This is a genomic window from Streptomyces sp. NPDC048481 (genome assembly GCF_043200075.1).
GTDB lineage: Bacteria > Actinomycetota > Actinomycetes > Streptomycetales > Streptomycetaceae > Streptomyces.
Genome location: NZ_JBICXC010000005.1, coordinates 228,342 through 286,012 on the forward strand (window position 1 = coordinate 228,342; position 57,671 = coordinate 286,012).

At 71.4% G+C, this 57,671-nt stretch carries 46 protein-coding genes and 1 tRNA gene (1 of these 47 only partly in view); 16 read left to right on the top strand and 31 right to left on the bottom strand.

Features of this window, described 5'->3' with window-relative positions:
* Positions 1-205: 205 nt before the first annotated feature.
* From ACGFSH_RS17985 to ACGFSH_RS17995, 3 genes are all read left to right on the top strand, one after another.
* Positions 206-1,519, top strand: a complete 1,314-nt coding sequence (locus tag ACGFSH_RS17985; protein ID WP_393349514.1) for a M6 family metalloprotease domain-containing protein — start codon at positions 206-208, stop codon at positions 1,517-1,519.
* Positions 1,520-1,669: 150 nt separating this feature from the next.
* On the top strand, positions 1,670-3,283 hold the full coding sequence (locus ACGFSH_RS17990; RefSeq protein ID WP_393349516.1) for a helix-turn-helix domain-containing protein: 1,614 nt from the start codon (positions 1,670-1,672) through the stop codon (positions 3,281-3,283).
* Between the two features lie 63 nt (positions 3,284-3,346).
* Positions 3,347-3,422, top strand: a tRNA-Arg gene (locus ACGFSH_RS17995).
* 127 nt (positions 3,423-3,549) lie between these two features.
* Here ACGFSH_RS17995 and ACGFSH_RS18000 read toward each other — a convergent pair.
* From ACGFSH_RS18000 to ACGFSH_RS18065, 14 genes are all read right to left on the bottom strand, one after another.
* Positions 3,550-4,464 carry a hypothetical protein gene (locus tag ACGFSH_RS18000; RefSeq protein ID WP_393349518.1) on the bottom strand — a complete coding sequence of 305 codons (915 nt, stop codon included), beginning with the start codon at positions 4,462-4,464 and terminating at the stop codon, positions 3,550-3,552.
* Positions 4,465-4,584: 120 nt separating this feature from the next.
* On the bottom strand, positions 4,585-5,733 hold the full coding sequence (locus ACGFSH_RS18005; RefSeq protein WP_393349520.1) for a tyrosine-type recombinase/integrase: 1,149 nt from the start codon (positions 5,731-5,733) through the stop codon (positions 4,585-4,587).
* Positions 5,733-5,933: a helix-turn-helix domain-containing protein gene (locus ACGFSH_RS18010; protein ID WP_393349522.1), complete on the bottom strand. Its 201-nt coding sequence runs from the start codon at positions 5,931-5,933 to the stop codon at positions 5,733-5,735. The genes ACGFSH_RS18005 and ACGFSH_RS18010 overlap by 1 nt, the downstream gene beginning before the upstream one ends.
* Before the next feature lie 432 nt (positions 5,934-6,365).
* Entirely contained in the window at positions 6,366-7,841 is a 1,476-nt protein-coding gene (locus tag ACGFSH_RS18015) for an ATP-binding protein (protein WP_393350045.1), read from the bottom strand.
* Between the two features lie 2 nt (positions 7,842-7,843).
* A complete protein-coding gene (locus ACGFSH_RS18020; RefSeq protein WP_393350046.1) occupies positions 7,844-8,677 on the bottom strand; it encodes a bifunctional DNA primase/polymerase in 834 nt (277 codons plus the stop codon).
* A 5-nt stretch (positions 8,678-8,682) separates the two neighbouring features.
* On the bottom strand, positions 8,683-9,429 hold the full coding sequence (locus tag ACGFSH_RS18025; RefSeq protein ID WP_393349523.1) for a DNA methylase: 747 nt from the start codon (positions 9,427-9,429) through the stop codon (positions 8,683-8,685).
* 87 nt (positions 9,430-9,516) lie between these two features.
* Positions 9,517-9,828, bottom strand: coding sequence for a hypothetical protein (locus ACGFSH_RS18030; protein ID WP_393349525.1), 312 nt, complete (start codon positions 9,826-9,828; stop codon positions 9,517-9,519).
* A gap of 233 nt (positions 9,829-10,061) precedes the next feature.
* On the bottom strand, positions 10,062-12,188 hold the full coding sequence (locus ACGFSH_RS18035; RefSeq protein WP_393349527.1) for a hypothetical protein: 2,127 nt from the start codon (positions 12,186-12,188) through the stop codon (positions 10,062-10,064).
* Between the two features lie 2 nt (positions 12,189-12,190).
* Entirely contained in the window at positions 12,191-13,756 is a 1,566-nt protein-coding gene (locus ACGFSH_RS18040) for a hypothetical protein (RefSeq protein ID WP_393349529.1), read from the bottom strand.
* Positions 13,757-13,837: 81 nt separating this feature from the next.
* Complete coding sequence (locus ACGFSH_RS18045) at positions 13,838-14,179, bottom strand: RRQRL motif-containing zinc-binding protein (RefSeq protein ID WP_393349531.1); 342 nt, start codon at positions 14,177-14,179, stop codon at positions 13,838-13,840.
* Complete coding sequence (locus ACGFSH_RS18050) at positions 14,176-14,793, bottom strand: GGDEF domain-containing protein (RefSeq protein WP_393349533.1); 618 nt, start codon at positions 14,791-14,793, stop codon at positions 14,176-14,178. Before ACGFSH_RS18050 ends, ACGFSH_RS18045 begins: the two co-directional genes overlap by 4 nt.
* Positions 14,790-15,929, bottom strand: coding sequence for a conjugal transfer protein (locus ACGFSH_RS18055; protein WP_393349535.1), 1,140 nt, complete (start codon positions 15,927-15,929; stop codon positions 14,790-14,792). The genes ACGFSH_RS18050 and ACGFSH_RS18055 overlap by 4 nt, the downstream gene beginning before the upstream one ends.
* A complete protein-coding gene (locus ACGFSH_RS18060; protein ID WP_393349537.1) occupies positions 15,926-16,372 on the bottom strand; it encodes a Pycsar system effector family protein in 447 nt (148 codons plus the stop codon). Before ACGFSH_RS18060 ends, ACGFSH_RS18055 begins: the two co-directional genes overlap by 4 nt.
* On the bottom strand, positions 16,369-16,638 hold the full coding sequence (locus ACGFSH_RS18065) for a DUF6284 family protein (protein ID WP_393349539.1): 270 nt from the start codon (positions 16,636-16,638) through the stop codon (positions 16,369-16,371). Before ACGFSH_RS18065 ends, ACGFSH_RS18060 begins: the two co-directional genes overlap by 4 nt.
* Before the next feature lie 450 nt (positions 16,639-17,088).
* Here ACGFSH_RS18065 and ACGFSH_RS18070 point away from each other — a divergent pair, with 450 nt between their 5' ends.
* Positions 17,089-17,889: a GntR family transcriptional regulator gene (locus tag ACGFSH_RS18070; RefSeq protein WP_393349541.1), complete on the top strand. Its 801-nt coding sequence runs from the start codon at positions 17,089-17,091 to the stop codon at positions 17,887-17,889.
* Positions 17,886-18,551: a YdcF family protein gene (locus ACGFSH_RS18075; RefSeq protein WP_393349543.1), complete on the top strand. Its 666-nt coding sequence runs from the start codon at positions 17,886-17,888 to the stop codon at positions 18,549-18,551. Before ACGFSH_RS18070 ends, ACGFSH_RS18075 begins: the two co-directional genes overlap by 4 nt.
* 64 nt (positions 18,552-18,615) lie before the next feature.
* Here ACGFSH_RS18075 and ACGFSH_RS18080 read toward each other — a convergent pair whose 3' ends face one another.
* Positions 18,616-19,686, bottom strand: coding sequence for an LPO_1073/Vpar_1526 family protein (locus ACGFSH_RS18080; protein ID WP_393349545.1), 1,071 nt, complete (start codon positions 19,684-19,686; stop codon positions 18,616-18,618).
* A gap of 770 nt (positions 19,687-20,456) precedes the next feature.
* Positions 20,457-21,194, bottom strand: coding sequence for a hypothetical protein (locus tag ACGFSH_RS18085; protein WP_393349547.1), 738 nt, complete (start codon positions 21,192-21,194; stop codon positions 20,457-20,459).
* Positions 21,195-22,037: 843 nt separating this feature from the next.
* Here ACGFSH_RS18085 and ACGFSH_RS18090 point away from each other — a divergent pair.
* On the top strand, positions 22,038-22,214 hold the full coding sequence (locus ACGFSH_RS18090; RefSeq protein ID WP_393349549.1) for a hypothetical protein: 177 nt from the start codon (positions 22,038-22,040) through the stop codon (positions 22,212-22,214).
* A 618-nt stretch (positions 22,215-22,832) separates the two neighbouring features.
* On the opposite strand, the gene ACGFSH_RS18095 is transcribed toward ACGFSH_RS18090, so the two are convergent.
* On the bottom strand, positions 22,833-23,690 hold the full coding sequence (locus tag ACGFSH_RS18095) for a hypothetical protein (RefSeq protein WP_393349551.1): 858 nt from the start codon (positions 23,688-23,690) through the stop codon (positions 22,833-22,835).
* 446 nt (positions 23,691-24,136) lie between these two features.
* On the opposite strand from ACGFSH_RS18095, the gene ACGFSH_RS18100 reads away from it, so the two are divergent.
* Entirely contained in the window at positions 24,137-25,396 is a 1,260-nt protein-coding gene (locus tag ACGFSH_RS18100) for an MFS transporter (RefSeq protein WP_393350048.1), read from the top strand.
* A 275-nt stretch (positions 25,397-25,671) separates the two neighbouring features.
* On the opposite strand, the gene ACGFSH_RS18105 is transcribed toward ACGFSH_RS18100, so the two are convergent.
* Together ACGFSH_RS18105 and chvE are read right to left on the bottom strand one after the other, a co-directional pair.
* Positions 25,672-26,223, bottom strand: coding sequence for a hypothetical protein (locus tag ACGFSH_RS18105; RefSeq protein ID WP_393349553.1), 552 nt, complete (start codon positions 26,221-26,223; stop codon positions 25,672-25,674).
* Positions 26,224-26,399: 176 nt separating this feature from the next.
* Positions 26,400-27,497, bottom strand: a complete 1,098-nt coding sequence (chvE, locus tag ACGFSH_RS18110; protein WP_393349555.1) for a multiple monosaccharide ABC transporter substrate-binding protein — start codon at positions 27,495-27,497, stop codon at positions 26,400-26,402.
* Between the two features lie 1,139 nt (positions 27,498-28,636).
* Between chvE and ACGFSH_RS18115 the strand changes: the two genes are divergently transcribed.
* Both ACGFSH_RS18115 and ACGFSH_RS18120 read left to right on the top strand, forming a co-directional pair.
* Complete coding sequence (locus ACGFSH_RS18115) at positions 28,637-29,614, top strand: glycoside hydrolase family 11 protein (RefSeq protein ID WP_393349557.1); 978 nt, start codon at positions 28,637-28,639, stop codon at positions 29,612-29,614.
* A gap of 37 nt (positions 29,615-29,651) precedes the next feature.
* The gene (locus tag ACGFSH_RS18120) at positions 29,652-30,662 is read left to right on the top strand and encodes a polysaccharide deacetylase family protein (protein WP_393349559.1); all 1,011 of its coding nucleotides are present in this window, start codon (positions 29,652-29,654) and stop codon (positions 30,660-30,662) included.
* Positions 30,663-30,764: 102 nt separating this feature from the next.
* Here ACGFSH_RS18120 and ACGFSH_RS18125 read toward each other — a convergent pair whose 3' ends face one another.
* The 5 genes from ACGFSH_RS18125 to ACGFSH_RS18145 form a co-directional block, all read right to left on the bottom strand.
* The gene (locus ACGFSH_RS18125; RefSeq protein ID WP_393349560.1) at positions 30,765-31,157 is read right to left on the bottom strand and encodes a BlaI/MecI/CopY family transcriptional regulator; all 393 of its coding nucleotides are present in this window, start codon (positions 31,155-31,157) and stop codon (positions 30,765-30,767) included.
* A gap of 217 nt (positions 31,158-31,374) precedes the next feature.
* A complete protein-coding gene (locus ACGFSH_RS18130) occupies positions 31,375-36,474 on the bottom strand; it encodes a hypothetical protein (RefSeq protein WP_393349562.1) in 5,100 nt (1,699 codons plus the stop codon).
* A 5-nt stretch (positions 36,475-36,479) separates the two neighbouring features.
* The gene (locus tag ACGFSH_RS18135; protein WP_393349564.1) at positions 36,480-39,794 is read right to left on the bottom strand and encodes a hypothetical protein; all 3,315 of its coding nucleotides are present in this window, start codon (positions 39,792-39,794) and stop codon (positions 36,480-36,482) included.
* Positions 39,787-40,614: a hypothetical protein gene (locus ACGFSH_RS18140; RefSeq protein WP_393349566.1), complete on the bottom strand. Its 828-nt coding sequence runs from the start codon at positions 40,612-40,614 to the stop codon at positions 39,787-39,789. The genes ACGFSH_RS18135 and ACGFSH_RS18140 overlap by 8 nt, the downstream gene beginning before the upstream one ends.
* Before the next feature lie 191 nt (positions 40,615-40,805).
* Positions 40,806-42,014, bottom strand: a complete 1,209-nt coding sequence (locus ACGFSH_RS18145) for an MFS transporter (RefSeq protein ID WP_393349568.1) — start codon at positions 42,012-42,014, stop codon at positions 40,806-40,808.
* A gap of 136 nt (positions 42,015-42,150) precedes the next feature.
* Between ACGFSH_RS18145 and ACGFSH_RS18150 the strand changes: the two genes are divergently transcribed.
* Together ACGFSH_RS18150 and ACGFSH_RS18155 are read left to right on the top strand one after the other, a co-directional pair.
* Positions 42,151-43,191 carry an ArsR/SmtB family transcription factor gene (locus tag ACGFSH_RS18150; RefSeq protein ID WP_393349570.1) on the top strand — a complete coding sequence of 347 codons (1,041 nt, stop codon included), beginning with the start codon at positions 42,151-42,153 and terminating at the stop codon, positions 43,189-43,191.
* A gap of 10 nt (positions 43,192-43,201) precedes the next feature.
* Complete coding sequence (locus tag ACGFSH_RS18155; protein ID WP_393349572.1) at positions 43,202-43,705, top strand: glutathione peroxidase; 504 nt, start codon at positions 43,202-43,204, stop codon at positions 43,703-43,705.
* A gap of 179 nt (positions 43,706-43,884) precedes the next feature.
* Here the strand turns inward: ACGFSH_RS18155 and ACGFSH_RS18160 are convergent, their stop codons facing one another.
* From ACGFSH_RS18160 to ACGFSH_RS18170, 3 genes are all read right to left on the bottom strand, one after another.
* Positions 43,885-44,076 carry a DUF397 domain-containing protein gene (locus tag ACGFSH_RS18160; RefSeq protein WP_256919156.1) on the bottom strand — a complete coding sequence of 64 codons (192 nt, stop codon included), beginning with the start codon at positions 44,074-44,076 and terminating at the stop codon, positions 43,885-43,887.
* Positions 44,077-44,337: 261 nt separating this feature from the next.
* Positions 44,338-45,195 (bottom strand): helix-turn-helix transcriptional regulator, encoded by an 858-nt coding sequence (locus ACGFSH_RS18165; RefSeq protein WP_329411026.1) that lies wholly within the window; start codon positions 45,193-45,195, stop codon positions 44,338-44,340.
* Positions 45,196-45,516: 321 nt separating this feature from the next.
* On the bottom strand, positions 45,517-46,272 hold the full coding sequence (locus ACGFSH_RS18170) for a GPP34 family phosphoprotein (RefSeq protein WP_393349574.1): 756 nt from the start codon (positions 46,270-46,272) through the stop codon (positions 45,517-45,519).
* 237 nt (positions 46,273-46,509) lie between these two features.
* Between ACGFSH_RS18170 and ACGFSH_RS18175 the strand changes: the two genes are divergently transcribed.
* Positions 46,510-49,092 carry a D-alanyl-D-alanine carboxypeptidase gene (locus ACGFSH_RS18175; protein WP_393349576.1) on the top strand — a complete coding sequence of 861 codons (2,583 nt, stop codon included), beginning with the start codon at positions 46,510-46,512 and terminating at the stop codon, positions 49,090-49,092.
* A 170-nt stretch (positions 49,093-49,262) separates the two neighbouring features.
* Positions 49,263-51,251: an MFS transporter gene (locus ACGFSH_RS18180; RefSeq protein ID WP_393349578.1), complete on the top strand. Its 1,989-nt coding sequence runs from the start codon at positions 49,263-49,265 to the stop codon at positions 51,249-51,251.
* Between the two features lie 16 nt (positions 51,252-51,267).
* Here ACGFSH_RS18180 and ACGFSH_RS18185 read toward each other — a convergent pair whose 3' ends face one another.
* Entirely contained in the window at positions 51,268-52,107 is an 840-nt protein-coding gene (locus ACGFSH_RS18185) for a hypothetical protein (protein WP_393349580.1), read from the bottom strand.
* Between the two features lie 77 nt (positions 52,108-52,184).
* On the opposite strand from ACGFSH_RS18185, the gene ACGFSH_RS18190 reads away from it, so the two are divergent.
* Together ACGFSH_RS18190 and ACGFSH_RS18195 are read left to right on the top strand one after the other, a co-directional pair.
* Positions 52,185-52,970 carry an SDR family oxidoreductase gene (locus tag ACGFSH_RS18190; protein WP_393349582.1) on the top strand — a complete coding sequence of 262 codons (786 nt, stop codon included), beginning with the start codon at positions 52,185-52,187 and terminating at the stop codon, positions 52,968-52,970.
* 137 nt (positions 52,971-53,107) lie between these two features.
* Complete coding sequence (locus ACGFSH_RS18195; protein WP_393349583.1) at positions 53,108-54,673, top strand: sodium:solute symporter family protein; 1,566 nt, start codon at positions 53,108-53,110, stop codon at positions 54,671-54,673.
* Positions 54,674-54,712: 39 nt separating this feature from the next.
* Here the strand turns inward: ACGFSH_RS18195 and ACGFSH_RS18200 are convergent, their stop codons facing one another.
* Positions 54,713-55,831 (bottom strand): ADP-ribosylglycohydrolase family protein, encoded by a 1,119-nt coding sequence (locus tag ACGFSH_RS18200; RefSeq protein WP_393349585.1) that lies wholly within the window; start codon positions 55,829-55,831, stop codon positions 54,713-54,715.
* A 128-nt stretch (positions 55,832-55,959) separates the two neighbouring features.
* On the opposite strand from ACGFSH_RS18200, the gene ACGFSH_RS18205 reads away from it, so the two are divergent.
* Positions 55,960-56,526: a DUF2165 domain-containing protein gene (locus ACGFSH_RS18205; RefSeq protein ID WP_393349587.1), complete on the top strand. Its 567-nt coding sequence runs from the start codon at positions 55,960-55,962 to the stop codon at positions 56,524-56,526.
* 52 nt (positions 56,527-56,578) lie between these two features.
* Here the strand turns inward: ACGFSH_RS18205 and ACGFSH_RS18210 are convergent, their stop codons facing one another.
* On the bottom strand, positions 56,579-57,166 hold the full coding sequence (locus ACGFSH_RS18210) for a hypothetical protein (RefSeq protein ID WP_393349589.1): 588 nt from the start codon (positions 57,164-57,166) through the stop codon (positions 56,579-56,581).
* Positions 57,167-57,243: 77 nt separating this feature from the next.
* Positions 57,244-57,671, bottom strand: the end of a protein-coding gene (locus ACGFSH_RS18215) for a bifunctional FO biosynthesis protein CofGH (RefSeq protein ID WP_393349591.1). It continues 2,188 nt past the right edge of the window; 428 of the gene's 2,616 nt are visible here — the last part of the coding sequence; the start codon falls outside the window, past its right edge; the stop codon is at positions 57,244-57,246.

The window sequence follows — 57,671 nt, forward strand, 5'->3', positions numbered from 1 at the left end:
CCGCACGCACGCGTGCGGCGCGCCATGGCAGCCATCCGACGGGACGGGCCCGACGGCGCGGCCCCGGCCGAGGAGGCCGAAGCCGCATACCGGCCGGTAATCCACGATCGGTCTCATCCAACGCGCGTGCGCGGGCGGTCCGGCAGAGGGTGATCGAAAGGGTGCAGCCGGTGACCGGTGGCTGCCTGGAGCGAAAGGCCCCTGCATGCAGCCGCAGCCCGTGCGCACCGCCCGGGACACCCTGAGCCGCCGGATACGCCCGCGCCGCGTCGCCGCGTTCGCCTCGGTCACCGTCCTGACGCTGGCGGTCAGCACCTCTGCGGGCACGGGCCACCGGCTGCCGGTCCTCGGCTCGACGACGGCCGGCGCGGGCCCCGTCGCGCCGGCCCGCTCCCCCGCCCTCGCGCCCTGCATGATCAACCCCGGCTCGGCCGTCCAGATGTCGGAGGGCCTGCCCACCCCCGGCGGCTACTCCCGCTCCACCGGCACCGTCCGCGCCCTCACCCTGATGATCGACTTCTCGGACGCACCCGGCCGGGGCAGCGCGCTCAGCCGCTACCGCGAGTTCTTCCCCCAGACCGAGGCGTGGTTCCGCACGGCCTCCTACGGCCGTCTCGACTACCGCGCCGAGACTCCCGTCCGGCACTGGCTGCGCATGCCCAAGCCGTTCCACGCGTACGGGATAGAACGCGGCGCGCCCTTCGACCCCGGCTACCGCGAACTCGTCCAGGACATGGTCGCCGCCGCCGACCCGAGCGTCGACTTCCGCGCTTACGACCTCCTGAACGTGCTGGTCACCCCCAACGCCGGGCCCTCCGCTCTGGACACGGTCCTGTCGGTGACGTTCGCCGGCAACCTGGAGGCGCCGGTCGCCGACGGGGTCGCCGTGGCCAACGCGTCCTTCGTCTACTCACGCCAGGACGACGGCTCGGGCTCCTACGACCACACCGGCTACCGGGTCCTCCCGCACGAGAACGGCCATGTCTTCGGCCTGCCCGACCTCTACACCCAGGAGGGCGGAGGCGCCGTCGGCCACTGGGACATCATGAGCGAGGACTGGGGAGCCAACAACGACATGCTCGGCTGGCACAAGTGGAAGCTCGGCTGGCTGGACGCCTCCCAGATCTCCTGCGCGGCGGCCCCCGGCACCAGGGAGTACACCCTGACCCCGCTCTCGCGCGCGGGCGGCCCGAAACTCGTCTTCGTCCCCATCGGCGACCGCACCGGCTACGCCGTCGAACTGCGCACCCGCGGCGGCAACGACGAGAACGTGTGCCGGCCCGGCGTCCTCGTCTACAAGGTCGACGCCGACGTCGACACCGGCATGGGCCCGGTGACCGTCTACGACTCCCGCACCGACAGCGGCGGCTGCACCCGCAGCCCCAACGTCCACGCGGAACTCTCCGACGCCCCCTTCACCCCGGGCGAGACGTTCAAGGACCCCAAGCGCGGCATCGGCATCACGGTCGCCGAAGCGGACCCGCAGGGAAACTACCGGGTACGGGTGACACGCAAGTAGCGCACCGGCCCCCGCCCGCGCCGGCACCACAGCGCTCCGCCCCCAGCGCCCTCCCCACCCCCATTACCGTGTCCGTGAAATCCACAGTGCCCGTAGGTCCTGTCAGGGCCCACGAGGTCACTCACGCGCGACGGGGAGCACAAGCCGCCCATGCCACTGCCCGACTCCATCCCGGCGCCCCCCGCCGAGGCCGTAGCGCCGCTGATGCGCGGCGTCGCCGTACTGCAACGGCTCACCGAGGCGAACGGCGTGCTGAGTCCGAGCGCCCTCGAACGCGCCACCGGCCTGGCGCGCTCCACCGTGGACCGGATCGTCGCCACCCTCGCCCGCATGGGATACGTCCGCCTCGACGGCCGAGACGCCACCCTGACGCCCCGTGTGATGGAGCTGGGCAACGCCTATCTGGCCGCCCTGCGCCTGCCCGACCTGCTGTCCGGGCACGCGGACGCGCTGGCCGACGAACTCGACGAGTCCGTCTCCCTGGCCGTCGCCGACCGCGACGGCATCCGCTTCGTCCACCAGGCGACCCGCCGCCGCGCGCTGTCCCTGAGCTTCCGCATCGGCGACCTCCTCCCGGCCGAACGCACCGCGCCGGGACCGCTGTTCGCGACGGAATGGACAGCCGGCGCCTGGCGGGCCTGGCGCACCCGCCGGCAGCAGGACCCGCACCACCGCGGCTTCCCCACCGTCCCGCCCGTCCGACGGCCGCCGACCGACACGGAGGCCTACCAGGACTTCGAACGCCGGACCGCGGACGCCGCCTCCACGCACTACGCCCTGGACGACCAGCTGATCGAACCCGGCCTGGTGGCCGTCTCCGTCCCCGTACGGGATCCCCGTACGGCACGGATCGCGTGCGTCGCGAGCGTCGTCAGCCACACCAGCCGCCACACGGCGGCCGACCTGCGCGACGCACTGCTGCCGCGACTGCGGGCGACCGTCGCGGCGATGGAGGAGACGCTGCGCCAGGCGCCGCCCCCCGCGCCGGGCCCGCCGCGCTCCGGCCTGGCGATCTGGACGGGGGCGTCGAAGCAGGAACTGGGCCGCGAGTTCGTCGAGTCCCTGGCCCGCGGCCTGACCGTCCTGACGGCGTTCGGCGAGGGCAGGGCGGAACTGACCCTGACGGACGTCGCGAAGGCCACGGGCCTGGCGAGAGCGACGGCTCGCCGCGCCCTGATCACCTACGAACACCTGGGCCTGCTGACCCCGACCACCACCAGCGCCCTGACCACCTCCGCGGACGGCCCGCCCGCACACCGCGCCTTCGCCCTCACCCCGCGCGTCCTGTCCCTGGGCTTCCCGCCCCTCTCCCGCACGTCCCTCCCCCAGATCGCCACCCCGCACCTGCGGACCCTGACGGACGCCGTCCAGGAGACGACGGCCCTGGCCGTCCTGACCGAGCCGGGCGACGAGATCCAGTACACGGCCCGGGTGCCCGCGAGCCACGTCATGAGCGTGGACGTACGGCCGGGCACCCGCCTCCCCGCCGGCAGGACCACGGCAGGCCGCCTGCTCCTGGAGAAGTCCCCTGCCCCCTACACGGTGAGCGACGAGGAACTGGAACAGGGCGTGCGCTCCGTCGCGGTCCCGGTCCACGACCGGACGGGCCGCGTGATCGCCGCCCTGAACGTGGCCACCCACGTGGCCCGCCGCACGCCCGAGGAGTGCGTCGCCGACATCCTCCCCGCCCTGACCTCGGCCGCCGCCCACATCGAGACAGACCTCCACACAGCGGCCCGCTTCACCCGCGTCCCCCTGACCTGACCCCCCACCCCCACACCCCAGATCCGGTACGCTGACGCCAGTGACCCACAGGGCCACAACCCCGCCTTCGTAGCTCAGGGGATAGAGCACCGCTCTCCTAAAGCGGGTGTCGCAGGTTCGAATCCTGCCGGGGGCACCAGGCAAAAGGCCCCGGACCGATCATGGTCCGGGGCCTTTGACGGCATCGTTTGACGGCAGTGGCGTCTGACAGGGGCCTCGGGTTGAGATCACCTACGCGCCCTTGCCCCATGCCTCGGTCTGGCACCTCACCCTTCCCGCGTTGATGCGGCTCCAGGCTGTACCTGCGTATCCACAGGTGATTGCGGAGTCGAGACCATCGCAGTGACTAGAGTGGTCAAGATTTCGGCACGCTGTTCAGCCGACAGGCCCGCATCAGCGACCAATCGTTCCGCTGCCAGGTAGCGGGATAGCTCTAGAGGCTGGTCGAAGTAGGAACGCAGGTGCTCTGCGGCAGTCTCCTGTGAACGGACGAAGGTCCGTCCGATGAAACCTGCAAGCCCGGCTGCCACTGCTCCTAGGCCTCCCGCCACGATGCTTCCAGTCGTGGTGCTGGCTTCGAGAGCCACTGCGACAAAGCCGGCCAAGGCGATGAAGCCAATCCACATGGCCCGCTGGGCACTCCGGAAGGAGCGGTTCGCTTGGCCAAGAGCAACGTCGTGGTACAGCTTCAACCGCGCGTGCGTGGTCTCCCACAGCGCCGAAAGGGTGAGTAGGGACGCATCCGCAGAACGGGGTTTCGGTACCTCGATGATGTCTTCGTCGACGGGGTCAAGCAAGCCGCCGTCATCGTCCCGACCCTGTGGGGGCAGTTGCAGATTATCGAGGAAGGCTTCCTGAAACAGTGAGGAACCCGCCTGTACGTTCAGGGCGTTCACGAAGTGCCCCTCGGCCCGAACAAGCCGCTCCTGGCTGGCGGCTACTTCACGTTGTTCCTCGCGCCGCGCTCTCGTGAGCGACTCTGTCACCGCAAGGACGACAAGGAACGAAGCCAGGATTCCAAAGCCGACGGACAGCCAGAAAGACCACTGTTGCGTCAGCGGAGCCCCGTCCACTGAGCCGGCCACCGTGCCGAATGCGACCGCCGCTGCCGCGCTTGAGGCGACGAAGGGACCGGACAGCTTTGCGAAGCGCGGCGGCTCAGGCCGTTCACCTTGGGACATGGTTCGATAGCCTGCCACCCCGGCTGTGGAACCGTCCGCCCGTCAGTCAAATATCCGTACCGTGGGGCTCCGCTGGGCAGGCCAGTACCCAATGCCTACCCAACGGTCGCATCTCCGATATCAGGTGACTGGTGAACGCCGTTTCAGCAGCCGGTCCATGTGGCTGATCGCCTCCCGCTGCGTGTCGTGCACGACGTGCGTGTACACGTCCATCGTGATGCTGATCTGGCTGTGCCCGAGGATCTCCATGATGACTCGCGGCGCAACGCCAGCCGCCGTCAGCAGCGTGGCGCAGCCGTGCCGCGCGTCGTGCAGCCGGACCACCCGCAGCCCCGCGTCAGCCGCGACCCGCGTGAAGGACCGGTAGACGTTCCGCGGCTCCACCGGCCGGCCGTTCCGCGTGGCGAAGACGTAGCCGGAATCGGACCAAGCGACGCCCGTACGCGCGAACGTCTCTCGCTGCCGCAGCCGGTGCCACCGCAGGGGGGCGAGGCACAGGGCGGGCATCGGCACGACGCGAATGCGGCGGCTCTTGGGATCGTCGTCGTACAGCGTTCCCCTGCGGCGCTGGGTCTGTTGGCGGACGTGCACGACGCGGTTGTCCAGGTCCACGTCCGACCAGCGCAGCCCCCCCAGCTCGCCGCGCCGCAGTCCCATGGCGATCGCCAGCACGAATGCCGCGTACAGCGGATCGCTGCGCGCGGCTTCCAGGAAGCCGAGCGTCTCCTCCAGCGACCATGGGCGGATTTCCCGCTGCTTGACGCGCGGCGGCTCCACCAGCGATGCCACGTTCCGCGTGATCAGTTCCTCGCGCACGGCGGCCGTAAGCGCCGTGCGCAGCACCCGGTGCGCCTCCTTCGCGGTCGCGGCCGTGTGGGCGTTCTGCACGCGGGTGATGAAGCGGCGCACGTCCGCTACGCTCAGCGACTCCAGCCGCCGTGTGCCCAGGAGGGGCAGGAGATAGAGCCGGACCTGCACTTCGTACTTGTCGTAGGTGCTCAGCTTGCGGCGCGGTTCGACGTAGTGCTTCAGCCAGTACGGAAGCCACTCGGAGAGCTTCGCGGACCGGGTGGGCGTCGGGATGCCTTGGCGGTCGCGGAGGACCAATTCCTGGCGCTTGGTGTCGCACTCCTCCCACGTGGTGCCGTAGACCGTTTTGCGCTTACGGGTGCCGTCCGGCTGTGGCACATAGACGCGGGCTTCGTAACGTCCGTCCTTACGCTGCCAGATGCTGCCAGCGCCATTGGGGTTCCTCTTACGGGGTGCCATCAGGCTGCGTTCTCCTCGATTCGTTCCTGCATGAAGGCGCGGACGCTGTCGGGGGCTACACGGCGGGCGCGACCGATGGTGAAGCTCGCCAATTGGCGCGATCGGATGAGGTCGTAGACCTTGCTGCGGCTCAGGCGCAGAGCGGTCATGACCTCGGGAACTGTGAGCGCTTGAGGGGGCGGGGGCGCGGCGATGCTCACGCGAGATCTCCTCGGGGCGGGATGGTCTGTGCTGTCCGAAGCTGGGATTCCTGCGTCATCGCGTCACCTGCGTCAATCAGGCTCCTGACCTGCGGTTTCCGGTGACGCAGCAGGTCGGGGGCTGCGTCACCGATGACGCCGGCGCTCGTCACGGGGTGACGCTGATGACGCGAGATGACGCAGGATTCGCCGTCTGCGTCACCGCTGTCGCCGCAGGTCAGCGGCCGTCTGTCGGGCCTGGGGTGACGCAGTGACGCAGATCTTCCCTACTTAGGAAAAAGAAGGGGTGGTGTCTGTTGGTCTTTACGCCCGCTCAGGGCTTGAAGAACGGGCCGCTTCGCGGCGCGACCCGTGCAGGGCGGCTGTCGCCGCCGAACGGCAAGAGGAGCACCCCCGGCGGGGCGTGCTCCTCTTGCTTGTCCGGGCGGGCGGTCAGAACGCGGTCTGCTGCTCGGGCGGCGGGGGCGGGGGCTGGCGGCTGAGTTCGATGTAGCGGGCGGCGCTGGTGCGGCCCCAGTCGACCAGTACGCCGCGCGCGGCCAGGGTGGGCTGGATGCGTCGCAGCCGGTCGGAGAGGACCTTGCCGGTGGTGGGCCATCCCTTGGGCAGGGGGCGGCAGTCCTCGCCGCTGTAGAGGGCGGTCAGGGCGTGCAGCCACTCCGCCGACGTCATCCGCACTTCCGCGCCCGGGGTGAGTTCGGCGGCGTGCTTGAGGACCGTCTGCGCCAGGAGGTCACCCTCAATGACGTCGTCGTTGAGGTCGTCCAGGCTGGCCCGGTATGCCTCCAGCGTCCCGAAGCCGGTGGCGGTGTCGAGCTGGGCGCACAGGTGGGCGAAGTCGGCCATGCGCAGATCGGTAGGGGTCTCGGCCTGTGCTGCGCGGACCTTGACGGTCAGGTCGAGCAGGGAGCCGAGGACGACGGGCAGGATCTCGGCGTACTCCGCCCACAGCTCTGCTTCGGTGCGTCGCACGCGTGGGCGTTCCAGGCGCAGGGTGAGGAGCCGTTCGGCGAGGTCGGGGCGGATGACGCCGACGTCGATGCCGGTCAGGAGCATGGGGCGGCGGTAGCGGGAGCGGACGACGTCGCCGTCGGTGAACAGGGCGCGCTTGATGCTCTCGGCTCCGGTGATGATGCAGCACATGAGGTCGGACAGGTCCGGGGGCAGGTGGGAGAGGTTGTCCAGGGCGGTGATCCATCCGGCCGCGACCGCTGTGATCATGTTCTCCTCGTCTTTGGGGGCCCGGCGCAGGTCGCCGGTCATGCCCTCGATGATCCGCACGAGCATCCGCCCGCCGGTCGACTTGCCGGCACCCTGCGGGCCGGTCAGGAACGGGGCGGGGACGGGCGCGGACGGCTCCAGGCAGCCGATGAGCCACGCGAGGGCCAGGGCCTCGGTCTGGGCGTCGGCGAAGTTGCACAGCCGCATCAGCAGGTCGATGCCCTTGCCGTTGGTGTCCTTGGCGGGCAGGGGCAGTTCCCCGGTGAGCTGGGTGCGCCGCCAGCACACCTCTTCAGGGTCGGGCACGCGGATGTCCCAGCCGGTGGGGTGGATACGGACCGATTGGCCGTCGTCGCGGCCGAGGTCGAGCCAGGTGGCCCCGTCGAAACCGGGGGCGACACGGATGTGGGTGGGCTGCACCTTCTCGGTGAGGGCGAGTGCCTCGATCAAGTCCAACGCCTCCTTGAGGGCGGTTCCGTTGAAGACGCCGACCCCGTCGCGGAAGAGGCCGACCATGAGTTCCTGGCGGTGGCTCCCGGTCGTGCCCTGGGAGCGGATCGGGCGGGCCACGGGGTGGCCGGTCCGCTGCGCGTACACGGTCCCGTCCACGGTGCGGAAGTACCGGAAGTGGGACTGCGCGTAGTCGGTGATGACCTTCCGGGCGGGGTTCTTCTCCTCGTCGGACACGGTCACAGTCCCAACGTGGTCAGGGCGTTGGTCCACGCGTCCGCGCAGTGCCGGGCGCTCTCGCCCTTGGCCTGCGCGGCGGCGAACAACCGGGCGACGTGGGCATCGGTCAGGCAGCCGCACCGGCCGTGCGTCGACAGCACCGCGAGGAACGACCCGTAGACGGTGGCGTGGATCCCGGCGCGGGCGGCGGTGATGCGCTGCTCCGCCATGGCGATGCCCCGCTCGAGGTAGACGGGCGAGCGGTGCGGGCACTGCCCGGCCGGGGCCGGCACGGAGACGGAACGGGGTACCGGACGGACGGCAGGCGGTTCTTTCACGGCCAGTGCGCGGACCGCGTCCGGCAGGGCGGTCATGGTGCCGGTGCCGGGGCCGAGGTAGCGGGCGTAGGCCATGGTGGATTTGATGTCGACGCCGGACCGGACCCCGTTGGCGGAGGGCATCGCTCCGAGGTAGATCCAGTGCTCTCCGCGCGTGGTCGTTACGACCTGTGTGGCCGGCAGGGTTTCGCGCGCCCATGCCACGGCGGTGGCGTCGTCCAGGTCGACGACTGTGAGGTGGGCTCCGCCGGGATGGTAGGCGACCGCGCTGGCCCGCAGCCAGGCGCGCCGCCAGACGCCGGACCGGATGATGTCCGGGTCGGTGGTGGCGGCGGCCCAGGCGTGGCAGGGGCCGGGGCAGGCGCACGGCCCGGCGGTCTTCATGTTGGGTCGGCCGCCGCAGGCGTTGTCCGTGCAGCGGCGGCAGTTGGCGAACGGCACCTTTCCCGGCCGCAGGGGCAGGACCGGGATGCGGTTCGCGGCCAGGGCGAGGGCGGTGTCGAGCAGGGTCGTCATGGTGGTCACGCGGCGACCCCCAGAACTGGGGCGTGGGCGGCGAGGAAGGCGCGGCCGATCCATTCGGTGTACGCGGGCGGGAGCGCCTCGCGCAGCCGAAGGTGATCGGTGGACCAGTCGATCCGCTTTGCCCCGCGGATCTCGGCGACAGTGGCCTTGCCTCCGCCGTTGCCGTAGGCGGCAACGTAAGGGCCGTCTCGCCACACGCCGTGGCGGTAGCCGCGCACGTATCCCCGGTGGCGGGGGTGGGCCGGCTGGACGGTGGTCCAGCCGCCCAACTCGAAGTAGCGGTGCATGAGCACGGCCAGGCCGAACTGTTCCCCACACAGCCGGATGTCCTTGCGGACCTCGGAGCCGGGCACGTTCTCGATCACGTACGGGCGACCGGTGGCCTCCAGGGCGGCGCGGGTGGGGGCGATGAGCCGGGGATAGGTCCGGCCGATCGCCTTGTTGCGGGCGGCGTTGGTGCCCTTGGTCGGGGCGCCCTCGCCCTGGCACGGCGGGGAGGCGTGGATGAAGTCGAACTCGTGGCCGTGGGCGCGGATGTACTCGACCGCGTCGCCCTGGTGGAAGGCGTCGCCGCAGTAATCGGGTTGGGCTTCCTTGTCGACGCCGGTGATGTGGCAGTTCTTGAAGGCGCGTCGGTAGCCCTCGGTACCGCCCCCGATGCACGAGTAGGCGTCCAGCACCCGAAGGGGCTCGATCCGGGAGAGTAAGGCGAGCACTCGCCCGATGGGGGTGGGTTGCGTCATGCTGGATGACCTCCAACAGGTCTATGTGGGCTGGTTGGGCAAGGGCGGCCCCGGTTCTTGGCGGAGTGGGGGCCGCCCTTGGCGTAGCTAGGTGTTCTTGCCGCGGGCGAGCTTGAGCGTGATCCCACCGACGCCGATGGGCCCGGCCGCGCCGGCGATGACGGTGAAGGTGTGGGCGGCTGCGTCCATCAGGAAGCAGAGGGCGGCGACCAGTCCCCAGCCGCCGGCGACGGCCGCGCCGGCGATCGCGAACGGCAGCAGTAACCGCCGCCACTCGACACCGTGCGCGGGCGGCTCGTTGACGACGAACACGACCGGCTGTCCGGTGGCTTGTGCGCGCTGGAAGACGTCGGCGGGGATGTGCGGGGCCATCTGGCCGGGCGGGGTGTGCTGGCGCATTTCAGGCTCCCTCAAGGTGGGCCGCGGGCCCGCACCGAAAGGTGGCGCGGGCCCGTGCGGCGGGTGGGTTGCTTGTCGCGTTGCTTGTCGTCTCTCTTGTCGTGCGGCTTGTCGGCTGGCTTGTCGCTTGTCTTGTCTTGTCGCTTGTCGCCTCCCAGGTCACAAGCCGTTTCCGGGCCCTCAGGACCCGGAAGGCGGCATGTGCTGGGGTGAGGGCGACAAGCGACAAGCGCTCAGTCGCCGGTCGTGTGGGAGCGGTGGACGTAGCGGGCTTTGGTGCCCTCGCCGACGCGGACGGCGGTGCCGTCCTCGTGCCACGCTTTCAGCCACCCCACGACCGTCTGACGGGTCGTGCCGTAGGCGTCGGCCAGCGCTCGGGCGATCGCCGACGCCCCCGTGCCTTCGGGGCCGGCGGCGAGCAGCGCGGCGAGCGCCGCCTGTTGCGCGGGGCTGTCCTGCTCGCCCCGCAGCGCCGAGAGGTTCAGCCCGGCCGGCCGGTCCGGCCCCTCACCCTCGGTCGTGGTGTGGGGGTCGGTGGCGGTGCCGAACTGGGCGTCGATCTCGGCCCGGAAGCGGCGCAGCATCTCGTCCTCGCGCGAGCCCTGCCCGCCGCTCTGGCCGCGCAGGGCGGACAGGTTCAACCCACCCGACCCCGACGGGCCGTCCTCGGCCTGGTCGTCGTCGGTGGGGGTGAGGTCGAGCATCCAGGCGGTGCGCTCCGCGTCCCAGCGACGGGCGTAGGCGGGCCCGGCGGCCTTGGCGGACACGTCGTCGAGGCGGGGGTGGCGGTCGGAGGTGGCGACGGTGATCTCCCGGATCTGGTTCGGGAGGATCCGCCACGCCTTGAACAGCGCGGCCGGCGACTCCGGCGTGCCCATGAACCCGGCCCCCATGTACGGGGCCTGCTCGACGCGCAGCCCGCGGCGGCCGGGGAACATCTTGCCCAGGTCCATGCCCTCGGTCTCACCACCGGTGAGCGCGACGCGGACCTTGCCCTCCCGGCGGATCATCAGGTTGCCCAGCACCGACCCGGTGGCACCGAGGGCGGTGAGGACGGTGCGGATGCCCATGGCGCGCAGCATCCGGATGACTTCCAGGATCTTCTTCGCGAGTTCCTTCATCTGCCGGTCAGTGCTGACCAGGATCTCCGCGCCCTCGTCGACGACCAGCAGGATCTGCGGGATCTTCGCGCTGATCGGCAGCAGATCGGTGTTCGCCTTGGACAGTAGGTTCTGATACGCCTTCTTGCGGTGCAGCCCGACAGCCAGCGCGGCATCGAGCATCAGGACGGCTTCCTCGTGGGAGGAGGCGAGCCAGTCGACGCCGGGCCGGACGGGCTTGCCGTCCTCCCGCACGATCTCCCCGTTCAGCGCGGGCAACACCCAGGGCAGGCCGGCGCTGCCGGCATTGAGGTCGATCACCCACGTGAGGACGTCCTCGGCTCGGGCGAACCCGGCCAGGATCGTGTGAACCATGTTTGTCTTGCCCGATCCGGTCGGGCCGACGACCAGCGCACACTGCTCGCGCAGGTAGGCGGAGACCGCTTCACCGTTGGTCCGCACCCCCCACGGCAGGCCGGTCAGCACAGACAGGGGCCCGTACTCGCTGGGGTAGGGGCAGTCCTCCTTGAGGACGTTGACGGTGGTGACGTCCAGGATGGTGCGGCCCTGGTGGATGCCGGGGGATGCGGCGGCGGTGCAGCCGTGCGGCAGCTTGGCATCCCCGGACAGGGGCACGGAGTACCCCGCGATGCGGTCCCAGGTGATCCCGCCCTGCGGCTCCAGATCGAGGGAGTAGCCGGTGCCGGTGGGCCACATCTCGACCGCGAGGACGCGCACGGAGATCGAGCAGATCCGCTGGATCCGCTCCACCCACGCCTGAGCGATCGCCCGCCGCTCCGCGGACAACTCCAGCGCGATCGCCCGCTCTTCGGCCGCGATGGCCTCCTCTTCGCGCGCCTCCTCATACAGCGCGCTTGAGCGGGCGGCGGCGCCGATTCCGACGCCGATGGTGGCGAGGGATCCGAGGGCGGCCCAGGTGAGGGGGCCGTGGGCCATGGCCCAGGTGGTCCAGCCTGCGCCGACCAGCCAGGAGGCGGCGCGGGTGGCGAGAGTACGGCCGGCGTTGCGCACCCGCAGGCCAGCGACGGTGTGACCGAGCGCGCCGGCCACACCGACGGCGAGCGCCCAGCCGGGCGGCATGCCGGTGGCGGCACCGGTCGTGGCGACGGCGAAGGCTCCGGTGGTGGCGGACAGAGCGCCGGTCACGGGTCCGTGACCGGCCGCCCAGTCCAGCACCGGACCACTGCCCGCGTCCTGCTTGGCGGTGCTCTTCTTCTTGGCGGTGGCGGTGCTGGTCATGGTTAGACGTTCCAGCCCTTCTCGGCCTCGGGGCCGTTGCGGGGGTCCTCGTGACGGGCGATGTCCTGCTCGTGCGCCTGCCGGAACACCTGGCCCATGTCCTCCGCGACCGCCACGGCACTCATGAGCGCGCCGAAGATGTCGTTGAAGCCGTCCGCCACCTCCTTCTCCAGCGGAAACTCCGAGTCGGAGCGCTCGGCGAGGATCTTCATCACGTTCGCCACACTGGTCAACGCGGCCGGGAGGCCTTCGACCATGGCGAGGATCTCCATGGCGTTCTCGGGGTCGTACTGATTGGCGGCCTGCTCCATCTCGGAAGCGGCCTCTTCGAACCGGAAACCGGACACGTGCTCTCCTTCACTCACACCGGATGTGCTGGGGATGTCTGAAGCCGGGCGTTCCACCTGCTCGCCAGGGCCGTCGGTACCGTCCTGCGCGGCCTCCGCATCGGCGGCGGCCTCCCGCTCCCGCAGGGTCTGGCGCGTGACCTCGTCACGGGCCGCGCGTTCCTCGGCGGCGGTGCGGACCATGCGCCGGTACAGGCGGCGGCCGGGGTACATCAGGGCGGGAATGCCGAACCTGCGCCCGATCCACGTGGACACGCAGCCCACCAGGCCGACCGGCAGCGCGAGGAGCGCGGCCAGCAGGCGGCGGCCGTGGAAACGGGCCGCGGAGCGCAGCAACGCCTTGCGCGCCGCCCGGCGTGCCGGGGCCTTACGCACCTGCGCGCGCTGGGCGGCGACCTTGTCGCCGGTCGCTGCGTCGCGCCGGGCCCGGTGCTTGGCGATCGCCGTATCCCGCACGGCTCGCGCCTTACCGGCCGCACCGCCGAGCAGGCGGCCGGCACCTGTCCCGCGCTTGTTCAGTCGTGTGGCGCTTGCTGCGGCTTTGGCGTTGCGGCGGGCGTCGGCGACCGCGCGCCGCGCGCCGTTGGTCTGCGCCCGCTGCCCGGCCCGCGAGCCCGCCGCAGCCTGCTGCGCCGCCCGCAACGCCTTGACCTGCCGGATTCGATCCGCAGCCTTTCCCGTGGTTGCCGTGTGCTTGGACGCGCGGCGTGTGGCTTTGCTGGCCGTGCTGCCGCGGTCGGCGGTCGGGCCGGTGCTGCGGCGGCGCTGGCCGGGCACCTTGCCCAACCGTCCACCGGATCCGCCGGCGCGCGCACCGGCCGAACCGCGGCCCGATCCGGCGCGGCCCAATCCGGCGCGGCCTGTTCCCGTGCTGCGCAGGCCCGCAGAGCGGGCCGCCGCACGACCAGCGGCGCGGGCGGCGGAGCGGCGGGCCTCGCGGCGCGGGCTCGGCTGTCGGGAGCGGGTGGCGGCGACGGTGCCGAGGACGACCATGCCGGTTGCGGCGACGGCCGCGGCGATCGGGCCGCCGGCGAGAGAGGCGGCGGCGAGCGCGCCGACGGTGCTGTTCGCGCCGGACAGGGCGAGCGGGACAATGGGCCACCCGCCGGACGTATGGTCCACCTCCCCAACCTCCTTGCCCTTGACGGGGACGGGAGCGGTGTCGGGCGGCGGGGGCGGTGCTGCCGGGACTACTACCGGCTCGGTGCTGAGTTCCGTCATGCTGAACGCACTCCTTAAGGGGAGTAGGGCCCGACCGGGGCCGTAGGAAGTTGTCGGTCGGGCCTGCTGACGTTTGAGGGTTCAGGCGGCGCGCTGTTCGTCGGCGGCCAGGCACATCCCGCAGATGCCGTGCGAGGTGGGGATGCAGTAGCCGACGTCCAACCCACAGCGCGGGCAGGTGCGCCGGGCGAGCATCGCCAGCGCCAGAGCACCCCACTTGCGCGAGGTCATCGGCCGGACGGGTTTGGCCAGGTCGATCCGGTACAGGTAGGCGACCAGCGGCGGGCGGCCCCGGCGCCGGGCGCGTTCAAGCTGAGCGGCCACGTCCTGACCGCCGGGCCGCAGGCCGCGGGCGCGGAGCTGGCGGCGGGTGGCGTAGCCGTCCGGGGCCAGGTGCCAGCGGAAGACGGGCAGCGCGCTCATGCCGCACCACGCCGTCCGTGCCGGCGTCCTGCGACCGTTTCCAGCAGCCGCCCCAGACGGGCCCGGCGCGGCCCGGAACGGCCGGACCGCTTGGCCGTGTACATGGCCTCATCAGCGCGCCGCAGCAGCGCCGACAGATCCTCGCCCGGGTGGTCAGCGGCCCGCACCCAACCCAGAGACACCGTGGTGTGCACCTCGGGGGCGGTGTCGGCCGGCCGGGCGAGGACGCGGGCGAGGACCTGAAGGCGGTCAGCGGCCGAGCCGTCGCGGTCGACGATGACGGCCGCGAACTCGTCCCCACCGAGCCTCCCCACCACACCGCCGGGCGTGGTGCCGTGGGCCAGGCGGGCAGCGACCGTGGCGAGCAGGACGTCACCAGCGGCGTGGCCGAAGCGGTCGTTGATCTGCTTGAAGTGGTCGACGTCGGCCAGCACGACGACCGCGCGCGGGTCGCGCAGCAGGCGGCGGGCCCGCCGGGTGAACGCGTCGCGCGTCCACAGGCCGGTGAGCGGGTCACGCCGGGCCGTGGTCAGCCGGGCGTGCAGCCACCGGGCATGTACCGCCCACCCGACGACAGGCCCCACAGCCGGTAAGAGGGCGGCGAGGGCACTCACGACGCCACCTCCCCACCGGCCCGCTCGGCGAGCAGAGCGTCACGCAGCATGCGGGCATTGGCCGGGGACGTGCGCAGAGCCCGGCGCAGACCCTCACCCGTGATCTGCTTGTCCGGCCATTCGGCCGTCAGCTTCCGCGCCTCACTCAGAAGCTGCTCAGGGGTGCGGCGCACGCGCGGTGACTTCGCCGCGTCCGGCACCCGACCCGTCGCCCGCACCGGCCGGGCCGACTCAGCCGCTACCGGACGCACAACCGGCAGGATCGGGGCCGCCTCGATCAGCTCCGGAGCGGGGGCCATCGAGGGGAGCGGCTTGAGTGCCAGAGTCGACTTGCCCAGGTCGACCGCGACCGGATCGGGCAGGGTCAGCCGGGTCAGCGTCACCACCGGATCCGACGTCGATTCCATCAGCTCAGCCCTAGACCGTTCCATCACGGTCTCGGCTGATTCCTCCGCATTCAGGGTCGGTGCGGAATCGAGTGCGGGAGCCAGGATGACGCCGCCGAACATCGAGGCAAGGGCGGCGTCCGCGCCGTCGGTGATCCGACCGCGCTGGACGTCCAGCAGCCTCGATCCCAGCGTCACATCTCCGACCCCGATCCTGCGGGCCAGCCTCCACGACTTGCGCTCGGACCACTTCTTGACCCGCTCGCTCGGGTGGGCGGTGGCGCGGGCGCGGTGGTAGGCGAGCGCCTGCACCAGATCGGCGGTGCGGCGCTCGTTCTCCGCATCGCGGCCGTCGGTGTGCACCACGATGCGGCGGGCCAGGAACGCCATGCCCTCGGCCGAGACGGACATGCCCATCGGGGTCAGGGCATAGACGACCGTGCGGCCCGGATCAGGGGCCGCCATCGCACCCATGACGGCGGCGGCCGCCGGCAGCACCCACAGTCCCGCCCGCACCATGCGCGGCGAGGATTGGCCCAGCATGGTCAGGCCCAGCAGGACCAGGGCGAGAACGGCCGTCGCGCCCTCACCGGCACCGAGCGCACCGAGCGCGGTGCCCTTGCCGTAGGCGTGGCCGATGTTGCTATAGGTGCCGATACCGCCGACCACGCCCGTGGCCAGCATCGGCACGAACGCGGCCGCCAACACCCCGATCTGAATACTGGTCAGAGGCTTGCGGGACTCGCTCATGCCGCACCCGCCAGGGTGAGCAGGACGGCCGCGACGAGTAGGGCCCCGCCCGCGCAGGTCAGATCGACCGCGCGGCGCAGGCTGGTGAACTTGGCGACCGCCAGGCGGGACAGCCCGGCGACGTCTGCGGCGAGGTCGCCGCCGTCGACCGTGGCGGTGATCTCCTCGGCGGTGAGCGTGGCCCACAGCGGGAAGCCGTGCCGGCCGCGCAGGTTCGGCCGCACCGACCGCAGCAGCAGGCCGGCCGCGCCGACCAGCAGCGCCATCCCCAGACCGCCCGCGATGCAGGCGGGGATGTTCAGGGGGAGGTCGCGGGCGACGGTCCACGTGCCGGCGAGGACCGCGCCGACGAACGCGAGCAGCAGGGCCGTCTTGGCGTCGGTCCGGGCGATCTCAGCCTTCACCTCCGCGTGCGCGGCCGTCAGCTTCGACGAGGCACTCATGCCGCACCCCCCGACAGCAGCGCGCCGGCCGGGCCATTCGCCAGGTCCCGACGAGCCGCCAGCACCCGGTTACGGGCCCGGCGGATCCGGCGGGCGTCCACCTCGTTCACGGGGCGGTCAAGGGTCGCGATCTGCGCGTCGAGCAGGTCGACCTCCGCCGCGATGACGGGGGACTCCAGCTCGATCGCGGCCAGCTCAGTACTGGTCGGTTCCATGAAGTCGGCGAACGCCGTAACAGCGTCCTGAACAGTGACGATGTGATCCATGGGTCGTGGTCTCCCTAGCAGGTGAAACGGCCCGAACAGCGGCCCCGGTGTTCGAGCACCGGGGCCGCGCGCCGTTGAAGTCGGAATGTCCGGCTCCCCTCAGCGCTGCTCGTACGAGACGAGCAGCGGAGGCAACCGGCCGCAGCGAAGCGCTGCGGAGGCTGGTCGTGCAGTCGCGTACGGGACGCACCCGTACACATCCGTCCTCTTACTGGCAGGGGAGGGACGGCCTCCCAAGCACGCTGTTGAGTTCTCAAGGAACGACCGACGCGGGGCCCCACCTGCTCGAGCAATCCCGAACCGACCAGCCACCGAAGAGAACCCAAAGAGAACCCCTCGACTCGCTGTCCTAGGACTGCGAGCGGCCTGAGATGAGAATGGCACGCAGTCCTAGGACAGTCAACAGTCCTAGGACTGTGCTTCACTGGAGACCATCGAGAGGAGTTCGGCGTGGCACCCAAGTGGCGCGACCTGGCGGACAGGCTCGCGGAGCAGATCAGAAACGGTGAGTACGCACCGGGCGATCAATTGCCCCAGATCAGAGAGTTGGTCGAGTCCGGAGAGGGCTCAAAGGCCACGGTTAACCAGGCCTACAAGGCCTTGGAGACCGAGGGTCTGGTGACCTCTACGCGCGGTCGCGGGACCGTCGTACGCCCGCACACACCCCTCAAACGCCTCGGCATCGCTCGCTATGACAAGGCCAAGTGGCGCGATGGTGACGAGGTCGCGTTCATCGCTGACCGTGTGGCGTCCGGGCGCTCGTATGACCGGAACGAGCAGACGCAGACAGTCAGCCGCGTGAAGGCGCCGGCCGTCGTAGCCGCCGCTCACGGCCTGCCCGAGGGAGCGGACGTGTACGCGCGGGCGCGCCTGGTGAAGGAAGGCACGCAGCCGACCCACACCCTGACGAGCTACTACCGGCCGGAACACGTGGAAGGAACCCGCATCGTGAACCCGGAGCCCGGTCCGGCAGGGCGCGGTGGTGGGTTCCGCGTCCTCTACGACGCCGGATACGAAATCGACCACATGACCGAGGAACTGTTCGCGCGCGTACCCACGGCCGAGGAGGCTCAGCTGCTCCAGCTCTCACCGGGTGAGTGGGTGGTGGAGCTCCACCGGACCACGCGCACGGCTGACGGGACCGTGGTTGAGTTCGCCATCGGGGTACACGCGGCTACACGGTTCGCTTGGTCGTATGACTTCAAGGTGCCCGACTCGGCAAAGACATTGGTGGAGGGCGAGAGAACGTGATCTCGGCGCAGGCATGGGCGGACGCTCAGACACTGTGGGACTTCCAGCAGATGGGCAATGAACCCCGCCCATGCTCTGTGGCGATCGGTCTCGGCAGTCACGACCTCGGGGTGGCCGACACAACGGCAGAGCTGTACCACCAGGGCTTGTTCCCGCTCGTCGTCTTCACCGGAGCGACCAGCCGTACGACTCAGGAGCGGATGCCGCGCGGCGAAGCCGAGCACTACCGCGACCGTGCCGTAGAGCTGGGGGTTCCGGAGCACGCCATCCTCGTCGAGCCGAACGCGCGGAACACCGGGGACAACATCCGCTTCTCACGCGCGATCCTCGAAGAGCGACAGGCACCCGTCTCGTCTGTCCTATTGGTCAGCAAGCCATACGAGGAACGGCGTTCGTACGCGACGGCCCAGAAGCTGTGGCCGGGTGTCGAGTGGGTGTGTGCGTCCACCTCGATGACGCTCCCCGAATACATCGACTCGATCGGGGACGCGCGCCTTGTTCTCGACATGATGGTCGGCGCTCAGCAACGTCTCGTGATCTACCCCCGACAGGGGTTCATGATCGAGCAGGAGATTCCCGACGACGTCCGGCACGCGTTCGAACGGCTCCGAGACAGCGGCTTCACGAGCCGACTCGCATCGGAAACCGCAGATCAGGCCTGACGGCGCAGGGGCCGCTCCGTGTCGAAGCGGGTGCGCTGGGAACAGTGACACCATCGCAAACATTTCAAAGCATCGGCTTCTTAGAAACTAGCATGACGAGCGGCAAGTCAAATTCTGGATTCACTCGACGCATATTGGCATGCGCGATCGCCGTCCCAATTGCAGTGTTGATGTATCCATTGATCCCCAAAGCAGCACACCTCCTGAAAATTACGCCGAGACTGGGCCGACTCTGCATGATCATGCGCTCAATCTCGCCAGCCTGCAGAACGGTGTTTTTTAGAGTCCCCAGAGCAATCTTTCCAATGTCGTGAAGATACGTCCTGCCCACAAGTTCTGCGAGTTCAGACTCCGTAATCGCATTGATTTTGAAGCGGTCAGAATCCGGGCCGAAAGGGCGCACCAATGGTGTTCCGATCAGACGCACAGAGTCCTGCACCTCGCCTGATGAGAACCCTCTAGTGAACAATCCTGGATAATTCATTCCGGCGCACTCACCTGCCGACAGTGACGAGGCCGTGAGAATCGTGCATCCAAGGCCCGTCAGATAGTCCAAGTCCGCAGGATCCGCCCCCTCAAGATCGTCCACAAATGGTGCCACAGTCTGCTCGATGTTACGAGCAAGTACGTCGACTGACCTGACATCCGTGTAGGCAATTTGTTTTAGCACAAAGGAGCACGTCAGAACCGCGAAGTGATGTGACGAAAGATTTTCCGCCACCGTTACTGCATAACTAGACGCCAATTGGGAAGTGCCTCTCGCATCGGAACTAATGCGAGCTATAAGTAGCTCGATCAGCACTTCCCCCAGGTCGGAATCACCCGTCTTTGCGTACCCCGACTGCGCAGAGTAGAGGGCAGACTGCGTGCCAGGGTCTTGAAATTGGCCAAGCGCATCAGGGGCTCTTTGCTGGATAGATTCAACTAGATTACGCGTGAACTCTTCAGCTCGCTCTCGGGCTACCTCATAAGCACCCTGACTCAATCTGTAGAAATTTTTCTCAAACACCTCCATCGCGGTATCTTGAGAGATATCCTTCACCTCGCGGTATCCGAGGCCAAGGCGAACATCCCCTCCAGCCTGGATGTTGAGGTTATTATCTCGCGACGTTTGTCGTTTAGTGCTCCACTTCACGGCGAGTCACCAAACTTATTATTATCTCCAATGGTCAAATCGTTTCCGCTTTGCAGGTTTATCGAATTATTTCCACTGCGCTGGATCTGCCCCGGATTTGCCGCTCTGACACCTTGCGAACTTCGAATCTGATGAATTCCGAGAGCTGCTCCTAGCAAACCAATAAGAGACCCTACGATCCCTCCTAGCATGCTTGCCTTTTCGAGTCCCAGGTAGATACTGGTGGCCACGAGCGCTATTCCGAGCGTCGCGGTTGTGGTCCAGAGGGCACGACGTTGAGAGCTAGTCACAGACGTAGTGTCACGCACTCCTCCGGCTCGTGTCTGCCATTGCTCCATAGTCCGTGGACGGTGATGGCGCAACCGGCCCTCACTCCAGGGAGGTTCTGGTAGCCCTCGTGCGCCTGGGGATCGCCACACCGCTGGTCAGGTACTCCGCCCTCAGAGTGTGTGACGGCAATCGTTGACGGCAACGTGAGCGTACGTTGCTGTCCTGCGGAAGACGTCCGCGCACTGCGCGGCTCGGACGGGGCGGGCAAGCGTCCCTCCAGGAGTACGCCTGTCAGAACTCCTAAAGCGGGTGTCGCAGGTTCGAATCCTGCCGGGGGCACAGAGAAAGGGCCAGCTCAGGAGGGTTTCCTCCCAGGCTGGCCCTTCGTCGTGTTCGGGGTCGTGCCACATGCGTGCCACTACGGCTGTGTGGAGGCCGGATCCTCCAGCCGAAGGTGTGCTGTGAACCGCGGCGCGTACGTCATCCCCCGCCCGACGAGGTCAGGCGAGCTTTTTCAGCTGCGCGTCGACGATGTCCTGGGGGATGGTCGGGGGCTGGATGGGGTTGAGGGACAAGAAGGTGGCGATGGTGGAGTCCTGGCGGACGACCAGGACGGTGACGGGGATGCTGGGTCCCCCGCCGTTGACGACCTGGGTGGCGTCGAAAGCGAGTGTCTCGTCGCCGTAACCGGAAACGGACCGGGACTGGGTACCGGAATACCCCAGCCCAGCACCTGGGTGGGCAGCGGACGGGCGCATCTCGGCGGTGGCGCACTTCGGAAGCGCTGCGCGCAGTTCGGTCATCACCGTGCGGGCGTTGGCAAGGGTGTAGGACGTCAGGCCGACACTCGCGTGCTGCCCGAGATCGTCGGAGGCGGACACGACATCCTGGCTGACATGGGCCGTGAAGTCGTGCAGGCCGCCCAGCTGTGCGGCCGCGTAGACGGATCGGCAAGGTGCGGGCGTGACGGCGCGGTAGGTCGTGAGCACGTCGTGGTCCACCGGGCTGCCCTGGCCCGTGACAGTGTTGACGGTATAGCCGGGGACGTCGTGCGCGGTCAGCGCTAGGCGGTCGAGGCCCTTCTGGTCGAGCCCCTTCCCGGCCTCGGAGGCGGGCGATCCGGATGCCTGCTGCGGCGTCGAGCTCGCAGACGAGGTGGACCCGGCGGTCGCAGGCTTCCTACTTCCCCCAGCATCGTCCCCGCTCTCCGCACCGCACGCGCCGGCCAGCACCAGCACCGACAAGACACCCGCCGCCGCAACGACCCGTCTTCCGACCTCAGAAGCATTCATCATTCGCCCACCCCCCGGTGCCCCGGCTGAGAGCACCCGCAAAAGAAGCCCCGGCGTGCGCCCAGGCTGAAGTTCACAGGGAGCCTAGTGGGAACTGGCGAAGTGCCCTTCGCCTGACCCGATTTGAGATGCGGGCCCCACCCCTTCCGGGCCATCGCCTCGCAGACCTAGTGACCTGAGCCGGAGGGGGCCGCTCCCCCACCCTCGCGGATCATGGCTCCGAGCCGATCGGCGATGGCCCGGTGGCCCCCGGCCGGGCCTGCGCTCCTGTCTCAGCCTCGCTCCAGCCCGGCCGGGGGCAGCGCCGCGCACCAAGCGCCCAGCCACCCGCTTTGGCGTGAGCCTCAGAAGACACAGCCAGTACGTCGTGCTTTACCAGACACGCCCACAGGGCCTTTTCCGCCTGCGACCCTCAACGTGATGACCCTCGGCGGCCAGGTGAGCGCTGATGTGCAAACGCCGCCCGGCATCCCAGGCGCCCGGCGTGAGCCCCGGTAGACGAGGAGTGACGCCTGTCTCCGCCTCTCTGTTGTACGGCAGCGAAGTACAGCAACCACCGCGACCGCAGTCGGTCATCACCGACCGCACCTGCACGGCCGACCAGCCGTGCAGACCTCAGCGACCACCCCGCCCGTAGTTCGCATCGTGGGAGCAAGGCGGTGTTTTTCGGATCAGCCCCTGGGGCCGCGCGCACCTCGCGCCTGACACGGTGACGCACAGGACGGAACCGGGGCCGGGCACTCCCGCGTGCACGAACGCGAGGCCTCGATCGCACACACCAGGGGGAACGTGAACAGCGAAGAACGGTACAAGCCTGACCGTCCCGAGAAGACCAAGCGACGCAACGAACGGCTGTGGCGCATCGGCATCGTTGTCGCCCTGATTGCGTGGGCACTGTTCCTGGCCTACATCTACAAAGACCCCGGACCGATCTGCGGAACCGGCCAGGACAAGGGACCCTGCTGACGGTCCGCGACATCGGAGGGCTGTGGGGCGGCGACCGATCTCTGTAGAGCTACGGATCAGAAGGTCTCTGACATCCACGGCTGACACAACGCCGCCGGACGGAGGCGTACACCAGCAGCCCCGAGCGGCCGACGACGGCCTCCCAACCCGTGATTCCGAGTGCTGTGAGGCCCCGGCGATCGAACTCCTAGAGCGGGCGTCGCAGGTTCGAATCCTGTCTGGCATCCCCACGGAGTCCACATCCCCAAGCTCGCCCTGCGCACTCCTCTCGCGGAGCTGCACGGCGTCCGCCGGGGAAGACGGTCCGAGGAGGTGAGGGCCCCGAGGAGGTCAGGCAGCACCGCTCAAAGCCTGGATGGTCGCTCGGCGTGCTTGGCGATGGCCCGGCCTTCGGGCAGTAGACGTTCGGGCAGTGGACGCCTACCGAACGGGACCCTCGCCGGCGGAACCGCAGTGGCTGCCGTATTGGATCAGTGGTGCCGCCATCCTCCTCCGGTCCCATCGTGACGAGACCACCAGGCCAGCTCCTCATTCTTGCCTTGGGCTTGCTGGTCGGAGCCGGCCGACGGAGAGCGGACGTGAGCTGGGTCGGCGTGCGGGTCAGGGGCCGTTGGTGGCTCAGGCGCCCAGGTAGAGGGGGGCCTTCTGGGTCCTGCCGTAGATGTAGGCGCTGAGGGTGCCGTCGGCGCCGAGGACGACCAGGGTGACGTCGTCCTGCTGGACGGACGGGCGGCCCTTGGCGTATGCGACGGGGAACGTGCCGTGGCCGGTGGTGAGCTGCGCCCCGTAGACACCGGATCGCTTGACGAGCTTCACCGTGGCGCCGTTGGCGAGCTTGTAGCGGCCGAGACGCGGGTTGGCGGCGGTCTTGGCGCCGGTCCAGGTGACGGTCGTGCCGTCGGGGTTCAGTACGAGCGTGCGGCTGCCGAACACGGCGGCTCCGGCGCGACCGTGCGCGTCGATGAACCGCACCAGGCTGCCGCCCTGGTGGACGCGGGCCTGGTAGTGGCCGGCGGAGACCTTGAAGATCTGCGCGGACGTCCGGGAGTCGAGACGCAGGGTGCGCACGAGCTTGCCGGACTGCGTGCAGTCGGCGGACAGCGCCGGGAAGGCGGTGGACTTCCACGGGGTGGGCCCGCCCTCGCTGCGCTGCCCGAAGACGGGCTTGGCGCTGAGCACTCCGGTGATGCGCAGACCCCGGGCCGTGTCGATGCTCCTGCTCTGGTCCACGGTCGAGACGACGCGTCCCCTCGCGTCGAAGAGCCTGGCGGACGCGCCGCGGTCGGCACTGTTGACCAGCTTGACCTTCCAGCCGCCGCCGAAGACGGAGGGGACGGTCTTGGTGGCGACACAGGTGCCGGCCGTGGAGGACGCGGTCGCGGTCGCTGCGCCGGCGGCAGTGGCCGTCGCGACAGAAGCGGTGGCCGTACCCACGAGGGCGACGAGGGCGAGGGCGGTACGGAGTGCGGTACGCATGACGGCTCCTGGCGATGTGGCTTCTGACCCGCCGGCCTCTCTGACCAGCACGAACAACGCTATTCGGTCATGCGTTCCGGAACCGTCGGCCCCACGTCACAGGCGTGTGACAGGTCGTCCTGTCCGGGCGATCCTCCGATCGACTGACCGTCTGTTGGAGTGTCATCGGCCCTTCTGAACAACGCAACTGAGGTTACGTCAAGTAGTGCGCGGCCCCGGGAGGTGAGTCCCCGCGGCGCGTTCCAGCACGCCCCCACGCCCCCACGCCCTCAAGCCCCCGAGCCGTCGGCCCGGCGCGCCGGACCGCGCCCGCTCGGCCGGAATGCGACGTGGACCTCTGGCGTGGGGGTGGTGTCGGGAAGGTGCCAGCCGTGGGGGTGTGGGGCGGGTTGGACTGGGTGCTCCGCACGTGCTGCCTCTCAGGACGGAACGCCATGTCGGCCAACATGCCCACCCCCGCCGCGGTCGATGGACGGCCTCCGGCCGGGCCCGTCCTGTCGACCAGGTGGCCGGCCGTGGTCTCGGTGATGCTGGGGATCTTCGCGATCGTCACCACCGAGATCCTTCCGATCGGCCTGCTGACCTCGATCGGCTCCGATCTCGCCGTGTCCGACGGGGTGGCCGGGCTGATGATGACGATGCCAGGCCTCCTTGCGGCGGTCGCCGCTCCCCTGGTCACCGTGGCCACGACGCGCGTCGACCGGCGTCTGACGCTGTGCGCCCTGATGTCGCTGCTGACGCTGGCGAACTTCCTCGCCGCCGCGGCGCCCGACTACCGGTTCGTGCTGGTGTCCCGGGTCATGGTCGGGATCACCATCGGGGGCTTCTGGTCGATCGGCGCCGGGCTGGCGGAGCGCCTCGCGTCACCCGGCTCCGTCGGCAGGGCCACCGCCGTGATCTTCTCCGCCGTCCCGCTGGGATCCGTCCTCGGCGTCCCGGCCGGCACCTTCCTCGGTGATCTCACGGGATGGCGAACCGCCTTCACCGTCATGGGGGTTGTGACGGCCGGCGTGCTCGTCATGCTGCTCTTGCTCCTGCCGCCGCTTCCGCCGGTCCGCGCCACCCGGCTCGGCGTGCTCGGTGGGCTGCTCCGCGGGGCCCGCACGCGCTCGGCGCTCCTGCTGACCTTCCTCATCGTGCTGGCCCACTTCGGCACGTACACATACGTGACGCCGTTCCTCGAGCGGGTCACCCACGCCGGCGGGGGCCGGATCACCGTGTTCCTGCTGGTCTACGGTACGGCCGGGATCCTCGGCAACTTCCTGGGCGGCGCCTGGGTGGGCCGTCGCCCTCGTGCCGTGTTCGGGCTCGCGGCCGCCCTGATCTCCGCGGTGACCCTTCTGCTGCCCGTGCTGGGCCGCGGTGAGGCCGGCGCGGTGGTCCTGCTGACGGTGTGGGGCATCGCCTACGGGGCCGTTCCGGTCGCGTCGCAGACCTGGTTCTCCCGGGCGGCGCCGCATGCGCCCGAGGCGGCTTCGGTCCTGTTCACCGCTTCCTTCCAGACGACGTTCGCGATCGGCGCCCTCGTCGGGGGCGCGGTCCTGGACCGCTCCTCCCCGTCCGTCGTCATGCTGCTCGGCGGGTGCACCGCGGCGCTCATGGTCCTCACGGTGTGGAGCCCCTGGCTGGACGGGCCTGCGACTTCCGGGGCTTCCGGGGCTTCCGGGACTTCCGGGGTTTCCCGACGCCTCCGCCGGGGGCGGTGACGTGACGTGCGCCGGGGGTGCGCGGTCGGCGCTGGCAGGTCACCTCGTGGCCATCGGCACAGCCCGACCGTCGGTTGGGTCCCGGACGCAATCTCCGGGCCGCCCCCGGACAGGCCGGGGATGAAGCCATCCCTGCGGAGCTGGAACCCCCGGAAGCCGACCGCGCGGTAGAACCCTAGTGGCAGGCACTGACAGTCCTGTCGGAGTTGGGAGTTGGGAGTTGGGAGTTCGCAGTCCGTCGCCCGTCACGCCCGTGGCCCCTCGCCCCTCGTCCGTCAGCCGACGATGTAGCGGAGTTGCTTCTGCGGGATGCCGTGGCGGGTCGCCTGGTCCCTGAGCGCGGTGATCAGGTCGGTCTGGTAGGCCGGGACCACGAAGGCCAGCGGCTCTGCCCCGCGGCGTGCGAGTTCGACGCGGTAGAGGGGGGTGAAGAGCACCGCACCCGACGAGTGTTTCAGCTCGGTCACCTCGCTCCACGCCACCACGTCCCGCATCCGGCCGAGCAGGTCGGTGACGGCCAGGCCGCTGCCGTAGAGGTGGCAGCGGCCCATCCCCCGGCCGGCGGTCGTCCGGCGCCACAGGATCCTGAGGACGATCAAGGCGAGCAGCAGGCCCGCCAGCACGGCGCCCTTGAGGAACGCCGAGCTGGGCCTGGCGACCACGACCGTGCCGAGGAAGAAGACCAGCACCACGACGGCGGCCCGCCAGGCGAGTTGGCTGAGGCCCCCGGCCACTCCGGTGATCGCGTACGTCCGGCGGCCCCGGGTGTGGCCCAGCTCGTTCGCTCGCTCCTGCAGGGCCGCATGCCGCCCTTGGGACGATCCCATCCGCTCTCCCCTCGGTGTCGGCCCGTCTGCGGCCGAAGACGGATCACCGTGGCACGCCGCGGGACCCTGCCGCATCGGGGGAATCACTGAGTCGTCCCCGCATCCGTACGGCCCGGTGTCCGTACGGTCCGGCACCTGTACGGTCCGGCATCCGTACGGCGACCCCGGGCGTGCCGCTACTTGAGCTGGGCTTCCTTGTAGAAGCCGCCCGCGACCAGGACGTACTCGTAGTTGGTCCGGTCGACGCTCGTCGGCTGGAGGAGCCGGGCCGGGACGGCCTTCACGCCGTTCTTGTAGGACCGCCTGTTGTTCACGCTCGGGGTGCGGTCGTTGAGGAGGTCGTCGGCCATGTCGGCGGCCACCGAGGCGAGTTCGCGGAGATCCTTGTAGACGGTCTGCGACTGCTCGCCCGCGATGATCGACTTCACGGAGGGCAGTTCCGCGTCCTGGCCGGTGATGACGGGCAGGGGCTTGCTGCCGGTGCCGTAGCCGTCCGCCTTCAGCGCGTTCAGGACGCCGATGGAGATGCCGTCGTACGGCGAAAGGACGGCGTCCACCTTGCGGTTGCGGTAGGACTGCGACAGCACGGCCTCCATGCGGCGCTGTGCGGTGGGGCCGTCCCAGCGCAGGGTGGTGACCTTGTCGAGCGCGGTCTGGCCGGAGCGGACGACCAGTTGTCCGCTGTCGATGAACGGCTGCAGCAGGCGCATCGAGCCGTCGAAGAAGAACTGGGTGTTGTTGTCGTCGGGGGAACCGGCGAACAGCTCGATGTTGTAGGGGCCCTTGCCCTTCTCCAGACCGAGCTTTTCGACGATGTAGAGGGCCTGGAGCCGGCCGACCTGCTCGTTGTCGAAGGAGACGTAGTAGTCGACGTTCTGCGTGCCGAGGATGAGCCGGTCGTAGGAGATGACCGGGATCTTCGCGGCGGCGGCCTGCTGGAGGACGCCGTTGAGCGACTTGTTGTCGATGGCGGCGATGATCAGCGCGTCGACGCCCTCCTCGACCAGCTTCTCGATCTGCGCGACCTGGGTCTTCGGGTTGTCCTGGCCGTAGACCAGCTTGGTCTCGTACCCCTTGGACTTGAGGTCGTCGACGACGCTCTTTCCGTCGGTGAGCCAGCGCTGGGAGGCCTGGGTCGGCATGGCGATGCCGATGGTGCCGTCGCCCGAGCCGACCTTGCGGCCGCCTGCCGTGGTGTCTCCGCAGGCGGACAGGGTCAGAGCCAGGGAGGCGGCCCCGGCCAGCGTGGCGAGGGCGGCTCTTCGGTTGCGCATGGTGATCGTTCCTAGTTCTTCTCGTCGTTGAGAGGAGTACGCCGTGCCGGGGTGCCGCCAGGGGACGGCAGGGACTGGGGGGACGGCGGGGACTGTGGGGACGGCGGAGAGGGAGCGGACGGGGCGGAGGGGACGGGGCGGACGCCCGGGGTCAGGGGGCGCGTGGAGCACGGTCGCGGGGGCGGCGCGTGGGTCGGACGCGCCGTGCCGCCGTTCCCGAACGGGCCGGGAGATTCCGAGGTTCGGGGGGTCGGCGGGGTCGGCCCTTTGGGGTGATCACGCACACGGGTGGGCGCCGGACGCCCCCGGACGGGTCGGGCTTCGGGTGGGGAGAGGGGCGCGCCGCGGCGGATCCGCCCGGCGGTCTCGAAGCGGCGCACGGGCCGCCGAGGTCGTCGGCGGACGTGGTGTGCCCGGGGTCTCACGGGTGGCGGGCGAGCGGGGGGTCCCGCTGGAACGACCGGAGGTCGTGCCGGCCGGCTCGGTGCGCGAGCCGGCGCTCAAGCGCCTTATGACCGGCCGGACTTGCGTGGGGCGCCCCGGAGTCGTTGCGGTGCGGGCGCCACCGGCTGTGCCGATGCCGCCGGTTCGCGCCGGCGGTGGTGGTCGTGTGGCCGGCGGGCCTCTGTAAGCAGGCCGCTGTGCGCCATCGCACCCCGACCACGCGTGTGCTGATTCCGTTGGCACGCAAGGGAGTTGCCCTTCAACCGTTCGAAATACCGTCACATGGTCGGCATGTTGGCGTGACAGTAAGAGGGGTGGCGCATGGTGTCAACGGGACGAACGACAACAGTTCGAAGAACGGTTCGGTCAACCCTTGAACGAAGCCCTGAAGGGGGCTTCCGCTGCGGCGATGAAGCGAACGGAAATCCTCCGAAACATTCGGAATTCTTGATCCCAGTCGCGGAATTGCCCTTTCCTGAGCCTTGCTCATCATTGACGGCAAAATTTTCGCGGTCGCTTCTCTGAACAGCGGTTATGTTGCGACACTGACTGTTTGGGTCTTCCGAATGTTTCGTCGTCATTGCCGAAAGTATTGACAGTTGGCAGGGTCATACCAAAACTGACGGTCAATCCGACGAGCCGTCCTCCGCCTTCGTGCGGGACCGGCCTCACAAGGACGAGGAGGAAACACGTACATGAACGCACCCGCACGCTTCAGGCTGTTCCTCAGCGGCGTCTGCACCACGGTCCTGGTCGCCCTCGCCGCGCTGACGTCACCCGGCGCCGCCTACGCCGACACCGTCGTCACCTCGAACCAGACCGGCACCGACAACGGGTACTACTACTCGTTCTGGACCGACTCGCCGGGCACCGTGTCAATGAACCTGGGGTCCGGCGGCTCCTACGGCACGTCCTGGCGCAACACCGGCAACTTCGTCGCCGGAAAGGGCTGGAGCAACGGCGGCCGCCGGAGCGTGACGTACTCGGGCTCCTTCAACCCGTCCGGCAACGCCTATCTGGCCCTGTACGGCTGGACGTCGAATCCGCTCGTCGAGTACTACATCGTCGACAACTGGGGCACCTACCGGCCCACCGGAACGTACAAGGGCACCGTCACCAGCGACGGCGGCACGTACGACATCTACAAGACGACCCGCTACAACGCCCCCTCCGTCGAGGGCAACAAGACCTTCGACCAGTACTGGAGCGTGCGGCAGTCCAAGCGCACGGGCGGCACCATCACCACCGGGAACCACTTCGACGCCTGGGCCCGGGCCGGCATGCCGCTCGGCAGCTTCAACTACTACATGATCCTCGCGACCGAGGGTTACCAGAGCAGCGGCAGCTCCAACATCACCGTCGGCGGCACCGGTTCGGGCGGCGGCGGTGGCGGGGGTGGCGGTGGCGGCGCGTGCACCGCGACGCTCTCCGCCGGGCAGCAGTGGGGCGACCGCTACAACCTCAACGTCAACGTCAGCGGAGCCGCCGACTGGACCGTCACCATGAACATCCCCTCCCCCGCCAAGGTCCTGTCCACCTGGAACATCAGCGCCGGCTACCCCAGCGCCCAGGTGCTCACCGCCAAACCCAACGGCAGCGGCAACGCCTTCGGCGTCACCATCCAGCCCAACGGCAACTGGACCTGGCCCAGCGTCTCCTGCACCGCCGGCTGACCCCCGCACCCTCGCCCCGGCTGGAGGACCACCCCGTATGAGTACCGGACCACGACTCCGCTCCCGCGCCCTGGTCACGAGACTGGCCGTCCTCGCGACGGCCGCCGCCTGCACCCTCACCGTCCAGGCCGCCGCCCCCGTCCAGGCCGCCGCTCCCGCGCGGGCGGCCGCCTGCAACGGATACGTCGGGCTCACCTTCGACGACGGCCCGTCCGGCACCACGTCGAACCTGCTCAACGCCCTCAGGCAGAACGGTCTGCGGGCCACGATGTTCAACGAGGGCCAGTACGCCGCGGCCCGCCCCGCGCAGGTGCGGGCCCAGGTCGACGCCGGCATGTGGGTCGGCAACCACAGCTACACCCACCCGCATCTGACCCAGCAGAGCCAGTCGCAGATCGACTCGGAGATCTCCCGCACCCAGCAGGCGATCTCCGGCGCGGGCGGCGGCACGCCGAAACTGTTCCGGCCGCCGTACGGCGAGACCAACTCCACGGTGCGCTCCGTCGAGGCCAGGTACGGCCTGACCGAGGTCATCTGGGATGTGGACTCGCAGGACTGGAACGGCGCGAGCACCGACGCGATCGTGCAGGCCGCGGGCCGGCTCACCAACGGCCAGGTCATCCTGATGCACGACTGGCCGGCCAACACGATCGCCGCGATCCCGCGGATCGCACAGGGGCTGGCCGCACGCGGTCTGTGCGCCGGCATGATCTCCCCGCAGACCGGCCGGGCCGTCGCACCCGACGGCGGCTCCGGCGGCGGTGGCGGGGGTGGCGGGGGCGGCGCGTGCACCGCGACGCTCTCCGCCGGGCAGCAGTGGGGCGACCGCTACAACCTCAACGTCAACGTCAGCGGAGCCGCCGACTGGACCGTCACCATGAACATCCCCTCCCCCGCCAAGGTCCTGTCCACCTGGAACATCAGCGCCGGCTACCCCAGCGCCCAGGTGCTCACCGCCAAACCCAACGGCAGCGGCAACGCCTTCGGCGTCACCATCCAGCCCAACGGCAACTGGACCTGGCCCAGCGTCTCCTGCACCGCCGGCTGAATCCGGTCCGACCGAATCGGGGGGCGCGGCGCAACGGTCCGGACGGTCGTCCGGACCGTTGCGTCCACGGTGTGCGCGGGTGCGGCCGGGTTCCCTGCGGAGTCAGTCGCCGCGGCTCGGGCGGGGCGGCTGTCCGAGGAGTTCCCGCAGCAGCCGTTCGTCGTCGGGACCGAGACCGGTGACGAAGCTGGTGAGCACCGCCTCGCGGTCGCGTTCGGCGTCCAGGACCCTGTGCATGCGCCGGGCGGCCAGGCCGGCCTCGTCCGAGGCGGGCAGCCAGGCGAAGGAGCGGCCGCTGCGCTCGCGGGTGACCGCGCCCTTGGCGAGCAGCCGGGTCAGGATGGTGATCACCGTGGTGTAGGCGAGGCCGCCGCCGAGGCGTTCCTGGACCCATCCGGCCGTCGCGGGCCCGTCGGCCTGCCGCAGCGCCGACAGCACCGACGCCTCCAGCTCGCCCTGCGCCCGCCGCGGGGGGCGCCGCCCGTGCTCCGTCACGCCCAGCCTCCTCTTCGCCGCCGTCCGGTCCGCGGTGGGACGTCGTCCGGTGGGATCCGCTCGGACATCGTCCGGTCGGACGTCGCCCGGTGGCGATCGCCGGTCGGACGTCGTGGGGACGCCGGCCGTCCGCGGGGCCCCGCGCGCGAACGCCATCTCTAAAGCCTCTACAGCATTGTAGAAGCCTGGCGGCGGCGCGGTTCCCGTTTGCGCTCCCTCAGCCCGCGTCGTCGAACGTGGTACCCGCCGCGATGGCCGCGATGCTGCGGCGCAGGCGGCGGGTGTCCAGGGACGACACCGACGTCGCCGACCGCAGATGGGCGTCGAAGACGCCGTGGTGCGGGCGCAGGACGGCGGCGAGGGCGGGGTGCCGGCCGGCGAACTCGGTCAGGTCGGCGAGGTCCCTGGTGTCGGCGGTCGCCAGGGCCGTCAGCTCGGGAAGGCCGGGCAGCACGTCGGCCAGGCGGCCGGCGGAGGCGGCTCCCGCGAGGGCGAGGGCGAGGTCGCCGCCGGAGCGCGGCGGACGGGAGATCAGGCGCTCGACGGACAGTGTGCGGTAGCGGGCGCGCCACGGCGTCGCCGGGAACCAGTGCAGGGCGCGCGAGACGGCGGGGGCGTCGGCGAGGAGCGGTTCGCGGGCCGGGCGGTCGCCGATGCCGTGCACCGGGTGGCCGGACGCGGCGAGCGCCTGGCAGGCGTGGCCCACCTCGCGCCACATGGCCCGGTCGTCGAGGACGATCTCCCGGGAGAGCAGCGTGACGACCCGGGCGTTGACCGCCGCGGCGACCGGACCGGCGTGGTGCTGCTGCAACTGGCCCACCAGCCGCAGCAAGAGCACCGCCGACGGCAGGTCGACGCGGCCCGCCACCCGTTCCCAGCCGACCCTCTCCAGCATGTCGAGCACGGCCGAGGCCTTCTTCTCGTCGCCGAGACTGATGAGGAGCGCGGCCAGCCCGACGGCCGGCTGGAGGTCGGCGATCAGCCCGAGCCGCAGGCGGCGTTCCGTCTTGGCGAGGTCGAGAATGCCCACGAGTTCGACCGCCCAACGGCGTTCCCACAGCGCCACGGTGCGCAGGACGTCCCGGATGACGCGCGGGTTGGAGAACGTGGTGATGAGCCGCTTCTTCAGCTCGAACGTCGTCTCGGTCCACTCGGCGTTGCGGGGGTGGGCGGGCCCGATCCCGATCCGCGCGAGGTGCAGGGCCGCCATGTACTGCTCCGACGGGTTCTGAAGCAGCTGGAGTTCGTCGGTGAAGATCTTCATCAGGACGGCGTCGTCCGAGAGCCGCGTGTAGACGGCCCGGCCCAGTTCGGCGACCTGTTCCAGGACGGAGAGCATGGCGGTGGCGGCGAGCGGATTCTGATACATGGCCGAGCGCGTCTTCCACACCAGCCGCAGTTCCTCCGCGCCCTGGACGGCGGTTCGCATCGTGCGCTCGCCGTACGTGCCGAGGAGCCTGCGCACGAAACCGCGGTCGATGTCGCTGACGATGCTCAGGAACTGGGTGAACTCCTCCCCCGTGCGGACGGTGTCGAGCCGGTCCGTCCACACGTCGGGCCGTCCGATCAGCCGGCCGGTCGCCTTCAGCAGGGCGGCGCCGGAGATGCCGTCGGTGTGCCGCATCGTGCGGGCGACCTCGCGGCAGGCCTCGGCGACGGCGACGGAGGAGGCGTTGGCCAGGCGCTGGGCCAGTTCGCCGGCGTGGAAGGTCCGGGCGTAGCGGAGCGCGGCCGTCGGGTAGAGGGCGCGGGCCAGGCGGTGGAACTCGGCCTGGGCGTCCGGCGGCGACCACACGCTCATGCCGACCAGCAGGTCGTCGATGCCGACCTTCTCGCGCAGGTCGTGCAGGAACCCGGGACCGAACTCGGGGTCGGCGCCGATCCACAGCGCGAGGCGGGGTCCCCATACGCGGCGGGAGGTGGTGAGCGCCTGGGCGACGATGTCGACCATCTGCTCCAGGCACCGCTCGCGGTAGCCGACCTGGGCCTCCCACAACCCCTTGACCAGGTGGTACTTCACGGACGGGCGGGGGTCCTTGACCAGCCAGTCGAGGACGGCCGTCTCGCCGAGCCCGTCGCCGAAGAGCTGGGCGAAGCTCCGGCCGCTCTGGTGGTAGGGGCTCTCCACGGCGTGGGTGACGGACAGCAGCATGCCCGCAGCCTTGGGATCGTTCTTGGTGGCGTCGGCGAGGCGGGCGACGAACGCCTCGTCGGGGTCGTTGTCCTGCGTCCACACCAGGCCGCGGGTCTCCGCCGACAGCAGCAGGCAGGCGCACCAGGCGTGCAGCCCCTGCACGACCCGCAGCAGCTCCACGGTCTCCATCGGGGTGGCGCGCCGGACGAGCGCGCGCAGCGCGCCCAGGAAGCGGGCGTTGTCGTGCCGGGTGTCGATGGCCCGTTTGAAGATCTCGTTGCGGTGCATGCCGGAGGTGCGCCGCAGTTCGTGCAGGGCGGTGATCACGTCGCGCGGGCTGCTGGCGTCCAGGGCGGGCTGGAGGAGGTCCTGGTGCTCGTCGATCATCGCGGACCACTCGGTGCGTTCGACGTGCCGGCGCAGCATCATCCCGGCGAGGATCACGGCGAAACCGTCCTCGGCCCGGGGCCGGTAGGAGACCAGTTCCTCGGGGCCCGGCTCCTGGTCGACGGGGTGGTAGCCGGCGGCGTCCTCGTAGTGGACGGCGTCGTCGTCCGCCACCCGCCGCCACAGCCGCCGTTGCAGGCGCAGGGCGCGCAGCACGAGGAAGTAGTCGGCGGGGCGGGACGGGTCGAGGCCGGTGACGACCTCCGCGACGCGTTTGACGACGATCTCGTCGAGGTCGGCGTTCTGGAACCACTCGATCCGGTCGAGCAGGTGGAGCCGTTCCTGTGCGGTGCCCTCCCCGCTGGACAGGACGGCGTTCACCTGGGCGCGCAGCCAGGTGAAGACGTGGTCGAGGTGGGGCGCGCCGGTGGACATGGCGTGCCGGATGCCGCGGATGACGGTGACCAGGTCGAGCAGCCGCAGCGTCGACGGCTCGTCCTTGAGGCGGTGGGTGAACTCCCGGATGACGTCCCTGGCGATCTCCTCGCTCAGCGAGGTGCCGAGGGCGGTGAGGCAGCGCGCCAGTTCGGCGGCCCGCGCCTTGCCGAGCCACTGGGTGAAGGCGCCGTGCCGGGTGCGTTCGAGGATCTCGGCGGCGACCTGGGCGCGGTAGAGGCGGGCTCCGAGGAGCCTGGGCAGGACTTCGCCGCGCTCGTGGCGCATCAGCGTCTCGAACCTCGGCAGCAGCCGTTCGACGACCTCGGCGCGCAGCCGCTCCTCGCCGGGGACGGGCACGCGTTCGGGCTCTTCGCGGTCGTCGCCCGCCTCGTCCTCCTCTCGTATCTGGAGGACGCGCTGGAGGATGCGGGTGCTGTCCTCGACGCCGGGGATCCGGACGAGGCCTTCTCCTTCGAGGGACTCCACGCCGAGCGCGTCGCGTTGTTCCCCGGTGAGGTCGACGAGCGTCGCCTCGGCGACGCCGGAGTGGATCAGGGAGGCGGCCGCCATGTCCGCCACCGCGTTCTGCTGGGCGATGCCGAGGCCGCCGAAGCAGGCCAGGACGGGGTCGTCGTCCGCCCCGCCGGTCATGATGCGGATGATCCGGTCCAGGTCGCGGCTGCCGTCGCCGCGCCGCACCTCGGCGAGCCCGGCCTCGCGCCGCGCCTCGCCCGGCCGGGCGAGGGCCACCGCCTTGACGAAGTCCTCCAGGTGGGGTCCGCCGACGACGGCCGGGATGACGTCCACGCTCTCCGTGCTCCACTCGAAGTTCGCGGAGACGTCGTACTCCAGCAGGGCGAGGACGCTGCACCGGACGTCCTCCGAGACCAGCGGCAGCAGTTCGTCGACCGCCTTGTTGCCGCCCTGGAGGGGGAGCAGCCCGTCCAGGATCAGCAGACAGGGCCTGCCCTCCTCGCGCCGCGCCAGATCGACGGCCCGCCGGGCGGCGTCGATCAGCGGGTCGCGGTCGGGCAGTTCGCCCCGGGTGGACCGGATCGCCTGGACCTGCCAGCCGCGTCGGCGCAGGTCCTCGGCGAGCAGCCGGGCGATCGTGCTCTTGCCGCTGCGCACGGTGCCGCCGACGACGGCCACCACCCGTCTCGCCCGCCCGCTCTCCCGGCCCTTGCCGCCCTTGGCGTCCTTGCCGTGGTAGATCTCGCGGAGGTCGGCGACCTGCTTGACCACGGCGTCGCCCGGCCGGGCCGCCAGCGGCTGGACCACCCAGCCCAGGGCGAGCAGTTCCTCGCGGTGGCGGGCGTGCTTCCATTCGGTCCACGCCTCGCCCCAGACCGCGGTGGCGGCCCCGTCGAGCGTGAGGGGGCCGGGCGGGCCGGGCACCGGTTCGCGCACCCCGCCGGGACGGACCCTGACCCAGCCGCTCGCGGTGGGGGCGAGGAGTTCGTCGACGCCGATCAGCGCGAGCGCCTCGACCCGTCCGGTCAGGTCGGCGTCCGTCATCGGCGCGAGGGTCCGCTCCCGCGTCAGGACGCCGAAGGCGGGCAGCTCGGGCCGGGGCAGTCCGGTGAACCCGGCGAGGGCGTCGAGGGCGTAGCCGAGCGCGACGGCCGGATCGGGGCGGAGACCGTCGGGCCATACCCCCACCGGGAGTTCGGGCCGCGCGCCGGGCTCGACGCCGCCGAACCGGTTCAGCAGCGCGACGGCCGCCTCCCGGGCCTCGATGAGACAGGGCCCGGTCCATGCGACGGGTTCGATCCAGACGGCCCCGCGGTCCGGGTCGGACGCGTCCGCGAGCGTGATCGCGACGCGTCCGCCGGGCCCGTCCGCCACGGCCGCGTGCGGCGCGGGCCGCGCGGGCCGTTCGCCGGGCCCGTCCGCGCCGGGCCGCGCGGGACAGTGGGCCCACAACTCGGCCAGCTGGTCCGGGACTTCCCCGGCCAGCAGCGGGAGCAGTCGCCGCATCCGCTCACGCGCCGCCTCGAGCGCGACGACGGCGGCTGGAGTGGCGGCGGGATCGACGACGGGGGCTGCGGGGGCGGTCTGACCGCCCGCCGGCGCCGCCGTGCCCGAGGCCACGTCGACGAGGACGGTCAGACCGCTGTCGTCGGCCACCGTCAGCCATGCGGGCAGAGCGGCGAGGACGGCGTCGCGGTCCGGCCGGCCGAGCAATTCGCCGAGCCAGCCGTCCTGGAGGCCGGACAGCGCGCACTGCGCGGCGAGTTCCTCGTCGGCGAGGTCCCGGGCGGCCGTGCGGTTGAGCCACGTCAGCAGGCGGACCAGCCGGTCGCGGACGAAGGCGGTGCCGGGCACGGCGGCCGGGGAGAGGGGGGACACTGTCATACGGGTTACCTCCTGCGGCCGTTCCGTGACATGCCGTGCTTCGCGCGGGTGCGGGCCCGCAGCAGGGCGGGCGCGCGGGAGGTCGCCACCAGCAGGTCGGCCGACCCGTACCACTCGGCCGGCGCGTCGTCCACGCCGTGGACGAGCCCGACGGCCGCGTCTCCCCCGCCGGGCACGGGTGCGCCCCCTCCGGCGGGGTGGGAGACGATGCCCGTGGGCAGCCCGTCCAACGGCCAGCGGGCCGTGCTGCCGTCGGCGACGGCGTAGGTGTCCAGCCAGTTCCCGTCCCGGTGGCGGCACGCGACGACGAACCAGTCCGGCGTCAGATGGAGCGCGCGCAGGTCGTGCGGGAGCGCCGGGACCGCGCCCGCGAGAGCGGCCGCACCGCCGACGAACGTGCACCCGCCGTCCGCGTCGACGACCACCGCCGTCTCGCCGTCCGCGGCGGCCGCGAGCCGGACCGGGTCCGGGCACAGCGCGACCCTGCGCGGCGGGCCCGCGGCGGCCGGGGACCAGCGGTGCACCACGCCGTCCTGCGTCGCCGCCCAGACGACCGGATCCTCGGGCGGACCGGCCACGGCGACCGCGACGACCGCCCGTCGCAGCGACTCCCGGCCCAGCGGTTCGACCCCCGACGCCCCCACGGCCAGCAGTTCGACGTCCGCCCCGTCGCCCACCGCGAGGAAGCCGGCCGGGTGGCCCGCGCAGGGGCCCGGCAGTTCGCCCGTCCCCTCGCGCAGCACCCGGTCCGGGACCGCCGCGTCCGGGGCGCAGCGCAGTACCGTGCCGTCGGCCAGGACGACGAGCGCGTGGACGCCCCCGGCGGCCTCGGCGGCCTTCTCGCCCTCCGCGCCCTTCTCGACCTCCGCGCTCTCGGTGCTGTTCAGGGCGTTCAGCGCGACGACGCGGCCCTCCAGCCGCCGGGACGTCCCCTCCTCGCCGCCGGCGCCGTCCCACCACCGCAGGCTGCCGTCGTCGTGGGCGGTGACGACGGAGCGGGGGCCGGGTGATCCGGCGGCGGACACGCGCGTGATCGACGGCCGTTCGCGCTTGCCCGGCCGCGCCCAGCGCACCTCCAGCGTGCCGCAGGGCGCGTCGACGGGGCCGGCGGCCCGTGCGAGAGCGGTGAGTTGCTGCCGGGTGGCGGCCAGGGCGAGGGCGAAGCGGTCCTGGTGCGGTCGCGCCTGCCGTGGCTGGGCTGCGCGCACGGCGGCCCGTGCCGCCCGGTCGGGGCCGGTCAGCGCCTTGACGGTGCGGGTCAGGGTGGGCCGGGCGAGCGCGAGCAGGAAGCCGGGGTCGTCGAGGAGCCGGCCCGCGTCGCCGGCCTGGTCGGCGGCGGCGGCCGCGGCGAGGATGTCGAGGAGATGGTCCGGCACACGTTCCCAGCCGGAGGCCGAGGCGCCCGGGCCGACCTCGTCGAGGAGCCGGCGCAGCACGGCTCTTCGGGGGCCGGGCCCCGGGGCGGGGGCGGGCCGGTGGCGGGGGCGCACCCCTTCGAGGGCGTCGCCGGGCCGGCGGCCGGGCAGCCGGCGGCGCACGAGGAAGCTCCGGCAGGCGTCGAGGCAGCTCTCCAGCTGCGCCGCCGTGACCGGCGCCCCGCCGTGGCCGGCGGTGACGGAGGCCCAGGTCGGCAGGTCGAGGAAGAGGTCGTCGTGGAAGGAGCACAGGGCGTTGAGGACGTCGGCCGCCGCGCCCGCCGCCGCCGGTGCGAGGAACTCCCCGAGCGTGCGGCGCAGGAGGCCGTCGAGCCGTTCGACGACGGCCGCGGTCGCCTGGCCGAGGGGGTCGGCGCGCTCCCGGACCAGGACGTCCGCCGCCGTGGCGGCCGCCTCGAAGCAGCCGCCGCAGAGCCGTTCCAGGGGTGCGGCGTCCTTCGGCGGGAGGTGGCCGCCGTAGGCGAGGCGGGTGCGCAGGTACGCGCCGGCCGTCTCGGGGCCGCGGTGGGCCTCGTCGTCGAGGTCGACGGTCGTCCCGGCCGTGGGGCCGGGCAGCGGGCGTGCCGCGCCGAGCACCACCCGGACGTGGGGCAGCGCGGCCAGCGGCTCCACCAGGCAGGCCAGCACGGCGGCGGGCATGTCCGCCTCGTCCACATGGTCGACGACGACGCCTCGGGTCTTTCCCTCGTGGCCGCCGCCGAGTGCGGCCAGCAGGCCGGTGACGCCCTCGCCGGGGACGTCCAGCGCGCGGGCGATCTCGTCGGCGAGCCGTTCGGCGGTGCGGCCGCGCGCGTCGACCGCGGCGAGGGTGAGGTCGCCGGCGGGCAGGACGCCGTGCCGGGCCACGACCGGGAGCGCGGCGCGCAGTGCGGCGGTGGCGGTGGTGACGACGCGGCCGAGGACGGCGGTCTTGCCGCTGCCGTGGGAGCCGGTCAGCCACAGCGGCGGCGCGGCCCCGACGCCGGTGAGGTGGTCGATGACGGTGCGCAGCGCGCCGTCGCGTCCGGTGAAGTACCAGCCGGGCGCGTCCTGGCTGCGCACCCCGCGTGAGCTGCGGCTCCAGCCGGCCGGCAGCCAGTCGGGCGGGTCGGGCGGCATGAAAAGGGGGTTGGGCAGGGCGCGGCAGTGCGGGTCCTCGTATCCGGCGACGATCTTCGCCCGTTGCGAGGTCGCCGCCAGGTCGTCCTGGACGGACACCATCACGCCGGTGAGGCTCAGGTGCCGCCGGTCCAGGGAGGGGGCGGCGGTGCCGCGCAGCGCCGCGGTGAAGGCGTCGGAGAACACGGTCTGCCCCGCCGTCTCGGCCCGCCGAGCGGCGGCGACGACCCACAGGTCGAACTGTCCGTCGAGCGGCCGGTAGCGGGACTTCGACAGGGTGTCCAGCAGGGCCTGTTCCGCGCCGGGCGCGGCCCCGCAGGCGTCCAGGACCAGCAGCACCTGGGCGAGGTCGGCGCGCTCCTTCAGGGCCGCGAGCAGCGCGGCGGGCGGGAGTGCGGCGCGGGGGTTGAGGGGATCGACGGTCTCGGGCGGGACGAGCATCCACTCGTCCTCCAGCTGGTAGCCGTGCCCGGTCGCGTAGATCACCAGCGTGGCGGTCCGCTCGGGCGGCGCCCCGTCCGGGTCCGTGCCGTCCGGGTCCGTGCCGTCGGGTGAGGCGCCGGGGTCCGGGCGGCTCCACTCGTACAGGGCGTCGTAGAGGGCGAGGTGGGTGAGGGCGTCGCCCTCGCCGGGTCCGCCCGCCCCGGCGAACAGCTCGGTCAGGCCGAGCGCCGTCAGCTCGGCGCGGACGGCGGCCACCTCCTCCGGCAGCAGCTTCAGGTCGGCGAAGTTCCCGCCGTAGGCCGGGCGTCCCGAGACGCAGAAGTACCCCGCCCGCTCAGCCAAGAGCCACCTTCAGCGACTCGCAGGTGCGGACGTTCTTCAGGTAGACGAGCGCGTCGTGGGCGGTGGCACGGGAGTTGGCGGCGTCCAGGTCGTGGATCTTCCCCGCGAACAGCCCGTCCAGCGCCTTGACGGTGGCGACGGCGTCCTCCTTCGCCGCGACGTTCACCCAGGTGTCGACGCCGGTGGGCCAGGGGGCGGGGCAGGCGTCGAGGTAGGGGTGCAGTTCGCGCAGGACGGGCCGCAGTCCGAGCGGTGAGCCGAGGGTGACGAGGGTGGTGGCGCTGGTGGGCCCGTGGGTGCGCAGCCAGTCGTAGGCCACGACGCTGCCGAGCGAGTGGGCGACGACGGCGCGGGGTCCGGTCTCCATCGCGGCGCTGAACTCGGCCTGTACCTTCTTCTTGAATTCCGGGTCCCGCAGATAGCGGGCCACCTGTTTGACGAACCCGAGAATCCTCGCGTTCGTGCCGCCGAGGATCTTGCGGGCCTGGAGGAAATCGATGGCCCACTGGACGGTTCTCGGCGCGTAACCGGCCTTGCCCGCCCGGTCGCTCGCGGGGTCGTCGACGCTTTCCGCGAGGGCGATCAGCAGTTCCTGTTCGAGGCCGGGTTCGAGGTCTGCGACCTCGTACTGCCAGGAGGGCCCCGCTTTCCCGTCGTTGTAGAGATGGCCGTAGAAAACGCATTCGATCGTGAGAGCGTCGGCTCCGCGGAACCGCACGTTGCGCAGTCCCTCGCGCAATGCCGCCAGCCAGGTCTCGCGCATCTCGTCGCGACTCGACCTGTTGGCGAAAATTCCGTGCACGACGACGACGTCCGCCATGAATCCACCACCCCCGGTTCGTCCCTGGCCACGATTATGACGACGAGGACCGCTTCGACACCCTGGCCCGCGCGAATTCGTCGTATCGAAGAGGGAGCCCGACGCGGACGCCCTCGTCCTCCCGCTCCCCGTCCACGGGAAAGGACGCAGGTGAGCGAAGGCCGTTGGCGGGCAGAGCACATGACACCCGATCAGAGCCGCGCCTCCGTCGGCACGGCGGTGTCCGGGCGCGGCGCGGCGCGGTCGGCGAGCGCCAGCGCCGTGGTCACCGCGATCGACGCGCCCGCCATCGCGGCCATCGCCGTTCCAGGCGCGGCGAGTTGGGCCAGTCCGCCCGCCAGGGCCGCGCTCACGCCCTGGAGGGTGAGCATCCCGGCCGCGTGCAACCCGAGGGCGTGGCCGCTGAGTTCGGGCGGGGTCAGGCGCATCAGCCGCTCCTGCTGCACCAGGCTCGCGCCGAAGCCGACGGAGGCGAGGGCGGCGCAGGCCGCGGCGAGCGGAACGCCGGGGTGCAGCGCGAACAGGGTGTAGGGGGCGGCCAGGAGCAGCAGCAGCGGGGTGGCGAGGCGCGAGCGCCGGTGCGGCGGCAGAAGGCGGCCCACGAGGACGTCGCCGGCCAGCATGCCGAGTGCGGCGCACGCGAACAGCGTGCCCGCCGCCCCGGGGTCGTAGGGCACGAACAGGGCCTCGCAGCCGACGACGAGACCGTTGGGCAGCCACAGCCCCAGGTAGGTCAGGCGGCGCGGCCGGGAGGACCACAGGGCGGCGTTGGCGCGCCGGGTGGCCGCCGCCGACAGCCGGCCGGCGGCGCGCGGCGCACGGGCGGTCAGCCCGAGGCGGGCGACGGCGGCCGAGACCGCGTACAGCAGAGCGGCGAGCAGGAGGACCGGGCGCGGGGACAGCGCGGTCACGAGCGCGCCGCCGGTGGCGTAACCGGTGATCTGCGTCAGCCCGCTCATCATGTTGAACAGCGAACGCCCCGGCAGATAGCCGCCCTCGGCGCCGCCCAGGATCTCGTTCAGCAGGCCCCAGCGGACGCCGCCGCCGAGCGAGGCGACCAGCCCCTGCACGAGGACGACGGCGAAGACGCCCCAGGTCGGCAGCCCCGGCAGCGCCATGAGGGCCGTGGCGGCGGCGAAGGCCAGCGAGATACCGGTCAGCGCCGACCGAGGCGGCATCCGGTCGGATCCCGAGAGGAGCACGGTCGCGCCCAGCACCTGTGCGAGGGACGGCCCGAACATGCTCACCGCCGACAGCAGCGGCGAACCGGTGGCCCGGTAGACGAGGGTGGCGAGGGCGAGCCCGCTGACCGTCTGGGCGGCGGTGTGGGCGGCGGAGGAGAGGAACAGCGGGGTGAACTCGGGGACGCGGAAGAGCCGGCGGTAGGAGAGGGCGGTCATGGCCGGAGTCTGGGTCGGGCCCGGGAAGGGCGGTTATTGTTTCGCCGGCCCGCGAAACGTCGTGGGCCGTGCTGATCAGCGCGGGTGGCGGGGAACGCCGTGGGCGGCGGCGGGCGGCCGGGGGGAGGTGCGGGGCGTGGGCTGGTGGCAGGTGAACGCCGACACCCTCGCCCGCAGCCGGTTCGTGCTCTCACCGCTCGCCGAGACCTTCGCGAGCCTGAAGCTGCTGCACGCGGGTGCCGGCGCGCACCCCGGCGAGCACGCCTGGCTGCGCGCCCACCTCCCCGGCCACCGCGCGAGGCTGGCCGCCGACCCGGTGACCGCGCTGCTCGTGCGGGCCGGGCTCGGGTCGTGGGAAACGCCCAGGGCGGGCGGGTCCGGGCGTGGGGGATGGATCGCCGACTTCCTCACGCCGACGCCGAGGGAGGGCGAGAGCTTCGAGGAGGGCGTGGCGCGGGTGCGGGCGGCGGACCCGGCGGCGGCGCGGGCCCATCTGCGGACCTCCCTGGCCGGCCCGCTGCCCGCCGCCCTGGAGCGGGACGACCTGCCCGAGCGGGCGGCGGCGCTGCTGGAGCACGTGTGGGAGACGGGCGTGCGGCCGTACTGGGAACGGCGGCGGCGCGTCCTGGAGGCGGACGTCGTGGCGCGCACCGCGCTGGTCAGCCGGGGCGGCTGGGCCGCCGTGCTGGACTCGCTGCGGCCGGGGACGCGCTGGCTCGGGGAGAGCCGCTTCCAGGTCAACGTGCACGAGTACCCGCCCCGTGAGGCGTCCGGCGCGGAGCTGCTGTTCGTGCCGGTCACCCCGGAGACCGGCTGGGTCGCCTGGGAGGGGCGGGAGCGGTACGCGGTCGTCTACCCGTGCTCGGGCGTCCTCGCCGGTGACCGCGAGGAGCGCGCCCGCGCCGTCCCGGCCGCGCTCGGCACGCTGCTGGGCCCCGGCCGGGCCGCGGTGCTGGTGCTCCTCGCCGCACCCCTGAGCACCACCCAGCTGGTGGCCCTGACCGGCCAGGGCCTCGGTTCGGTCGGCCGGCATCTGCGGGTCCTGCTGGACGCGGGCCTGGTGGAACGCCGGCGCGCGGGCCGCTCGGTGCTGTACTCCCGCACCCCGGCGGGCCGCGCCCTGACCGAGGCGGCCGGACAAGGGGCGGAGCAGGGGCGGCGCGGGGCCGGGGGCTAGCATCCGGGGCATGACTACTGATGCCGGCGCCTCTCCCCTCGACGTACAGATCGACGCCCTCAAGGGCGGTTCCGCGGACCTCTCGCAGTACGCGGGCCAGGCCGTCCTCGTGGTGAACGTGGCCTCCAAGTGCGGGCTCACCCCGCAGTACAACGGTCTGGAGCGGCTCCAGGAGCGGTACGCCGCCCAGGGCTTCACCGTGCTGGGAGTGCCCTGCAACCAGTTCCTCGGGCAGGAGCCCGGCAGCGCCGAGGAGATCGCCGAATTCTGCTCCGCGACCTACGGCGTGACCTTCCCGCTGACGGAGAAGGTCGAGGTGAACGGTGACGACCGGCACCCGCTGTACCGGCGGCTGGTCGGGTTCGCGGACGCCGAGGGCCACACGGGCGACATCCGCTGGAACTTCGAGAAGTTCCTGATCGGCCGGGACGGCTCCGTCGTCGCCCGTTTCTCCCCGCAGACCGAGCCCGAGGCCGCCGAGGTCGTGGCCGCCATCGAGGGCCAGCTGGCCTGACCGAGCCGGCGGGCCCGCGGTCTGCCGCCCGGCCCGGAACGGCACCGGGCCCTCTCGGCTAGGACGGCGATCTGGTCGAGAGGGCCCTTGGGCGGTTCCCGCGGGGTGCTGCGGGACACCGGGCGGTCCGGCCTGCGACCGGCTGCCGGTGACCGGCGCGAGAGCGGGGGTGTTCCGCCCTACGCCTTGACCGATGCCACGAACTCGCTCCACGCGTCGGCGGGGAAGACCAGGTTGGGGCCGTCCTGGACCTTGGAGTCGCGGACGAGGAGGGCCTGGACGGCCGGCGACTTGACCTCGACGCACGCACCGTTGCCCGTGGAGTAGGAGGACTTGGTCCACGAGTGCGCGCTGCCCTGACGAATTGCCATGTTTTTGCTCCGGAGTGCAGTTGTTGAGTAGCTGTCCTCGCACCACGGACCTCACTGCGGCCCCGCGGCACGTTCACGCCAACCTTGTTGCTCGATGGCGTGATCGACGCTACTCGCCAACATCGACTGACGAAGCGACTATTCACTCGACCGGATGACATATTCCAATGGAAACTTCCATCCTGCCGGGGGGTGGGCGTACCATGCGGCACTTCCCACGCGAACGTCCGTCATCTCGAACATCCGGCTTTCCCAACCGCCTTACGGCACATATCCCTTGGCGATGTCGGCGATGAACTGACGGGACTGTTCGACGTTCAGCGCCTGGGCGCGCAGATGCTCGTACATCACGCTGTACTTCTGCACGTCGTTCGGCTTCTCCAGGTAGAGGTCGCTGGTGACGCCCTCGATGTAGACGACGCTGGAGTCGGCGGTGTCGGGGAATTCGAGGATCGCGTACTGGCCGTTCAGACCGGGATGCGCGCCCATGTCGAAGGGGATCACCTGGACCGTGACATGCGGGAGCTGGGACTGCTCCACGAGGTGTTCCAGCTGGTCCCGCATGAGTTCACGGCTGCCGACGACTCTTCTGAGCGCCGACTCGTCCATCACGCTCCACAGCCGCAGCGGGTTCTCCCCGGAGGAGACGCGTTCCTGCCTGCGCATGCGCACCTGCACGCGCTTCTCGATCTCCGTGTGCGCGGTCTCCGGCAGCGCGCCCGAGATCAGCGCCTCCGCGTACTGGCGGGTCTGCAACAGCCCCGGCACGACCTGCGGGTCGTACACGCGCAGGCTGGCCGCGTCGGTCTCCAGGCCGATGTAGACGCTGTAGGGGACGTCGCCGAAGGCGTGCCACCAGCCCTGCTGGCGCGAGTCCTTGGCCATCTCCATCAGCGAGTCGACCATCCGCTGGTCCTCGACCTCGTACACCCCGCACAGGTCGCGGACGTCGCGCTGGCTGATGCTGCGCCGGCCGTTCTCCAGCCGGCTGATCTTCGACTGGGACACCAGCAGGCGCTCGGCGACCTCCTCGGCCGTCATGCCCTTGAGCTCACGGAGCCGGCGCAGCTCCTGGCCCAACCGGCGTCGCCTGACAGTGGGATTGACGTTGGACGCCACGGGACGTGCACCTCCGGCTGCGTGTCTGTACCTGACACTTTGCGTATCTGCTGTTGAGCAGACTGCCACCAAGGCGCTTTCCACCGCTGGAAAACGGTGGTTATGCGGCCGGTACACGCCAGTTCGGATCAGCACCCCCACCGGCGCGGACATGCGTCCGCGCGGGGCGGTGTGGCACACCGCCCCGCGCGGGCCGCGGCGGCTCCCGAACGGGTCCTGCGTACTGCGGTGGTGCGGTGGTGCGCGCCTGCGTGCACGGCGTCGCGCGGTCATGCCCGCGCGGTGTCGTGCGGTGCTCTCGCGGTGTCGGGGGACTGCGGCTCAGTGGGCCACGACACGCGCCAGGGGACCGCGGTGCGGCTGCGCCGGAACGCCACGGGCGGGTTCCGGAGCGGGCCTCGCTCCCGGCCCGGCCTGACGGCCGGCGGGTGGCTGGTTGCGGCGCGGCTGTGCCACCGCGCCGTTCTGGACGTCCATCACGGCGTGCGCCACGAGACCGCCCATCGGGTCGTGCCTGATCAGATCCCGCAGCCGGGAGCGGGACGAGCGTCCCTCGTTGCCCGGGTACAGGTGCTTGCCGAGGCCGACCGCGTGCGCCAGTGCGGCGAGCGCCGCGGTCCGCGGGTCCGGCGGCACGCCGGTGCGGATCGCGGAGTCCAGCCGGGCCTTGATCTCCCGGCTGATGTCGGTGTCCGTCGCCTGGTAGCGAGTCGTCGGCAGCACTCCGCACATCTGGCCCGCCACGGCATGCACCATGCCGCACCGCTCCAGATGCGAGAGGTAGGTCTGGCGGAGCCCGAGACGCGGCCCGCCGATCCAGTGGACGGCCCGTACGGGAGCGCCACGCCTTCGCAGCAGCTCCAACGCGCAGTCCAGTGTCGGATCTCCAGTCGGCCGTGGGGACACCACGGCGATACGATCCCCGTCAGGGGCTATCCGTCCGGCCAGCGCCAGCTCCACTAGCTGCGCTCCGGCCAGACCAAGGTCGAGCGACTGCGGCTGTGCGGTGGTACCCGTGGTCGGGTCCAACGCCAGCAGAAGAAGCTCTTCCGGAATCGTTCTGCGGCTCCTGCCCATCCATGCCTCCCCGCGTGGATGAATGACAGGGTGACCCCTCTCACATTCATCTGTCGAGGGTGCGTGACCTGTTTGTAGTGGAACCAGTAGGTATGTCGTTCTCGTCTACCGCAGGAGCCAAGCCCTCTACACAGGACACTGGTACATGGTTCGGACAGCGCCGCGAGGCGGGTCCGGGGCGGGCTGTTCACGGTTCGGCAGGCGCGCTGACGGCGTGCGGCACAGGAGGAGGCATCGGTGGCGGGCGAGTCCCCCGACAGGTCGAAGCAGCGCGAGTCGTCGGCAGAACCGACGTCGGGGAGCGCGGGCACGGTTCCCGAAGCACGTGAGTCCGGTGACTCCCGCGAGCCCCGCGATCCGCGGGTCGCGGTGGCACGGGACGGCGGTCCGTCGGCGGCGCGCGGCGGCGTCGACACGGCGACCCGCGTGTTCTCGGTCCGGGGCGTGAAGACCGAGGAGTCCGAGGAGCGCGAGGAGCCCGAGGAACCCGCCGGGAACGGCGGGCCCGACGAGCCCCGGGAGTCCGGGGAGTCCGGGGAGCCCGCGACGGCGGACGAGCCCGAGGCCGCCGACGACGCGGAGGCCGCCGACGACGCCGAGAGCGCCCCGGAGGAGCCGCAGCCCCGCGAGTCCGCCCAGGACGCGCCCGCAGAGGCCGCGAAGGCCGAGGACGGCGAGGGCGGCGAGGGCGGCCCGGAGATCCCCGACACCGCCCCGGGCGGTGACGAGCGTCTGCGCGCGGCCGTCGCCCAGTGGGTGTCCACGGCGGACGAGAAGACCGCCGGCGAGAGCACCCCCGACATGGACGCCGACCAGGACCAGGACCCGCACGCCGACTCGGACGCGGGCTCGGACTCCGACTCGGACTCCGACTCCGGTTCGGAGGAACGTTCCGCGAGCGCCGGCGAGGCGACCGACCGGCCCGCGTCCGCGTCCGCGTCCAAGCCCGCACCGAAGTGGGCCACAGGCGGCAAGGCCGATAAAGCCGATGAAGAGGACAAGGCCGACGAGACCGGCGGGGCCGCCGAGCCGGCCGAAGAGGCCGGCGGATCCGCCGAGACCGGCGAGACCGGCGACGCGGACGACAAGGCGGCAGGCGAGGCGGGCGAGCGGCCCGTCGACCAGCCCACCGCCGTCTTCAAGACCCCCCGGCCCAAGCCCGCCGTCGACCAGCCGACCACCATGCTGAAGCTCGGCGGGGCCGCCCGGCCCACGTCCGACGAGGACGCCGCGAGCGCCAAGAACACGGGAAGCGCCGAGGACGCCGAGGGCGACCCCGCCGCGAGGACCGCGGCCGACAAGGCCGAGAAGCCCGCCGCGGCCGGTACGGCCCGTACGGCCGACGAGGCCGACGACGTCGACGCGGGGCCCGGGGACGAGCCCGTCGCCGAGCGGACGAGCACGTTCGTCGCGCTCAAGCCGCTCGACGAGCCGCGCGCGCCGAAGCCGCCGGTCAAGCCGTCCGCGCCCCGGCAGGCCGACGTCACCGCGCTCGTGCCGCAGGTGGGCCCCGAGCGGACCACGCAGCAGCCGCTGCCGCCGAAGCCGCCGCTGGACCTGCTGGCCGAGCTGACGAACACCCCGCCGCCCCCGCCCACGCCCCTGCGCCAGCTCCGCCGGCGGCTCAAGATCTGGACGCCGCTGGCCCTCCTGCTGCTCGTCGTGTTTGCGATCGCGCAGGCCGCGCGGCCGCTGCCGGCGCCCGGGCTCACGCTCACCGCGAAGGACTCGTACACGTTCGAGGGCGGCAAGACCCAGCTCCCCTGGCCGAACGAGGGCCAGGGCTGGATGGACGCCGACGGCGTCGGCACGATGGGCAGCTTCGGCAAGCAGACGCCGGTGGCCATCGGCTCGGTCGCCAAGACCATGACCTCGTACATCATCCTCAAGAACCACCCGATGAAGGCCGGGGAGGAAGGCCCGAAGATCAGGATCGACGCGACGGCGGAGAAGGAGGGCGGCTACGACGTCACGGGCGACGAGTCGACGCTCAACACCGTCAAGGAGGGCCAGAGCCTCACCGAGCACCAGGCGCTGTCGGCCGTCCTGATCCCCTCCGCCAACAACATCGCGCGCCTCCTCGCGCGCTGGGACGCGGGTTCGGAGGCGGCCTTCGTGAAGAAGATGAACGCCACCGCCAGGGAACTGGGGATGACGAACACGACGTACACCGACCCCTCGGGCCTGAAGGAGACGACCGTCTCCACGGCGGAGGACCAGGTCAAGCTCGGCCGGGCGTTCGTGAAGGTGCCGGCGCTGGTCGCCATCTCCAGCGCGGCCAGCTGGGACGACCCGTCCGGAAAGAACTGGCCCAACTACAACACGCTGCCGTACAACATGGGCGCGATCGGCATCAAGACCGGCAGCACCACCGCGGCGGGCGGCAACCTGCTCTTCGCCTCGCGCAAGAAGGTCGGCGGGCAGACGGTGACCCTGGTCGGCGCGGTCCTCGGCCAGCACAAGCCGAGGATCCTGGAGACGGTCAACGCCGTCAGCCAGAAGGCGCTGCTCGCCGCCCAGGACGCACTGACCTCGGCGAAGATCCTCAAGAAGGGCGACGTCGTCGGGTACGTGGACGACAAGCTGGGCAACCACACGCCCGTCGTCATCACCGAGGACGTCCCGGCGGTCGGCTGGGCGGGCATGACGGTGAAGCTGTCGTTCACCGCCGGCGAGGTGCCGCACAGCGCCAAGGCCGGCGCGCAGGTGGGCACGCTCACCGTCGGGGACGGCACGAGCGGCGCCGTGAAGGTGCCGGTCGCGCTGCGGTCCGACCTGAACGAGCCGGGCTTCCCGGACAAGCTGACACGACTCGGCTGACGCCCCGGCCGCGTCCGTACCACCGTGCACCCCGTCGGGCAGCCGCCCGGCGGGGTGCGTGCTAGCGTCGCGAAACGGGACAGGTCGCCGGTCGCGAGGGCGCAGCCGTGCAGCGGACGTGAGCGGGACGCGACCGAGAACAGAGGACGGGACACGGGGAGTGCCTTCAGGTGGCCACTGCGGAGCCGACACGCGCCGACGACACAGGTCCGGGACCGGACGTCGGCCCGCGGTCGAGGCTGCCCGCCACCCGGTCGGGCGAGCACGACCGTGACCCGGCGACACCAGCGGCGGACGCTCCGGCGGCCGGCGAGCCCGCGGCGGACGCCGTGGTAGACGTCGAGCAGGGGCCCGCCCCGGACCGCGAGGACGGCGGCCGCGCGGGCGCCCCCCGGACGGAGCCGCCGCCGGCGGCGTCCCGGACGAGAGCGGCCCTGGAACGGCTGGGCGGCCGGCTGAACCAGCACCCGGTGCTGTCGATGACGGCGCTGTCCGGCGTCCTGCATCTCGTCTGGTTCTTCACCTTCGCGAACAGCGGCGGCGATCTCGCGGCGCAGGACGCGTGGGCCGAGTTCGTCGGCCGGCATCCCGACTCGGCGTACAACCTGGCCTGGTACGGCGGCATGCACCCGGTGTCGTACAGCATGGTGTCGCCGTATCTGATGTCCGTGCTCGGCGTGCGGACGACGATGATGATCGCCGGCACGCTGTCGGCGGGGCTGCTCACTCTCATCCTGTTGCGCTGCCGGCCGGTGCGGAACCCGGTGTGGCCGGCGCTGGCGGGGATCTTCGCGCTGCTGTGCAACGCGGCCTCGGGGCGGGTGACGTTCGGGCTGGGCAACATGTTCGCGCTGGGTGCGGTCGCCGTCGTGTTCTGCTGGCCGCACCGGTGGCGCTACAGGCGGTGGGCGAAGGCGCTGTGCGCGGCGCCGCTCGCCGCGCTGGCCACGATGGGCTCGCCGGTGGCGGGCCTCTTCGTGGGCATAGTCGCCGTGGCGATGTTCCTTCAGAAGCGGCGGCCCGGCGCGTGGGCGCTCGGGCTCGCGCCCACGGTGGTCGTCGCCCTGTCCGCCTGGCTGTTCCCGTTCTCGGGCACTCAGCCGATGTCCTTCGGCTCGGCCTGCCTGCCGCTGCTGTCCGCGGTGGCGGTCTACGCCCTCGTCCCGCACGACTGGAAGACCGTGCGGATCACGGCGGCGGTGTACGGGCTCGGGGTGCTGCTGGTGTGGCTGATCAGCTCGCAGATCGGATCCAACATCACCCGGCTCGCGATGATGTTCACCGGCGTGGTGCTGATGGCCGCGCTGCCGTTCGCCGTGCCGCGCAGCCGCAAGTGGTACGTGATCGTCCTGTCGTCGCTGACGTTCGTGGGCTGGATCGGCTTCAAGTCGGTCGACGACGTGGTGCGGACGACCCCCGCGGCCTCGTGGGCGCGTGAGCTGGCCCCGCTCGTCAACGAGTTGCAGGGGGTCGGCGCGGAGCGGGGACGGGTGGAGGTGGTCCCGGCCCGCTCGCACCGCGAGGCGTCCGCGCTCGCGCCGTACGTCAACCTCGCCCGCGGCTGGAACCGCCAGGCCGACATGGAGCGCAACCCGCTCTTCTACGACGACACCCTCAACTCCGCGAACTACCACGACTGGCTGCAGCGGTGGGCGGTGCACTTCGTCGTGGTGCCCAAGGAGGCCCTGGACGGGGACGGCGGCGAACGGGAGCGGCAGCTGGTGCAGCGAGGGCTGCCGTATCTGGAGCAGATCTGGGGCGACGCCAACTGGCAGCTGTTCCGGGTCCTCGATCCCGCCCCGCTGGCCGAGCCGGACGCGGTCGTGCAGCGCGCCGAGCAGGGCGAGATGACGATCGACGTGAAGAAGGCGGGCCGGATCCTGATCCGGATCCCGTACTCGCCGTGGCTGAGCGTGGTGGACGCGCAGGGCAAGAGCCTGAAGCCGCCGCAGGAGACACCGGAGTCCAAGAGCCGGCCGGACGGGGAGCCGAAGACGTTCGACAACGTCAACGGGTGCCTGTTCGAGACGCAGGAGGACGCCGAGGGCGACCGGTGGACGGTGCTGCTCGCGCCGAAGGCGGGCACCTACCGTCTCGCGGCCCCCTACCAGCTGCCGCGGGGGACGCCGTGCCCCGACGAGCTGAAGGACCAGCCCTGACGGTCCTGGGGCCCGGTCAGCGCAGCCGGTCCACGTAGCGGTCGGTGCCCGGCACCGTCGGGATGAACGGGGCGAGCAGCTCCACCCGTCCGAGGCCCGACTCGGCCACCGTCTCCTCCAGGCCGGCGAAGTGCCGGTCCCAGCACTCGCGGGGGTCCTGCTCCAGGAACCAGAGCAGGGTCAGCCGGGTGTCGACGCCCTCGACCTGCCCGACGTAGCTCATGCGGTCGCCGGGCAGGGGGGTGGGGCGGAAGACGGTGACCATGGCCGCCGGGGAGCCGGCCGCGCTCTTGGGCAGGTGGCGGGAGCGCAGCCACTCCAGGAGTTCGGCGCGCTGCTCGCCGGAGTCGGCGTCGATCACCTCGACGACGAGACCGGCGTAGGGGTGGTCGAGGGCGTGGAAGTCGCGCGGGCCCGCGGCGCCGTCCCGGTAGACCGTCGTCTCGTGGTCCTGGAACGCCGTGAAGACGTGGGTGCGGTCCTGGTAGACGCGGGCGTCGCGGTTGAGGCGCCTGTTGATGGCGACCGTCCACCTCATGTGGTCGTCGTAGCGGCCGTCGGTGATCCAGTAGGTGGAGAGGTAGCAGCCCGCGGTGACGGGCCGGGCGACCGCCGACTTCTCGGGGCGGCGCAGGAGTTGCAGGTCGCGGGTGGCGACCCAGCGGCGGCCCGCGTACATCCAGGGCATGGCCATCGCGCCGGCGTAGTAGTGGTCGTCCTCGTACCAGCGGTTGTAGGCGTACTCGTGGCCCGGATGCGGTTCGACCATCGTGATCAGGGCGTGGCCGGGGCGGACCCCGTAGGGGCCCACGGAGGCCAGTTCGGCGTACGTCTCGCTGCGGGTCTCGTCGCTCACGCGTCTTCCCCTTCCTCGGCGGCTGGCCCATACTCTGACGCTCCGTCAGACAATGCGCCAGGGTCAGGGAGGTCCCGATGTCACTGCTCAACGGCAGGACCGTCGTCGTCTCGGGGGTGGGCGCCGGGCTCGGTCACCAGGTCGCCGCGGCGGTCGTCCGGGACGGCGGGAACGCCGTGCTCGGGGCGCGGACCGAGGAGAACCTTGCGAAGAGCGCGGCCGGGATCGACCCCTCGGGGGCGCGCACGGCGTACCGGGTCACGGACGTCACCGACGAGGCCCAGTGCGAGGCGCTGGCGGGGTTGGCGCGGGAGCGGTTCGGGGGGATCGACGCGGTGGTGCACGTGGCGGCCTGGGACTCGTACTTCGGCGGACTGGAGGACGCCGACTTCGCCACCTGGCAGTCGGTGATCGACGTCAATCTGCTGGGTTCCCTGCGGATGACCCGGGCGTGCCTGCCGGGGCTGAAGGCGGGCGGCGGTTCGGTCGTGTTCATCGGGACGCAGTCGGCGGTGGCGGCCCCCTCGCAGGTGTGGCAGGCGGCGTACGCGGCCTCCAAGGGGGCGCTGACCAGTGCCATGTACTCCCTCGCGCGCGAGCTGGGTCCGCACCGGATCCGGGTCAACACCGTGCTGCCGGGGTGGATGTGGGGTCCGCCGGTGCAGGCGTACGTGCAATTCACCGCGCACACCGAGGGGGTGCCGGAGGAGGAGGTCCTCGGGCGGCTGACCGGGCGCATGGCGTTGCCCGAGCTGGCGACGGACGGGGACGTGGCGGACGCCGCGGCGTTCCTGGCCTCGGACCGGGCGCGGGCCATCACCGGACAATCACTGCTGGTCAACGCCGGGGAGCTGATGCGTTGAGTTCATATAGGTGAACGCAGGACACCATACAGAATTCTTTTACCTCCCTTTGACCCGTCGGTTACTTGTCGTGTTCACGTGGCAGCGCCCACGATGAGCGCCGAGCTGAACGCGGGCTGAACCACGGGAGGGCGCACATGAACGGTCTTGACTGGGCCGTGCTCATCGGCTATTTCGGCGTGATGGTCGCGATCGGCGTCTGGTCGCACAAACGCGTCGACGACGTGAGCGACTTCTTCACCGCCGGCGGCAAGATGCCCTGGTGGCTGTCCGGCATCTCGCACCACATGTCGGGCTACAGCGCGGTGATGTTCACCGGGTACGCAGGCATCGCCTACACCTACGGCGTCACCTCGTTCGTCACCTGGTCCTTCCCGATCGCCCTCGGCATCGCGATCGGCTCGAAGCTGTTCGCGCCCCGCATCAACCGGCTGCGGTCCAGGCTCCGGGTGGCCTCCCCGCTGGAGTACCTGAAGAACCGCTACGACCTCAAGACCCAGCAGGCCCTGGCCTGGTCCGGGATGCTGCTGAAGATCGTCGACGTGGGGGCCAAATGGGCCGCCATCGCCACCCTGCTGTCCGTGTTCACCGGCCTCTCCCTCAACCAGGGCATCCTCATCACCGGTGCGATCACCGCGGTCTACTGCACGATCGGCGGCCTCTGGGCGGACGCGCTCACCGAACTCGGCCAGTTCGTCATCCAGTTGCTGGCCGGCCTCGCCATGCTCATCGCCGTCGTGCTGAAGCTCGACGACAAGGGCATCGGAGTCACCGAGGCCTGGCACCATCCCGCCCTCCAGGGCCACGACAAGCCGCTGGTCGCCCAGTACGGCACGGTGTTCCTGCTCGCGTTCCTCTTCATCAAGCTGTTCGAGTACAACGGCGGCATGCTCAACCAGGCCCAGCGGTACATGGCCACGGCCGGCCCCAAGGAGGCCGAGCGGTCGGCGCGGCTGTCGGCGGTGCTGTGGCTGGTCTGGCCGCTGGTGCTGTTCTACCCGATGTGGATGTCACCGCTGCTCGTGACGTCGAACAAGCCCGACGGTTCCGACTCCTACGCCCTGATGACCGAACAGCTCCTCCCCCACGGCCTCCTGGGGCTCGTCATCGTCGGGTTCTTCTCCCACACGATGGCCATGTGCTCCTCCGACGCCAACGCCATCGCCGCCGTCTTCACCCGCGACTGCGCACCGGTCATCTGGGCCAGGGCGCGCGCCTGGAACCAGCATTCCGGGCTGATCGCGGCACGCGTGACCACCGTCGTCTTCCTCGGGCTGTCGATGGCGGCGGCCACCCAGGTCAACTCCCCCGCCTTCAAGGACATCATCACCGTCGTCATCAAGTGGGTGGCCGGCCTGATGGGCCCGATGGCGATCCCGATGATGCTGGGCCTGCTGCGCCCGTTCCGCCGCTCCGGCCCGACGGCGGCGCTGACCAGCTGGGCGCTGGGCCTGCTGGCCTTCTGGCTGGTCAACTACCCGATCAACTGGAATGTCGACGGCGGAGTCCCGCTCCAGTACCAGGTGTCGATCCCGCTCGCCGTCTCGCTCGTCCTCTACATCCTCGTCGGCTTCCTGAAGCCCGAGGACACCCCGGAACGGCTCGCGGTCATCGAGACCATCAACTCGGACGGGGACGGCGCCTCGGCCGCCGCGCCCCTCCCCGGCCCCCGCGACGAGGTCTCCGCGGCGGCGAAGGACTGACCGGACGGACTGATCGGACGGACTGACCCCCGCGCCTCGTCAGAGGTCGCGGGGGTAGCGGGCCAGCCAGCCGGGCGACGCGCCGGCGGGGTTGTGCAGCGCCGGGCCCTGGGTCATCTCCATGGCGAAGTCGTCGGCCAGCTCCAGCATCGTGGGACGGCCCTCCAGCTCGGCCAGCCAGGCCGGCGGGAGGGCCGTCTCGCCGTGCATGGCCCCCAGCAGCCCGCCCGCCACGGCCGCGGTCGCCGCCGAGGGCGCGCCGTGGTTCACCGCCAGCCGCAGGCCGTGCCGCACGTCCTGCGCGACGAGCGCGCAGTACACGGCGGCCGACAGCACCGCGCGCGCGGTCCCGCCCGCCGCCAGCTCCGCCACCCTCGCAGGGCCCGGCGGCCCCTGCCGCACCGCGCCCAGCGCGCGTTGCAGCGCCTCCGACACCGGCTCGTGCCCCGGCCGCGCGGACAGCAGGGCCAGCGCCCGCTGCACCGCGCCGTCCAGGCTCTCGCCGCGGGCCAGCGCGTGCACGGTGACCGCGTACGCGCCCGCCGACAGACACGCGGTGGGGTGACCGTGGGTCTGGGCCGCGCACTCGACGGCCAGTTGCGCGACGAGCTGCGGCTCCCAGCCGACGAGCAGCCCGAACGGCGCCGACCGCGGCACGACCTCCGGGCCGTCCGCGTCCGGGCTCTTGGGCGAGTCGAGCGTGCCCATCACGTCGTCGCCCAGCCCCAGCAGCAGCGTCCGGGTCGGCTCGCGGCGGACGTAGAGCCACTCCTCCTGGGCCAGCCAGCCGTTGTCCTTGCGGCGCAGGTCGGGGCCCCAGTCGCGCTGGGTGGCGGCCCAGCGCAGATACGCCCGGTGCAGGTCGGTCGGCGGATGCCAGGCTCCGGTGTCCCTGCGGACGTGGGCCCGCACGAGGCCGTCCATCGTGAAGAGGGTCAGCTGGGTGAGGTGGCTGACCGCGCCGCGCCGCCCGTGGGCGGGGGGCAGGTCCACGACGCCCTCGGGGCCGTGTCCCCGCCGGATCTCCTCCAGGTCCAGCCCGTCGACGGGCGCGCCCAGCGCGTCCCCGACCGCCGCGCCGAGCAGCGTGCCGCGCACCCGGCTGCGGAAGTCCTGTTGTTCGGCGCGGCCCCAGACGGGCCCGGCAGTCGCACCCACCAAGTCCTCCCGGGCACCGTCCGTACGTACGACGTCCGTCACTGTAATCGAACACACCGCCTCCGCCGCCCCGGGCGGGGGCGGGCGGGTAAAGGGGTCATGGAGACCTTGCGGGGTAGGGCACCCGTATGACGACCCCCTCCGCGCGCCGCGCGCACGCCACCCGTGCGCTTCCCCTCACCGCCGCCCTGCTCACCGGGACGGTCGCCCTCTACCTGCTGCTCGTCGCCTTCGGCAACATCACGGACTTCGGCACGAACCGGCAGTTCGTGCGGCATGTCCTGGCGATGGACGAGACGTTCGGGGACGACGACCTGATGTGGCGGGCGGTGACGAACAGGGGCCTTCAGGACGCCGCCTACGTCGCGATCATCGTGTGGGAGACGATCGCCGGGCTGGTTCTGGCAGCCGGGACGTGGCTCTGGGCCCGCCGGGACGACCTGCGCGCCCGTACGGTGTCCACCTACGGGCTGGTCATGGTGATGCTGCTGTTCGGCGCCGGGTTCATCGCGATCGGCGGCGAGTGGTTCGCGATGTGGCAGTCGAAGACCTGGAACGGGCTGGACGCGGCGACCCGCGCGTTCCTGTTCGCCGGCGTCGTGCTGATCGTCAACCACCTCCCGTCCGCCGCCACCGCGACGCACGGGACGACCGCGCCGACCGCGCCGACCGCGCCGGACGCTCCCCGGCCGTGAGCGCGGGCGGCGGGCGGCCGGTGACTCCGTGCGGTGAGCCGGACGACCGGTCCTAGTCGACGACCCTGACCTTCGTTCCCGTCTCGCCGAACGCCCACAGCGCCGCGCCGTCGGCCTTGGGCATCCGGATGCCGCCCGTCTGCGCGCCCGCGGCGGCCGGGGGCGGGGAGGAGCCGTCGACGGCGTTGGAGAAGGCGATGTTCACGCCCGAGGCGGCGGAGAAGTAGACGACGTGCTCGATGGCCACGCCGTCCGAGCCGGTGACGGCGTCCTTGCGCACCGACACCGTGTAGGCGCCGACGGCGGGGTTCACCGTGCCGGGCCAGACGGTGAAGGTGCGGCGGGCCGTGTCGTCCGCGTCGACCAGCCAGACGCGGTGCTGCCCCAGCGAGTAGACGACCCGGCGGCCGGCGCCCGACCGGTCGGGGACCGGAGCGGCCTGTGCGGGGGCGGACGGCTTGGGCGCGCCCGACGGCTTCGCGCTCGCGGACGCCGGGGCCTTGGGGCTCTTCACCGCCGACGCCGTCGGATGCGGGCCGTTCTGGGCCTGCACCGTCAGCGCGACGACGGCGGCGATCGCACCGGCGGTCAGGCCGGTGACCCAGGCCCAGGAGGGAAGCCGTCGGGCAGGCACGGGCACGCATCTCCTCAGCTACGGGACCCCACGACCACGAGGGGTCCGATCATCGTACTGTGGGGATCCCGCAGGGCTGTCCCTCAGTCCAGCACCGGCAGCAGTTCCGGCAGATGCCCGTCCGACGCCGACGCGGTCCGCCGCCGCTCCTCGGGCACCTCCCCGTACAGCGTGGTGCGCGGCCGGGCCGGGCGGCCCGCCGCGCCGGCGACGGCGACCAGGTCCTTGACCGACTTGTAGGAGCCGTAGGACGAGCCCGCCATCCGCGAGATCGTCTCCTCCATGAGCGTGCCGCCCAGGTCGTTGGCCCCCGAGCGGAGCATCTCCGCCGCGCCCTCGGCGCCCAGCTTGACCCAGCTGGTCTGGATGTTGGGGATGTGCGGGTGCAGCAGGAGGCGCGCCATCGCCGTCACCGCCCGGTTGTCCCGCATGGTCGGCCCGGGACGGGAGATGCCCGCCAGGTAGACCGGCGCGTTGGTGTGGATGAACGGCAGCGTGACGAACTCCGTGA

Bases quoted from the DNA above. Each gene is read 5' to 3' on its own strand.
- ACGFSH_RS17985 (WP_393349514.1), top strand. From the start codon at position 206: ATGCAGCCGCAGCCCGTGCGCACCGCCCGGGACACCCTGAGCCGCCGG.
- ACGFSH_RS17990 (WP_393349516.1), top strand. From the start codon at position 1,670: ATGCCACTGCCCGACTCCATCCCGGCGCCCCCCGCCGAGGCCGTAGCG.
- ACGFSH_RS18000 (WP_393349518.1), bottom strand. From the start codon at position 4,464: ATGTCCCAAGGTGAACGGCCTGAGCCGCCGCGCTTCGCAAAGCTGTCC.
- ACGFSH_RS18005 (WP_393349520.1), bottom strand. From the start codon at position 5,733: ATGGCACCCCGTAAGAGGAACCCCAATGGCGCTGGCAGCATCTGGCAG.
- ACGFSH_RS18020 (WP_393350046.1), bottom strand. From the start codon at position 8,677: ATGACGACCCTGCTCGACACCGCCCTCGCCCTGGCCGCGAACCGCATC.
- ACGFSH_RS18025 (WP_393349523.1), bottom strand. From the start codon at position 9,429: ATGACGCAACCCACCCCCATCGGGCGAGTGCTCGCCTTACTCTCCCGG.
- ACGFSH_RS18030 (WP_393349525.1), bottom strand. From the start codon at position 9,828: ATGCGCCAGCACACCCCGCCCGGCCAGATGGCCCCGCACATCCCCGCC.
- ACGFSH_RS18035 (WP_393349527.1), bottom strand. From the start codon at position 12,188: ATGACCAGCACCGCCACCGCCAAGAAGAAGAGCACCGCCAAGCAGGAC.
- ACGFSH_RS18040 (WP_393349529.1), bottom strand. From the start codon at position 13,756: ATGACGGAACTCAGCACCGAGCCGGTAGTAGTCCCGGCAGCACCGCCC.
- ACGFSH_RS18045 (WP_393349531.1), bottom strand. From the start codon at position 14,179: ATGAGCGCGCTGCCCGTCTTCCGCTGGCACCTGGCCCCGGACGGCTAC.
- ACGFSH_RS18055 (WP_393349535.1), bottom strand. From the start codon at position 15,929: ATGAGCGAGTCCCGCAAGCCTCTGACCAGTATTCAGATCGGGGTGTTG.
- ACGFSH_RS18060 (WP_393349537.1), bottom strand. From the start codon at position 16,372: ATGAGTGCCTCGTCGAAGCTGACGGCCGCGCACGCGGAGGTGAAGGCT.
- ACGFSH_RS18065 (WP_393349539.1), bottom strand. From the start codon at position 16,638: ATGGATCACATCGTCACTGTTCAGGACGCTGTTACGGCGTTCGCCGAC.
- ACGFSH_RS18095 (WP_393349551.1), bottom strand. From the start codon at position 23,690: ATGCGTACCGCACTCCGTACCGCCCTCGCCCTCGTCGCCCTCGTGGGT.
- ACGFSH_RS18100 (WP_393350048.1), top strand. From the start codon at position 24,137: ATGCCCACCCCCGCCGCGGTCGATGGACGGCCTCCGGCCGGGCCCGTC.
- ACGFSH_RS18105 (WP_393349553.1), bottom strand. From the start codon at position 26,223: ATGGGATCGTCCCAAGGGCGGCATGCGGCCCTGCAGGAGCGAGCGAAC.
- chvE (WP_393349555.1), bottom strand. From the start codon at position 27,497: ATGCGCAACCGAAGAGCCGCCCTCGCCACGCTGGCCGGGGCCGCCTCC.
- ACGFSH_RS18115 (WP_393349557.1), top strand. From the start codon at position 28,637: ATGAACGCACCCGCACGCTTCAGGCTGTTCCTCAGCGGCGTCTGCACC.
- ACGFSH_RS18120 (WP_393349559.1), top strand. From the start codon at position 29,652: ATGAGTACCGGACCACGACTCCGCTCCCGCGCCCTGGTCACGAGACTG.
- ACGFSH_RS18130 (WP_393349562.1), bottom strand. From the start codon at position 36,474: ATGACAGTGTCCCCCCTCTCCCCGGCCGCCGTGCCCGGCACCGCCTTC.
- ACGFSH_RS18140 (WP_393349566.1), bottom strand. From the start codon at position 40,614: ATGGCGGACGTCGTCGTCGTGCACGGAATTTTCGCCAACAGGTCGAGT.
- ACGFSH_RS18145 (WP_393349568.1), bottom strand. From the start codon at position 42,014: ATGACCGCCCTCTCCTACCGCCGGCTCTTCCGCGTCCCCGAGTTCACC.
- ACGFSH_RS18155 (WP_393349572.1), top strand. From the start codon at position 43,202: ATGACTACTGATGCCGGCGCCTCTCCCCTCGACGTACAGATCGACGCC.
- ACGFSH_RS18160 (WP_256919156.1), bottom strand. From the start codon at position 44,076: ATGGCAATTCGTCAGGGCAGCGCGCACTCGTGGACCAAGTCCTCCTAC.
- ACGFSH_RS18170 (WP_393349574.1), bottom strand. From the start codon at position 46,272: ATGGGCAGGAGCCGCAGAACGATTCCGGAAGAGCTTCTTCTGCTGGCG.
- ACGFSH_RS18190 (WP_393349582.1), top strand. From the start codon at position 52,185: ATGTCACTGCTCAACGGCAGGACCGTCGTCGTCTCGGGGGTGGGCGCC.
- ACGFSH_RS18195 (WP_393349583.1), top strand. From the start codon at position 53,108: ATGAACGGTCTTGACTGGGCCGTGCTCATCGGCTATTTCGGCGTGATG.
- ACGFSH_RS18205 (WP_393349587.1), top strand. From the start codon at position 55,960: ATGACGACCCCCTCCGCGCGCCGCGCGCACGCCACCCGTGCGCTTCCC.